General features: G+C 54.5%; 50 protein-coding genes and 1 pseudogene (2 of these 51 cut by a window edge). 29 read left to right on the forward strand and 22 right to left on the reverse strand.

Annotated features, from left to right (window positions below):
- Window positions 1-161: the 3' portion of a UDP-glucose dehydrogenase family protein gene (locus tag N9C89_RS07980; protein ID WP_263953357.1), read on the forward strand. 1,141 nt of this gene lie to the left of the window's left edge; 161 of the gene's 1,302 nt are visible here — the last part of the coding sequence; its start codon lies off the left edge, out of view; it ends in the stop codon at window positions 159-161.
- Window positions 162-312: 151 nt separating this feature from the next.
- Here the strand turns inward: N9C89_RS07980 and N9C89_RS07985 are convergent, their stop codons facing one another.
- Complete coding sequence (locus tag N9C89_RS07985) at window positions 313-588, reverse strand: hypothetical protein (RefSeq protein WP_263953358.1); 276 nt, start codon at window positions 586-588, stop codon at window positions 313-315.
- A 397-nt stretch (window positions 589-985) separates the two neighbouring features.
- Entirely contained in the window at window positions 986-2,251 is a 1,266-nt protein-coding gene (locus N9C89_RS07990; protein ID WP_263953359.1) for a polysaccharide biosynthesis/export family protein, read from the reverse strand.
- Window positions 2,252-2,340: 89 nt separating this feature from the next.
- On the opposite strand from N9C89_RS07990, the gene N9C89_RS07995 reads away from it, so the two are divergent.
- From N9C89_RS07995 to N9C89_RS08020, 6 genes are all read left to right on the forward strand, one after another.
- Window positions 2,341-3,765: a polysaccharide lyase family 1 protein gene (locus N9C89_RS07995; protein ID WP_263953360.1), complete on the forward strand. Its 1,425-nt coding sequence runs from the start codon at window positions 2,341-2,343 to the stop codon at window positions 3,763-3,765.
- Window positions 3,766-3,900: 135 nt separating this feature from the next.
- Entirely contained in the window at window positions 3,901-4,527 is a 627-nt protein-coding gene (locus N9C89_RS08000; RefSeq protein WP_263953361.1) for a sugar transferase, read from the forward strand.
- 3 nt (window positions 4,528-4,530) lie between these two features.
- The gene (locus N9C89_RS08005) at window positions 4,531-5,226 is read left to right on the forward strand and encodes a PIG-L deacetylase family protein (protein ID WP_263953362.1); all 696 of its coding nucleotides are present in this window, start codon (window positions 4,531-4,533) and stop codon (window positions 5,224-5,226) included.
- A 1-nt stretch (window position 5,227) separates the two neighbouring features.
- Complete coding sequence (locus N9C89_RS08010) at window positions 5,228-6,388, forward strand: DegT/DnrJ/EryC1/StrS family aminotransferase (protein WP_263953363.1); 1,161 nt, start codon at window positions 5,228-5,230, stop codon at window positions 6,386-6,388.
- A complete protein-coding gene (locus N9C89_RS08015; protein ID WP_263953364.1) occupies window positions 6,385-7,464 on the forward strand; it encodes a glycosyltransferase family 4 protein in 1,080 nt (359 codons plus the stop codon). Before N9C89_RS08010 ends, N9C89_RS08015 begins: the two co-directional genes overlap by 4 nt.
- A 297-nt stretch (window positions 7,465-7,761) precedes the next feature.
- Window positions 7,762-8,670: a methionyl-tRNA formyltransferase gene (locus N9C89_RS08020; RefSeq protein ID WP_263953365.1), complete on the forward strand. Its 909-nt coding sequence runs from the start codon at window positions 7,762-7,764 to the stop codon at window positions 8,668-8,670.
- 58 nt (window positions 8,671-8,728) lie between these two features.
- On the opposite strand, the gene N9C89_RS08025 is transcribed toward N9C89_RS08020, so the two are convergent.
- Complete coding sequence (locus tag N9C89_RS08025; RefSeq protein ID WP_263953366.1) at window positions 8,729-9,793, reverse strand: O-antigen ligase family protein; 1,065 nt, start codon at window positions 9,791-9,793, stop codon at window positions 8,729-8,731.
- A 411-nt stretch (window positions 9,794-10,204) separates the two neighbouring features.
- Between N9C89_RS08025 and N9C89_RS08030 the strand changes: the two genes are divergently transcribed.
- Both N9C89_RS08030 and N9C89_RS08035 read left to right on the forward strand, forming a co-directional pair.
- The gene (locus tag N9C89_RS08030) at window positions 10,205-12,286 is read left to right on the forward strand and encodes a polysaccharide biosynthesis tyrosine autokinase (RefSeq protein WP_263953367.1); all 2,082 of its coding nucleotides are present in this window, start codon (window positions 10,205-10,207) and stop codon (window positions 12,284-12,286) included.
- Window positions 12,287-12,322: 36 nt separating this feature from the next.
- Entirely contained in the window at window positions 12,323-13,657 is a 1,335-nt protein-coding gene (locus tag N9C89_RS08035) for a lipopolysaccharide biosynthesis protein (protein WP_263953368.1), read from the forward strand.
- Window positions 13,658-13,758: 101 nt separating this feature from the next.
- On the opposite strand, the gene N9C89_RS08040 is transcribed toward N9C89_RS08035, so the two are convergent.
- Window positions 13,759-14,934 (reverse strand): glycosyltransferase family 4 protein, encoded by a 1,176-nt coding sequence (locus N9C89_RS08040; RefSeq protein WP_263953369.1) that lies wholly within the window; start codon window positions 14,932-14,934, stop codon window positions 13,759-13,761.
- A gap of 264 nt (window positions 14,935-15,198) precedes the next feature.
- Between N9C89_RS08040 and N9C89_RS08045 the strand changes: the two genes are divergently transcribed.
- The 6 genes from N9C89_RS08045 (at window position 15,199) to N9C89_RS08070 (ending at window position 20,889) form a co-directional block, all read left to right on the forward strand.
- Window positions 15,199-16,413, forward strand: coding sequence for a glycosyltransferase family 4 protein (locus tag N9C89_RS08045; RefSeq protein WP_263953370.1), 1,215 nt, complete (start codon window positions 15,199-15,201; stop codon window positions 16,411-16,413).
- Between the two features lie 192 nt (window positions 16,414-16,605).
- Window positions 16,606-17,436, forward strand: a complete 831-nt coding sequence (locus tag N9C89_RS08050; protein WP_263953371.1) for a helix-turn-helix domain-containing protein — start codon at window positions 16,606-16,608, stop codon at window positions 17,434-17,436.
- Entirely contained in the window at window positions 17,433-18,431 is a 999-nt protein-coding gene (locus N9C89_RS08055; protein ID WP_263953372.1) for an ArsJ-associated glyceraldehyde-3-phosphate dehydrogenase, read from the forward strand. Before N9C89_RS08050 ends, N9C89_RS08055 begins: the two co-directional genes overlap by 4 nt.
- Window positions 18,428-19,702 carry an organoarsenical effux MFS transporter ArsJ gene (gene arsJ, locus N9C89_RS08060; RefSeq protein WP_263953373.1) on the forward strand — a complete coding sequence of 425 codons (1,275 nt, stop codon included), beginning with the start codon at window positions 18,428-18,430 and terminating at the stop codon, window positions 19,700-19,702. Before N9C89_RS08055 ends, arsJ begins: the two co-directional genes overlap by 4 nt.
- Window positions 19,703-19,771: 69 nt before the next feature.
- Window positions 19,772-20,065, forward strand: coding sequence for a putative quinol monooxygenase (locus N9C89_RS08065; protein ID WP_263953374.1), 294 nt, complete (start codon window positions 19,772-19,774; stop codon window positions 20,063-20,065).
- Between the two features lie 26 nt (window positions 20,066-20,091).
- Window positions 20,092-20,889, forward strand: coding sequence for a glutathione S-transferase family protein (locus N9C89_RS08070; protein ID WP_263953375.1), 798 nt, complete (start codon window positions 20,092-20,094; stop codon window positions 20,887-20,889).
- Here N9C89_RS08070 and fahA read toward each other — a convergent pair.
- The 10 genes and pseudogenes from fahA to N9C89_RS08115 all read right to left on the reverse strand — a co-directional run bounded on the left by fahA (window position 20,872) and on the right by N9C89_RS08115 (window position 32,007).
- A complete protein-coding gene (fahA, locus tag N9C89_RS08075) occupies window positions 20,872-22,113 on the reverse strand; it encodes a fumarylacetoacetase (protein WP_263953376.1) in 1,242 nt (413 codons plus the stop codon). The genes N9C89_RS08070 and fahA overlap by 18 nt on opposite strands.
- 6 nt (window positions 22,114-22,119) lie before the next feature.
- On the reverse strand, window positions 22,120-23,475 hold the full coding sequence (gene hmgA / locus N9C89_RS08080) for a homogentisate 1,2-dioxygenase (protein WP_263953377.1): 1,356 nt from the start codon (window positions 23,473-23,475) through the stop codon (window positions 22,120-22,122).
- 116 nt (window positions 23,476-23,591) lie between these two features.
- On the reverse strand, window positions 23,592-25,079 hold the full coding sequence (locus N9C89_RS08085) for a hypothetical protein (RefSeq protein ID WP_263953378.1): 1,488 nt from the start codon (window positions 25,077-25,079) through the stop codon (window positions 23,592-23,594).
- Window positions 25,076-25,564 carry a tetratricopeptide repeat protein gene (locus N9C89_RS16170; protein ID WP_394358505.1) on the reverse strand — a complete coding sequence of 163 codons (489 nt, stop codon included), beginning with the start codon at window positions 25,562-25,564 and terminating at the stop codon, window positions 25,076-25,078. The genes N9C89_RS08085 and N9C89_RS16170 overlap by 4 nt, the downstream gene beginning before the upstream one ends.
- 522 nt (window positions 25,565-26,086) lie before the next feature.
- Window positions 26,087-26,707, reverse strand: a pseudogene (locus N9C89_RS16175) (vWA domain-containing protein); the annotation flags it as partial.
- Window positions 26,704-27,702: a VWA domain-containing protein gene (locus N9C89_RS08095; RefSeq protein ID WP_263953380.1), complete on the reverse strand. Its 999-nt coding sequence runs from the start codon at window positions 27,700-27,702 to the stop codon at window positions 26,704-26,706. The pseudogene N9C89_RS16175 and the gene N9C89_RS08095, both read right to left, overlap by 4 nt.
- On the reverse strand, window positions 27,699-28,211 hold the full coding sequence (locus tag N9C89_RS08100) for a DUF4381 domain-containing protein (RefSeq protein ID WP_263953381.1): 513 nt from the start codon (window positions 28,209-28,211) through the stop codon (window positions 27,699-27,701). Before N9C89_RS08100 ends, N9C89_RS08095 begins: the two co-directional genes overlap by 4 nt.
- Entirely contained in the window at window positions 28,208-29,191 is a 984-nt protein-coding gene (locus N9C89_RS08105; RefSeq protein ID WP_263953382.1) for a DUF58 domain-containing protein, read from the reverse strand. The genes N9C89_RS08100 and N9C89_RS08105 overlap by 4 nt, the downstream gene beginning before the upstream one ends.
- Before the next feature lie 9 nt (window positions 29,192-29,200).
- Entirely contained in the window at window positions 29,201-30,190 is a 990-nt protein-coding gene (locus N9C89_RS08110) for an AAA family ATPase (RefSeq protein ID WP_263953383.1), read from the reverse strand.
- Between the two features lie 224 nt (window positions 30,191-30,414).
- Window positions 30,415-32,007 carry an arylsulfatase gene (locus N9C89_RS08115; protein ID WP_263953384.1) on the reverse strand — a complete coding sequence of 531 codons (1,593 nt, stop codon included), beginning with the start codon at window positions 32,005-32,007 and terminating at the stop codon, window positions 30,415-30,417.
- Window positions 32,008-32,548: 541 nt separating this feature from the next.
- On the opposite strand from N9C89_RS08115, the gene N9C89_RS08120 reads away from it, so the two are divergent.
- Both N9C89_RS08120 and N9C89_RS08125 read left to right on the forward strand, forming a co-directional pair.
- Window positions 32,549-34,213, forward strand: a complete 1,665-nt coding sequence (locus tag N9C89_RS08120) for a BCCT family transporter (protein WP_263953385.1) — start codon at window positions 32,549-32,551, stop codon at window positions 34,211-34,213.
- Between the two features lie 157 nt (window positions 34,214-34,370).
- Window positions 34,371-35,189 carry a bifunctional allantoicase/(S)-ureidoglycine aminohydrolase gene (locus N9C89_RS08125; protein ID WP_263953386.1) on the forward strand — a complete coding sequence of 273 codons (819 nt, stop codon included), beginning with the start codon at window positions 34,371-34,373 and terminating at the stop codon, window positions 35,187-35,189.
- A 24-nt stretch (window positions 35,190-35,213) separates the two neighbouring features.
- Here the strand turns inward: N9C89_RS08125 and bhcR are convergent, their stop codons facing one another.
- On the reverse strand, window positions 35,214-36,044 hold the full coding sequence (gene bhcR, locus N9C89_RS08130) for an HTH-type transcriptional regulator BhcR (protein ID WP_263953387.1): 831 nt from the start codon (window positions 36,042-36,044) through the stop codon (window positions 35,214-35,216).
- A gap of 168 nt (window positions 36,045-36,212) precedes the next feature.
- Here bhcR and bhcA point away from each other — a divergent pair, with 168 nt between their 5' ends.
- The 5 genes from bhcA (at window position 36,213) to N9C89_RS08155 (ending at window position 41,694) form a co-directional block, all read left to right on the forward strand.
- Entirely contained in the window at window positions 36,213-37,403 is a 1,191-nt protein-coding gene (bhcA, locus tag N9C89_RS08135) for an L-aspartate--glyoxylate aminotransferase BhcA (RefSeq protein ID WP_263953388.1), read from the forward strand.
- Window positions 37,403-38,371: a beta-hydroxyaspartate dehydratase BhcB gene (gene bhcB / locus N9C89_RS08140; RefSeq protein ID WP_263953389.1), complete on the forward strand. Its 969-nt coding sequence runs from the start codon at window positions 37,403-37,405 to the stop codon at window positions 38,369-38,371. The genes bhcA and bhcB overlap by 1 nt, the downstream gene beginning before the upstream one ends.
- A gap of 21 nt (window positions 38,372-38,392) precedes the next feature.
- The gene (bhcC, locus tag N9C89_RS08145) at window positions 38,393-39,556 is read left to right on the forward strand and encodes a 3-hydroxy-D-aspartate aldolase BhcC (RefSeq protein ID WP_263953390.1); all 1,164 of its coding nucleotides are present in this window, start codon (window positions 38,393-38,395) and stop codon (window positions 39,554-39,556) included.
- An 84-nt stretch (window positions 39,557-39,640) separates the two neighbouring features.
- On the forward strand, window positions 39,641-40,606 hold the full coding sequence (gene bhcD / locus N9C89_RS08150; protein ID WP_263953391.1) for an iminosuccinate reductase BhcD: 966 nt from the start codon (window positions 39,641-39,643) through the stop codon (window positions 40,604-40,606).
- Between the two features lie 89 nt (window positions 40,607-40,695).
- Complete coding sequence (locus N9C89_RS08155) at window positions 40,696-41,694, forward strand: type I glyceraldehyde-3-phosphate dehydrogenase (RefSeq protein ID WP_263953392.1); 999 nt, start codon at window positions 40,696-40,698, stop codon at window positions 41,692-41,694.
- A 12-nt stretch (window positions 41,695-41,706) separates the two neighbouring features.
- On the opposite strand, the gene N9C89_RS08160 is transcribed toward N9C89_RS08155, so the two are convergent.
- Window positions 41,707-42,618: a LysR family transcriptional regulator gene (locus N9C89_RS08160; RefSeq protein ID WP_263953393.1), complete on the reverse strand. Its 912-nt coding sequence runs from the start codon at window positions 42,616-42,618 to the stop codon at window positions 41,707-41,709.
- A gap of 163 nt (window positions 42,619-42,781) precedes the next feature.
- Here N9C89_RS08160 and xdhA point away from each other — a divergent pair, with 163 nt between their 5' ends.
- The 5 genes from xdhA to guaD all read left to right on the forward strand — a co-directional run bounded on the left by xdhA (window position 42,782) and on the right by guaD (window position 50,532).
- On the forward strand, window positions 42,782-44,254 hold the full coding sequence (xdhA, locus tag N9C89_RS08165; protein WP_263953394.1) for a xanthine dehydrogenase small subunit: 1,473 nt from the start codon (window positions 42,782-42,784) through the stop codon (window positions 44,252-44,254).
- Window positions 44,255-44,267: 13 nt separating this feature from the next.
- The gene (gene xdhB, locus N9C89_RS08170) at window positions 44,268-46,592 is read left to right on the forward strand and encodes a xanthine dehydrogenase molybdopterin binding subunit (protein ID WP_263953395.1); all 2,325 of its coding nucleotides are present in this window, start codon (window positions 44,268-44,270) and stop codon (window positions 46,590-46,592) included.
- 3 nt (window positions 46,593-46,595) lie between these two features.
- Window positions 46,596-47,447, forward strand: coding sequence for a xanthine dehydrogenase accessory protein XdhC (gene xdhC / locus N9C89_RS08175; RefSeq protein WP_263953396.1), 852 nt, complete (start codon window positions 46,596-46,598; stop codon window positions 47,445-47,447).
- A gap of 68 nt (window positions 47,448-47,515) precedes the next feature.
- On the forward strand, window positions 47,516-49,099 hold the full coding sequence (locus N9C89_RS08180; protein ID WP_263953397.1) for a xanthine/uracil/vitamin C permease: 1,584 nt from the start codon (window positions 47,516-47,518) through the stop codon (window positions 49,097-49,099).
- A 92-nt stretch (window positions 49,100-49,191) separates the two neighbouring features.
- A complete protein-coding gene (gene guaD, locus N9C89_RS08185; RefSeq protein WP_263953398.1) occupies window positions 49,192-50,532 on the forward strand; it encodes a guanine deaminase in 1,341 nt (446 codons plus the stop codon).
- A gap of 12 nt (window positions 50,533-50,544) precedes the next feature.
- Here guaD and N9C89_RS08190 read toward each other — a convergent pair whose 3' ends face one another.
- The 4 genes from N9C89_RS08190 to puuE form a co-directional block, all read right to left on the reverse strand.
- The gene (locus tag N9C89_RS08190) at window positions 50,545-51,288 is read right to left on the reverse strand and encodes a sulfite exporter TauE/SafE family protein (RefSeq protein ID WP_263953399.1); all 744 of its coding nucleotides are present in this window, start codon (window positions 51,286-51,288) and stop codon (window positions 50,545-50,547) included.
- 96 nt (window positions 51,289-51,384) lie between these two features.
- Window positions 51,385-52,809 (reverse strand): uracil-xanthine permease family protein, encoded by a 1,425-nt coding sequence (locus N9C89_RS08195; RefSeq protein ID WP_263953400.1) that lies wholly within the window; start codon window positions 52,807-52,809, stop codon window positions 51,385-51,387.
- 64 nt (window positions 52,810-52,873) lie between these two features.
- Window positions 52,874-53,359, reverse strand: a complete 486-nt coding sequence (locus tag N9C89_RS08200; protein WP_263953401.1) for an ureidoglycolate lyase — start codon at window positions 53,357-53,359, stop codon at window positions 52,874-52,876.
- Complete coding sequence (gene puuE / locus N9C89_RS08205; RefSeq protein ID WP_263953402.1) at window positions 53,356-54,768, reverse strand: allantoinase PuuE; 1,413 nt, start codon at window positions 54,766-54,768, stop codon at window positions 53,356-53,358. Before puuE ends, N9C89_RS08200 begins: the two co-directional genes overlap by 4 nt.
- 150 nt (window positions 54,769-54,918) lie before the next feature.
- On the opposite strand from puuE, the gene uraH reads away from it, so the two are divergent.
- Window positions 54,919-55,272 (forward strand): hydroxyisourate hydrolase, encoded by a 354-nt coding sequence (gene uraH, locus N9C89_RS08210; RefSeq protein WP_263953403.1) that lies wholly within the window; start codon window positions 54,919-54,921, stop codon window positions 55,270-55,272.
- An 8-nt stretch (window positions 55,273-55,280) separates the two neighbouring features.
- Here uraH and N9C89_RS08215 read toward each other — a convergent pair whose 3' ends face one another.
- Window positions 55,281-56,216 (reverse strand): LysR family transcriptional regulator, encoded by a 936-nt coding sequence (locus tag N9C89_RS08215; RefSeq protein WP_263953404.1) that lies wholly within the window; start codon window positions 56,214-56,216, stop codon window positions 55,281-55,283.
- A 99-nt stretch (window positions 56,217-56,315) separates the two neighbouring features.
- Here N9C89_RS08215 and N9C89_RS08220 point away from each other — a divergent pair, with 99 nt between their 5' ends.
- Window positions 56,316-57,554 carry a urate hydroxylase PuuD gene (locus N9C89_RS08220; protein WP_263953405.1) on the forward strand — a complete coding sequence of 413 codons (1,239 nt, stop codon included), beginning with the start codon at window positions 56,316-56,318 and terminating at the stop codon, window positions 57,552-57,554.
- A 72-nt stretch (window positions 57,555-57,626) separates the two neighbouring features.
- On the opposite strand, the gene N9C89_RS08225 is transcribed toward N9C89_RS08220, so the two are convergent.
- Window positions 57,627-57,671 carry the 3' end of an ABC transporter permease gene (locus tag N9C89_RS08225; RefSeq protein WP_394358489.1) on the reverse strand. Its footprint extends 1,182 nt past the window's final position, so the window shows 45 of its 1,227 coding nt (coding positions 1,183-1,227); its start codon lies off the right edge, out of view; its stop codon occupies window positions 57,627-57,629.

Here is a 57,671-nt window from a genome sequence, read left to right on the forward strand (position 1 = left end):
ACGCAATCGTTGTTCTTACGGAATGGAACGAATTCCGCGGATTGGACCTCGCGCGTTTGGCTGGCGAGATGCAGGATGCAAAAATGGCTGACTTCCGTAATATCTATGACCCGGACGAAGCAAAAACCGCTGGGTTCACCTATACTTCTATCGGGCGCTAAAAGCCCGTTCGGGAGGAAGGGTCTTGCGCGCCTTGATTGAAGGCGCGAGGCCGTTTTGACACCCAAGCATCCACCAGCCAAAAAAATAGGGCGCCTGAAAGCGCCCTTCCCCACTTCTATGATTTGGGGCTCTTTTGGAGCCGCGGCCAGCTTAGGCGTCTATTCCGTGCTGCAGTTCGTAATCTACGAGACGCAGGCAGAGCTCATCGGCCCAAGCTGATTTCATTCCGTTGAAATCGCTCATCTCGATAGACTTACAGATATCCTGATATTTCTCGATCGCGCTTTGGTAATCGTCGGGTGTTTCCACGACCGGCATCGCCGGCATGCGTGTTCTCGCTTTGAAGTAAGTTACATTGTCACGAACTTCATCGGTTTGCGGACGTTCCGCTACTGCACTCCGAAATTTGTTTAGCCCGATTACCATCTGGTTACCTCTTTGCCCTAACGAGTGGTACTTTGTCCCCAATACCTTGTCACATTAATATTACATGACATCAGATACCGTCAAATTGACTAAGCAGAATTGCGCTCACCCAATGTTGTTGCGAAGTATTAATAATTGATTAGCAAAAGAGATTTTCGCTTATCAAACCAAGACCACGCTCAACTCAAAGTAGTATTCACTCCACCATAGTTTACCCAAAAGCAGAAAATAAAGTCCTTTTTCTGCTGTTCTAAATCACTCTGAACAGAAATCTGGGCGCAAATAGGGCAAAATCGAGAAAACGGTTATGAAACCACAATTTTCTCTCAGCAGCACCGACGCCTGCACGACATTTTCTCGCGCAGAGCATTAAGGACGTAATGGCCTAAAGATGGATTTATTGAGTCGGATTGCTCTCTTCTGGCGACTGCGGCACACGGATAATCACCGTATCGCCAGGCCGAAGCAATGTCGTTTCGCTGGCAATTTCAGGTGCATCGCCCCCTCTGCCGTGAGACACCACCGATATAACAAGCGGCTCGTTCGGGTCGATCTTTGAGCTTTCTGCATCTGTTATCAAAGCACTTGTATAAAGATCCGTTTGAAGGTCGATCCCAAGCGTCATGGATGTCAGGCGTCTGCGAGCCTCGTCAAGTTGTTCGAGCAATGACGCGCGGTTTTGCTTTTTGATATCGATGATATCTCGCTGCGCTTCATTCAGAGATTGCTCCGCACGCAGCTTTTCGACGGTCAATTCCACGTCCCGAATTTGCAAATTGGTCAATGTGCGCGTGAGCGTCGTAACATCATTGGCGCGAATATTACCCTTAGCGAGCAACTCTTGCTTATTGGCCAAATCTTCTTCGGTGCGTTCGATTTCGGCACTGTTCAACGCAAGCTGTGTTTCGAGTTTCTCAATCACATTCGTGAGCAACCCAACCAACTCATCAACGGACTCGATCCTTTCGGAGAGCGCCTCCATGTTGTTTTCAAAGATGCTTTCTTCGATGTTGATTATCCCGCTATCGAGCAACTGACGGCGGATTTCATCAGGCGTTTCAAATTTCTCGGCATTGTTAATCTCTGCTTCGATGCGCGCTATTTTTAAAAGGAGTTGCTGTTGGTTTTGCACCAGCAAGCGCCGCTGCCCATAGGCTCTAAGGATGTCACGCTCCAACTCGCGCCCCGAAGACCCGGAACGTCCAACGCCACCGGCCATAGCCATCGCCTGCCGAACAGACATGCCGGGGCGAAATTCATATTGGCCCGGGCGATAGACATCGCCGGTTACGAAAATCGGGTTGTAGGAGGCAATTTCAATCGCAACCGCAGGGCGGTTCGGCAAGCCGATCGCCACTTCCAATTCGCGGGCAATGGTCTCGGAAATCACATCCAAAGGCAAACCACCAACCTCAACAGAACCAACGTAGGGATAGGATATCCGCCCATCAGGACCAACCGTGTATTCCCCGCTCAGCCCTTGCCATTCTTCGTAATTGTTATTGGTAAAATCCCAGTTCCCAACCCGAATGCGCAAAACATCCTGTACGTTGATTGGATAGGCCCCGTTGTTTTGCGCCAAAAGCGGCGCGCCCGAAGTTGCGAGCGCCAGAACAACGGCGAGACTTCGAAGGGCGGTTCGGCCAATGCGGACTAAGGACATCACTTGCAACTCTTTCTAATGGCGTTACTCTGGGAGCATATTGCTGTTTGTTTAATAAAAATAAGTCAAAACGCCATTAAGGTATACACATGAAACGCCTTGAAAAGAAACGTTTTCGAAACCTTTGGCGGGTTTTCTTGACGTTTATTGTCGCTTCTACGTCCGCTGTTTCACTGCACGCAGAACAATCCGCCTTTCCCGGCGCGATAGGTTACGGCAAGGATACAACCGGCTGGCGCGGCGGACAAATTATTGCCGTTACCAACCTTCAGGATCGGGGCAAAGGCTCACTACGTGAATGTGCAGAAGATCTGCGCATGCCGCGCATCTGTGTGTTTCAAGTTAGTGGCACAATTTCGCTGGATACACCTATTCGTTTGCGTTCGAACCTCTATGTCGCTGGTCAAACGGCTCCTGGTCAGGGCATCCAGATAAAGCTCCGCGGCGGAGACCACACGCCAATCATAATCAAGAACTCAGGTCATGTTCTGGTGCGATATCTCAAAATTCGCCCCGGCGCAGGAACGCGTGAGAGCGCGAATATTGACGCGGTTACGGTCGAGAGCAGCAGCAACGTCTATCTCGATGCTTTGTCGATGCAATTTGCCTCGGACGAAACGTTCAACATTCATACGAATGATAATCCGACACATAAGATCACCCTTGCGCGTTCGATCCTCTCTCATTCGCTGGACCGCTCAGTGCACCCAAAGGGGCGGCATTCTAAGGGCGCGCTGATTTGCTCAAATGAAGGATCACTGGAGCAGCCAACGCCCTGTGGCGCGATAACTTTGGCTGGCAATCTTTTTGCCCATAATCGCGACCGAAACCCCGATGTCAAAGGTACAGAGATCGGCCCCATCGAGATTGTGAATAACATTTTCTACAACGCGATCAGCCAGTTCGGCGAGTTTTATGACCTAATGGGCGACGTTACGATCAACTATGTGGGAAATATCGTAAAAACCGGTCCAAGCTCAAATCGACGCCAGCCGCTCCCCGCTGTAGAGGCGTTTGATTGGGATGAGCAGCGCGGCATGAAAATCTATGAGACCGATAACATAAATTATGAGCGGAAAGGGTGTGGCAACAAGGCAGGTCGCGCCATTTTGGACGAGGAAGCCGAAAAACACCGAATAGACACGCCAAGTTCACCGCTCACCTTCCCCCCTCTCCCCGCGGCCGAAGTTGAAGAAGCCGTACTTGCCAATGTCGGCGCCGCGCGGGCAGCTTGGGGCGGACCAGATAGCCTTGATCAGCGCGCCATTGATGACTTCATCGCCTGCAAAGGAAAGATTATCGATGCGCCGGAAGACGTTGACGGCTGGCCAGACCTACCAGAGGAAAAAACTGCGCTCGTCGATACAGACGAGGACGGTTTGCCCGATGATTGGGAAGCAGAGAAAGATGGCCTCGACCCGAAGACCCCGAACCAAACGTGGGAGGACCGCGACGGCGACGGGTGGTCAAACATTGAGGAGTACCTGTCGTTTCTTGCCGAAGACCGCATCTAGCTGCGCGAATTTCTCGCATTTTCACCATTTAAGCGCCCTATTTCCAACCTATCACACCCATGCAACACGAATTTCTTGACGAAGCTGGTTCATCCTCGCTTTAACCCAAGTCATAACCTGCGAAAGCGCCAATTGATGCCCCGTATTGTCGAACTTCTGATTGTTTTCACAGCGCTGCTGTTTCTGATCATCCCTATTGCCGTAACCGGCGCTGCGCTTTATTTGGCGCTCGGCTCTCCGGTTTTTTTCAGACAAACGCGCGTGGGCAAAGACCTCCGTGTATTTGATATTCTGAAATACCGCACAATGACCAATGACGTTGACGAAAACGGCAACCTGCTGCCGGACGAGATGCGCCAAACACGGTTTAGCAAATTCATTCGCCGCGTGCGGCTTGACGAACTCCCCCAAATTCTTGCGATCGCTAAAGGAGACATGGCACTCGTCGGCCCACGCCCTCTTTTGCCGCAAACGATCGAGTCCTTCGGCGAGCTGGGCAAAGAGCGCTGCAAGGTGCGCCCCGGCCTGACGGGCTGGTCACAAGTCAATGGCAACGTCAATCTAACCAACGCGCAGAAGCTCAAGCTTGACCTCTGGTATGTTTATCACAGGTCACTTCTGCTGGATTTTAAGATTATCGTCGCAACAATTGGCGTGGTAATCTTCGGAGAAAATGTAAACGACGACAGGATCAACACTGCGGAGAGCTGGCTTCGCGAAGTTGGCCTTGCCGAACAATTTGAAAATAAAGAGTTTGTTTAAGATATGAGTTTAGATATTTTTGCGTCTTCCACCGGCCCTGTTTTGGTCATTGCGCCACATCCTGACGATGAAATTCTCGGAGCTGGCGGCACAATTGCGAAGCTTTGCAAAGAAGGGCGCGAGGTTCATGTTTGTGTGGTAACTTCCGGTCGTCCGCCACTTTTTTCGCCCGAGCAAACACAGCGCGTGCGCGAGGAGACGACCGCGGCGCATAAAGGCCTCGGCGTAAAGCAAACGCACTGGCTTGGCCTACCTGCAGCGGAGTTGACAGAAGTTCCGACGCGGGAGTTGAATGGCACGCTCGGTAAACTCGTTGCGGAACTCGCCCCCTCTGCGCTTCTTATCCCACATGTGGGAGACATCCATATCGACCACCAGCTTGTTCATCTGGCTGCGATGGTCTCTGCCCGCCCGCATCAAGAAGCCTTTCCTCCTATGATACTCGCGTATGAAACGCTGTCTGAAACCAACTGGAACACGCCAGGGGCAACGGCACCATTCATTCCGAATGTCTTTGTCGATATTACCGACACGCTAGAAGACAAACTGACCGCTTTCGCCATGTTCGGAAGCCAAGACCGAGGCGCGCCGCATGAACGGTCTGTGCCAAGTCTTCGCGCGCTCGCGACGCTGCGCGGCGCAACGGTGCATCGCCACGCCGCAGAAGCTTTCATCCTGATCCGTCACGTTGGAGGCTAACATGCAGAAATGGCCTCATTTTTCCCAAGACGAAATCGACGCAGTGACCGAGGTGCTGGCCTCCGGCAAGGTTAACGCTTGGACCGGTCCTTATGTGAAGGATTTCGAAAACGCCTTTGCCGCACATTTCGGCGTGAATCACGCGATAGCCGCGATGAACGGATCGGTGACGCTCAACCTCGCGTTGCGTACACTCGGCATCCAGCCCGGTGACGAAGTGATCGTGACACCGCGCAGTTTCGTGGCTTCGGCCTCCTGCCTCCTGCTTTTTGGTGCTATACCTGTATTTGCCGACGTGGATCCCGACAGTCAAAACATCACCCCCGAAACCGTCGCGCCGCTTATAACCGACAAAACCAAGGGCATCATCCCTGTTCACCTCGCGGGCTGGCCTTGCGATATGGCTAGCTTCATGGAGCTGGCCAATGAGCACAACCTTTGGGTGATCGAGGACTGCGCGCAAGCGCACGGCGCTCGGATCGGTGATTCTCATGTGGGCAGCTTTGGCGATTTCGGCTCGTTTTCCTTCTGTCAGGACAAGATCATGACAACGGGCGGCGAAGGCGGGATGCTTGTCTGTCAGGATGAAGAACTCTGGAAATCGGCGTGGAGCTACAAAGATCACGGCAAGAATTACGATACCGTATTCAATACCAACCATCCGCCGGGATTCCGCTGGCTACACGAAAACCTCGGCACCAACTACCGGATGCCCGGCATTGCGGCGGCCATTGGTTCCGCACAATTGAAGAAGCTCGATGATTGGGTCGCGCATCGGACCAAAATTTCCATGATCCTTGCCGATGCCACACAAAACCTCGACGTCCTTCGAACACCTCTGCCGACCGAAACCATGACGCACGCGTTCTACCGCTTCTATGCATTCGTGCGCCCTGAAGCGCTGGCAACAGGTTGGTCGCGTGACAGGATCATCAAAGAAGTATCTGACAAAGGCTTCCCGATATTTTCCGGCAGCTGCTCTGAAATCTATCGCGAAAAAATGTTCCGCGACCGAGGTTTCGCACCAAAAGAGCCGCTCCCTGTGGCGCGCGAACTTGGCGAAACGAGCCTTGCGTTCCTCGTCGATCCGACTGTTACCGAAGACGCCGCCAACGCCCTCGCTGAATGCCTGACCGCCGTGTGCACCAAGGCAACCGCATGAAGAAACTGGTTTTTGTTCAAGCGGGGTTTGGCGCAGGCGGAGCCGAAAAAATCATCAACCTCATCGCCCGGCACCGACATGAGCGCGGCGACGAGGTCACTGTTCTGGCGCTCTATGGCTCACCGGAGGAAAGCTATTTCCCCTACCCGCCCGGAATTACGCTCAAGACGATGGAAGGCGATGGACAACGCGCAAAGCCAGGCATTCGCGGCGCGCTCATGCAGGCGCTCTGGGTGCGGAAACAAATCAAATCAATTGCACCCGATGCCGTTCTATCGTTCCTGACGCGCGTTAATGTTATTTCATCACTCGCAATGCAGGGTATGTCGATTCCGCTCACGGTTTCAGAGCGGAACAACCCCAACAAACAACGCAATGGAAGAGTTTGGCGCACCCTGATCAAACGTATGTTCGCCCGTGCCGACCACATCGTCTTACAAACAAAAGGATCGTTCGAACTCCTCGAGCAGGACCAATACGCAAAAGCGACAGTTATCCCAAACCCGTGTTTCATTGCGGGCCACCGGACCTCGAAGAAGCGCGACAAAAAGCATATTGTCGCCGTTGGCAGACTCACCGCGCAAAAAGGGTTTGAAGTTCTGATAAAGGCTTTCGCCAAAGTTAACGCCCAGCATCCTGATGCCAAACTCACAATCTGGGGCGAAGGCGAAGAGCGCGAGAACCTTACGAAACAAATTGAAGAACTCGGCCTTTCGGAGGTTGTTTCGCTTCCGGGAAACACAGAAGCTCCAATGGAATGGGTGAAAACCGCGCCGACTTTGGTGCTGTCCTCGCACTACGAGGGTTTTCCGAATGTACTGGCCGAGGCGATGAGCGCGGGAATGGCAGTCATTGCCACTGACTGTCCATGGGGGCCATCTGATCTGGTATCTGACAGCGTAAATGGCCTGCTCGTTCCCGTCGGAGATAGCGCCGCCCTGAGCCGTGCAATTACGCGCCTATTGGATAAACCCGAATTGCAAACCAGTTTCGGCAGAGAAGCCGCGAAAACCGCGTCTAAATTCGAGCTTGAGACGATTTTAAATCAATGGGATCAAGTTTTAGACCGCCCCTGAACATGAAACTGTCTTTAAAAGAGCCGTCATTTTCGAACCTGCAAAATCCATGCCGGTCGCGGTATGAAGCCGCCCCTTAATCGAAAGAAATTACGAATATTGAAGCCAAAATGCTGAATTTCAGGGCCATCGAAAAGAAACTCGTTGGTTAATATGACGTCGGAAGGACCATTGGCTTGCCGAACGCATTTCCTGTAGCGCTTGCTTTGAAATTGCGGCTATGAAAGCCTATAACCAACTGGAAATTGGCAACATTCCAAAAACGATTTGTTTAAGTAGCAGGGTATACACGTTCACATGAAAATCATTCTGATCGGAGCAGTTGAATCAACCAAGTTGTCCCTTGAAGCACTGGTTGACGCCGGCCTCACACCGTCACATCTCGTGACGCTTCATCCAAGGTTGGCTGCGCGGCATTCTGACTTTGTCGATCTAAATGCGCTTGCGGCATCTGCGGGCACAGAGGTGATCCATTGCAACAATATCAACGATGCTGAAACCCTTGCGGACCTAAAGGCGATCGAGCCTGATCTCTGCCTCGTTCTGGGCTGGTCACAGATCTGTCGCGAAGAGTTCCGCAGCATTCCCCGCCTCGGCTCCATCGGTTTTCACCCTGCCCCGCTACCGAAAATGCGCGGACGAGCAGTCATACCTTGGACCATTCTTGAGGATGTGAGGGAAACCGCCGCAACGCTGTTCTGGATCGACGCAGGGATGGATTCAGGCGACATAATCGGGCAAAGAATTGTGCGCTTGTCACCAGATGAAACGGCCCGAAGCCTTTATGACAAACAGACAAGCGCGCTCGCGGAAATGCTTCCCGAAGTAGTAAAATCCGCCTTGGACGGCACGCTTAAGCCCCAACCACAGGATCACAGCCAAGCAAGCTACTGCGCAAAGCGTACGCCGGAAGACGGGCGCATTGACTGGACCGATACCGCCGCGAACATCGAGCGCTTTATTCGCGCAGTTGGCGCACCCTACCCCGGCGCGTTTTGCGATTTTGGAGAAGACGACCGACTTTGGATCGACAGCGCGCGCCTTGCAGCACCGACACCTGAGTACATTGGGATCACGGGACAAATTCAGGCCAAAACCGACGGAGGGTTTCTAATCCTCTGCGGAGACCGGAAATGTATTGAGGTTCTGGAGTGGCGCAGCAAAAGCGGAAAACCACCTCGCCAGCATGAAGTCTTGGGGCGTTAGAGTTCGCTACGACTAGCCACGCTTACATGGCGCGCATCGAAGTTACCCGATAGCCGCTTCAGTTGGCTTTCGCAAAGCGAAGTTTTCCATATTTCGAAGCTTGGCGATTTGGGTCTGTAGGGATTGTCGTTGTGATTCCCATCGCAACGACCCAAGGCATTATCAGGAAACGTCCATAAACATGCGGCAGTGCCGTGAGAACGATGCAATAGGTCAAAATCGTTACCATCAGATACAGACCGCCGTTCAGGCTGCCCGTGTTGAGGATTACCGAGCTAGAGCGCGCAAAGATCACAACAAGCAATAGCAAGAACCCGAATAGAGCAACAACTCCACCTTCGGTTAAGAACAAAAGATAGGCGTTGTGAACCGGCGCATTGTGAGAGCTCAACTCGCGGAACTGATCAAATCCCATTCCGATAAAGAGGTACTCTTCCGCCAAATCAAAGGCCTCGTACGTCAGCACCAAACGCCCATCCAGCGTCCCAAATTCTCGAATATCGCCGGCAGTAAAGCCAGCAACCACACGTTTTTGGAAGATTTCAGGCAATATTTCAGTGCCAAACACCATAACAACCCCGACCATAATAGCGACCAACACAGCTAGAACGAGGAAGTTGCGCGGGGCGTCCTTGCCGAGAACCATCATGCCCAGAAAAGCAAACATGTAGCTCCCCATACCCGTGTTGGAGCCCGTTAACATCACGGTGTAAAAGATGATCGCAAGGATGCTCCAAGCCAACCATTTCGGAAACCATCCGACACGCGTCAAAACGACCACAAGCGGCACCGTCATTGCAAGCAAGGCCCCAAGTTCATTGGTCCGTTCAACAAGCCCGCGAAGCCGCCCATTCACGGCAACAAAGCGTTCGCTCACTTCGATTTCGAAAACGATGAGAGATATACCGTGAAGGCAAATAACGACGATCGCCGCAAGAAATGACAGCCCGACAATCCAGGCCTCGCGGTGGTTCCTTCGCAACAAAACGATAGGGAAAATCACAAAAGAAAAGACATACTGCCCCACGCCGATCAGCCCGCTTGTACTGTCACCATTGATGACCGAGCTGAACAGCAGCGCACCGCAAAACATCGCAAGTGCAATGTAATATAACTCGGACAATGATCCGAACAGTCTCCGCGGGATGCCGTGGTTTGCGAGCATCACAACCAAGCAAAGAAGAGCGCAAAAATCAGCGAGCGTAAAATAAATTCCCGGAACGCGCGCCGCGTTTATAGGCGCGAAAAAAGCTGCACAAGCCGCCAGAAACAGCTCGATCTTGTCTAGTCTCGAAGATCGGTTCTGCTGCACAAATTGCCTTTCCTCTGAGAACTGTGATACCAAAACGCGAATTTAGATTAAAAACTTAACTTTTGGCCAACTTTTGAACAATATTTTAATGTTTGTTTCAAATTAAACATGGATTCAATAGGCTTCTAAATAATAAAACCAGTTTGTTAAGTGAATTGATCCAAAAGCTTGTACTCGTAATTATTGACTGGACGTACCTTGAAACATTCATTCGGAAAGAAAGTGCCCAACAAAAGGTCGGACGCTAACGGTGATGACTCATTTTCTTCGCCGTACTTTCTACAGAACGATGACCAGAGTTCCGGGATTGGCCTTTCGAATATTGTCGCGGCGCTCTACCGAAACCTGAAATACATTCTATTTCTGAGCTTTGTAGGCGCTGTTCTCGGCTATGTTTTCGTCGAAGAGCGTGGGCCGTCCTATGTGGCCGATGCTGTTGTTGTTTTGCAGCCCGACAACTCCGCACTGGATATTCTAGACATCTCCGATGGGCTAAGCACCAACCGCTCCACCGTCGAGACCCAACTTGATGTGTTTCGCTCCACCGAATTGCTTGGCGAGGTTGTGGATCGGACGCTTACGAAATATTCCGCCGCCCTTGCCGATGGGAGCGCCGGAGTACCGCCTATTCCCGACGTACCGCGCGGTGAGCAGGTTAAGTGGTTGGCCAATGCCATGAGCGTTGGCCGCAAAGGCGAGAGCCTCGCGTTGCGCATTGAAGTTCGCGCGCCCGATCCCGTACTTGCCGCGGATTTGGCAAATGAAATTGGCCAGACATATATCGACCGCCGCATTGACCAGAAAACCAGCGAAATCTCGATGGCTACCGATATTCTGCGGAAACGGACGACAGAGACAGGTCAGCAACTGGCCGAAAACGAGAAAGAGCTTGCTGAACTTGTTCATAGCAAGCGGCTGAATGATACGGAGCTTGAGCGCAAATTGCGCGCGCGCGTAGCCCAGCTAACGGCGCAGCGTGATAATTTCAATGTCCGCACCGACGCAGACCAGACCCGTCTCGACCAGATAAACACCGAAATCGATACCCTCGAAAATCAGTTGATCGAGCGCACCATTGCAACGATCCAGCAAGAAGAACTGACACGGGAAATCGACAGCAATCGCCAGCATCACGACCAGTTGTTCGAGCAGTTGCTTCGTGTAGAAGCGGAAAACATCATCATGAGCCCCGGTGCCATTATGGTATCCGCCGCCCATCCGCCAACGTCGCCGACGGGCCTTAGCCCCAAAACTGCTGCGGCTCTTGGCTTTGTATCCACCAGTTTTTTCTCGATTTTGATAACCGTCTTCCTCGCGGCCTTTGACCGCCGCATCCGTACCACCGAACAGGTCGAGTCCATTCTTCAGGCCCCTTGTTTCGGAACTGTCCCCCTTCAGAAAGAAGGTGATGCAATCACGCTTTACCAATCGCTGAAATCGGCCAAGGAAAAAGGGAAGCAGAAGGTCAAAGACATAAAAGCCAAGGCCCGCGCTCTGCGTCGTGGTGAGAAATCCGAAGTCGACAAGGCGATGGACAAGCACTTCCTCCTAAGCCAAATGCAACACGGTCACCGTTCAATATTTGCAACGGCAATCCGCAAAATCTATTTCAACCTCCACACGCAGCTTCCGCGGAACAAGACCTCTACGCTTGGCATAACCTCGTGTTTGCCAAACGAAGGTAAATCAACTGTCTCAACATGCTTGGCCTTCGCCGCTACGGTGAAAAAACAGCGCATTGCGATTGTCGATTTCGATATGTGGCACCACGGTGTGGAATCCCTCACCGGAACTGACAAACAACCAAGCAAACCACGCGAGAGCTTTGATATTCGGGGCCCAATCGAAGACGCGTCGGCGATTGAACCCGCCTCGCTTGAAGATTGGTTCACAAAGGGCGCGACGCTTGATGAAATCCGCATTAGCGCCTCTCAATTCGAGAACGTGGATATCTACCCATGGGTGGTGCGTCATGACGAAGGGTTTGTTGATATTGACGAGGCCAAGGTGAAGAACCTGTTCCGCCGCCTGCGCGCGGAATATGACTTGATCCTTGTTGATACTGCGCCTTTCCTTCTGGTCAGCGAGACCACTGTAATCACGAGTGAGCTCGACGGGTTTATCGTTATTGTGGCGTGGGAAAAGGTCACAGACCGCGTTCTGCTCGACCTTAAGCGGGCGATGGATTTGGCCAAGGTCAAAGTCATTGGCTCGATCCTTAATGGTATCGACCCAACCAAGCAAAAGCTCTATGGCTTGGGTGAATATATGCAGTATTACAAAGGGCCGGACGGCTATACCTGATCCCATTGCCCCCCTCTTCAGACAAGGCTGATCCCTTTGGAATTTTCGATCCGTAAATTTATCCATTCCCGCTCGGGCAGCTTTGAGGGGGTTCTAAAGCACATTGGAATCCTGATTTCGGCCAACGCGATTGTTGCACTGCTCGGGCTTTGTACGCTTGTGGTTATGACACGCTCGCTCGGAGTTGTTGGCCTTGGCCTTCTCGCCTTGATCGAAGCCTATCCCCGTGCCGTTGACCTGATCTTCCGTTTTGAGCCGCTGCAAGCAGTGATCCGCTATGGCACCAAGGCTTTAGAGAGGAACGACGAAACAGCCCTTCTCAGGCTAATCAAATGGGGAACCCTGCTTGATTTTTGTGGCGCAGCGTTTGCAGCTGTTATCGCCCTTTCGACCCTCTCAATCGCAAATCACTGGATCGACCTCCCGCAAGATCAACTTGTGTTGGCCTATATCTTCGCTGCAACGCTTTTTGGTTATGCTTCGACAACAAGTGTTGCGGTGCTACGGCTATTCTCGCGCTTTGATCTCTATGCCAAGGTTCTCGTAATAACCGCCTTCGCCCGCTTTCTCTTGGCTGTCGTGCTTTGGCTCCTTGACGCCCCGTTTATTGCGTTTTTCTGGCTGGTCGTCGTCGATGCACTTTTGCAGCACATCTTGCCCTTGATCATCGGATGGTCTCTCATCAAAAAACGGATCAATATTCCCGTACACAGCGTGAGCATGAGCGGAGTTCTAGCTGAAAACCCCGGTATTCTGCGATATATCTTCAACGCAAATGCCAATGTGCTGTCCCGAAATTCGACGAAGCAGCTAGATATCATCATATTGGGTGGTCTGGTTAGCCCGCGAGATATCGGCCTTTACCAGATAGCAAAACGCGTTGCGCTGTCGGCGCTGCGGGTCTCAAAGCCAATACAAACTGTGATTTTCCCTAAATTGGCACAGTTATGGGAGCAAGGCGAACGCACCCGCCTTCAGCGGCTTGTGTTCCGCTTTCACACGCTGCTCTTGTGTCTTGGTGCACCCGTCGTTCTTGTATTCTTTTTCTGGGGCGAGAAAATCATTCCAACGATATTTGGTGCAGAATTCTCCGACGCAACACCGCTCCTGACAATCCAACTCGCCGCATCAACCGTATTCATGGCATCGTCCGTCTTTAACTCAGCCCTCCTGGGCATCGATCAAGACAGGCAGCTACTCATGGTCACACTTACATCCTCACTGGTGTTCCTCGGTGGGCTGTTTCTCTTTGTTCCGACCTTCGGAATAATTGCTGCAAGCTGGCTTACCTTGGTCATGAACGTGATCTGGTCCGCGGGGTGCTACTTCTTCTTCATAAAAAGAATGCGAGATAGCACACGCGCCTCATAGCTCTGAAGTGTTGTTGTTGTAGGTAAAGCGCCCTGCATTGCCTTTGTCGCGTTATCATGCGTCGGTAAAAGAATTTCGACCTGAAAGCGTTTTCCTCGGTTCTACCCCAACAACGTTGGAGGATTGTCCGGATCCTCAAGGCCCATCTCTGTCAGCAAAATTCGGTTCACCTTGTGAACGTCAAAGGTTCTCTCTGCATGCGCACGTCCCGAAGCACCCATTTGAATTGCTAGATCCGGAGCGCTGATAAATTTCTCCATTGCATCTGCTAAAGCTGCATCATCTCCCGTCGGAACGATAAAACCGTCTTCTTGATCGGTGATGCTATGCGCACACCCAGGCATATCCGACGTAATCACAGCCCGCCCAGAGGACATTGCCTCCAATATCGACCGCGGAATTCCCTCGCGATACATCGAAGGCAGCACCATCACGGAACAATCCGCAAGATATGGCTTCACATCCTTCGTTGCACCAAGGTAGTTGATCGTCCCTTCCCTGATCCAACCGTCTAGCTGTTCTTGAGTGATCCCGTCAGGGTTGGGGTCCATCGGGCCAAGCAGGTTCGCTTCAAATTCCAGCCCCTTCGCCTTGAGCCGCGCCGCAGCAGCAACGAATACACGCACGCCTTTACTCTTAAGCAAACGCGCAATCATCAAAAACTTGATCGGCGCGACAGATGGCACCGTATCCTTGTAGAGCGCCACATCAACGCCCGATCCGGGCACCTCCTGCACTGGCGTAGAGGGCGGAACCAATCGGAAATCTCGCAAATCCTCGGTTTCTTTTGGATTGTAGGTGAAGGCGCGTATCATTCCCTTGGATGACAAACGATAGAGGTAAATCGCGATCTGGCGCACCAGCCATTGCTTGCCGCGCGGCTGTTCGTTCAAGAACGCATAGCCCAACCCGGTAAACAGCCCGAACCGGCGTGGAACACCCGCCATGCGTGCCGCCAGGTTCGCGTACACGATGGGCTTCGCGGTATATGGAACAATAACATCTGGCTTGAACGCTTTGAAAATACTCCGCAATTCGTGAATCGTCTGCAAGTCCCTCACAGGGTTCAGCCCTGCGCGATCCATCGCAAAACGCTTCGTCTGAATTCCATATGCCGCGAGTGTCTCTATTGTCTCGGGCTCAAATTCCGGCGCGAGAGCGAGCACTTCGTGGCCGTTGGCCACCATGCGCTTCAAAAGCTCAAGCCGGAAATTAACCAGCGATGTCCCCAAACTCGCAATTACTGCGATTTTCCGACCTGAATAATCTTGTTTCATAAATTCTTTCGTCTGGCATCTCTGCCAACTGGTTACTGCGCGAATACATCAAAACTATGACCAGCCCCCAATACGGCCCGACCAACTTGATCTGTATTAGCAAAACCACGATGCACGCAAAAGATTTTTATGACAAAGCCTTAGCTTGATTTGTCGCCCGAGTTCGCACAATCTGCCCAAGCAATCGGCGGCATTTTAAGCTCCGGTTCATATTTGTAACGTTATTGTTTTTGCCCGCGTTTCGCGACCAGCCAGGATTATTGTATGCCCGTGGGACCGCCAATTTCCGACCCTAGCAAGATCAACGTTTTGTTTCCCTATGTGGGAGGCGACGATTTTGGGGGCAGCCATATTTCCTCATTGAAACTTGTGGAGATGCTCAATGACAGCGGCACATTCAACGCTATTGTCGGTCTACATCGCCCAACGGGGAAGTTCCCCGATTTTCTCGCAGATCAAGGTGTACCGTTCACCGAATTGCCTTTTCCCGATCTGATTGAACCACAAGCAAAAACCAGTAAATCAAATCCTCGAAATGTTGCGGATTTCACATTAAAATCCGCACCTAAGATGCTAAAATACATAAATAATAATTCAATCGATATCGTTCACACCAATGACGGCCGGATGCACCTGAATTGGTGTATTCCGACCAAACTGTCGCGCGCCGAGTTTGTTTGGCATCATCGTGGCGATCCAACAGCGAAAGCCACCAACCTCCTTGCCCCGCTCTTTGCCAACGAGATCATCACGGTCTCGCAATTTGCCAAGCCAAGCCGTCCAATCCGCAACATCGATCACAAATGGAGCGTGGTACACTCGCCCTTTTCCATTCCCGAAACCGTGGATCGCGACGCCGCAAAAGCCGCTCTATTAAGCGAACTCGGCCTTCCCGCTGGCACGCGTATTTTGGGCTATTTCGGCGAGCTAATCGAACGCAAGCGCCCCGTTTACTTTGCTGAAATCGTTGCAGAATACGTCAAGGCCTATCCTGATGATCCGGTGGTTGGCATCGTTGCCGGCGCCGTACCAACGGGCGCACGCAAGCTAGATCAAGAAATGCGAACGCGGGCCGAAGAATTGGGGATCTCCGACAAGATCATCGAACTTGGCTTCCGCAGCCCTATTGAGCCCATCATGGCTGCGACCGACATCCTCATTGTCTCGGCCTTAAACGAACCCTTTGGGCGAACGCTTTGCGAGTCCATGCATCTCGGCACTGCCGTTGTGGCAACTGATCATGGTGGAAATCCCGAGGCAATTACGCACGGCGAAACCGGTTATCTTGTTGATCCATTCAAGCCCGAAGCTTTTGTAGAGCCGATCCGCAAGCTTCTGACGAACAACGCGAAGTTCACGCGCATTACCGAAGCCGCTCGCGAACGGGCGCTTCGCGAATATACGATGGAAACGCACTTGAATGGCGTCCTCGCCGCCTACAACCGATTACCGAAGGCAGGTAAGAAACTACAGCCGTAAGTGGTTTCATTCGAAACAACTGCTTCGGTCAATGGGTCTGTTAGGCGCCTCGTCGGACTTCGATCTCTATACAGGCTCGCATTTCTGCGATGCTCTTCTCCTTTAGCAAATTCTGCGCCCCAACTTTGACTGTCATAGATAATTTACAAAAACTTCACTTGAGTATCATACTATTTCCTATATTCATGAAATATGGAAATAGATATTGCACAACAGCTCACAACGCTTGGTCATCCGCAACGCCTCTCGATCTTTAGGCTTCTCATGCGGCGGTATCCTGATCAGGTTCCGGCAGGAGAGATCGGTGACGCGCTCGGGCTAAAGCCAAGCACGCTCTCAACCTATCTTGCCAGTCTTCAGGCCTGCGGGCTTGTGAACCAGCGTCGCGCAGGAACTTCGCTGCGCTATACGGTTGCGATTGATCGGGCACGCGCGATGATCGATTTTCTTGCGTTAGATTGTTGCCGCGGGCGGCCGGATATTTGCATAAATTTCGGCAGTGAACATACTGAACAAAAAAAGAAATTTAACGTTCTGTTTCTCTGCACCCGCAATTCCGCTCGCTCGATCTTTGCCGAGTCAATTCTAACAAAACTCGCCTCTGACAGGTTCAACGTCTATTCAGCCGGCACGCAACCGAGCGGCGATCTCCCAAGTGAAACCATCCAAACCCTTGTTCACAACGGCCATAGCGTTGCAAACCATCGTTCAAAATCCCTCGCCGAGTTTCCGGACAATGATGCACCCGTGATGGATTTCGTTTTTACCGTCTGTGACAAAGCCGCAAACGAAGAGTGTCCGGTTTGGGAAGGGCAACCCATCAGCGCCCATTGGGGCATTCCTGATCCGGTTCATACAGACGGCACGGACGCAGAGAAAACACTTGCGTTTCAAACAGCTTACAACCGAATTCTCAACCGCCTCCGAGCCTTCACACAACTCCCGCTCGCCTCGTTTGATCGCATCTCGCTTCAGAATGCGGTCGATCGGATTGCAGATATTTCAACGGACAAAGACGAATGACAACATACGCCCTAAATGGCCTTGGCCGCATCGGAAAACTTGCGCTTCAGGCGCTCATCGAACGGGGCATCACGCCCCTTTGGATCAACGACGCGGTTGGTGATGCCGAGATGCACGCGCACTTGCTTGAGTTTGATACGGTGCATGGCCGCTGGGATGCGAATATTGGTGCGCGCGAAGGCGCCATAGCGATCAACGGCACTGAAATTCCGTTACACAACACCAAAGAGCTTGCTGATCTGCCGCTTGATGGGGTTGATGTCGTTCTGGATTGCACGGGCGTCTTTAAAACCGAGGCCAAGCTCGCCCCGTATTTTGCTGCGGGCGTGAAGAAGGTCGTTGTCTCTGCGCCGGTCAAAGATGGACCAACGGCCAATATCGTCTTTGGTGTGAATAACGATGTCTATGATCCACAGCAGCACAACATCATCACAGCCGCAAGCTGCACTACGAATTGTATCGCGCCGGTGGTCAAGGTTCTGCATGAGTCAATCGGTATCAATCACGGTTCCATCACAACCATCCACGATGTGACCAACACGCAAACCATTGTTGACCGCCCAGCCAAGGACCTGCGCCGCGCACGCTCCGCGCTTAACTCGCTCATCCCGACCACAACCGGCAGCGCCACTGCAATCACGCTGATCTACCCAGACCTCAAAGGGAAGCTCAACGGCCACGCCGTGCGGGTTCCGTTGCTCAACGCATCCCTCACCGATTGTGTGTTTGAGCTCAAACGAAAAACCACAGCCGAGGAAGTGAACACCCTATTTGAAGAGGCCGCACATGGTCCGCTCGAAGGGATCTTGGGATATGAGACCCGCCCGCTTGTGTCTGCTGATTTCACCAATGACCGTCGGTCCGGTATCGTGGATGCGCCCTCGACGATGGTGATTAATGGCACACAGGTTAAGGTCTACGTCTGGTACGACAATGAAATGGGCTATGCGCATCGCTTCGTGGATGTGGCCGAGATGGTTGGTAAATCGCTATGAGCACGCCGAATGGAGCCAAGGCCTATGTCGCTGTAACCGCCTCTTACTGGGCTTTTATGCTGACGGATGGCGCCCTGCGGATGCTGGTATTATTGCATTTCCATACGCTCGGCTTCTCGCCGATCCAGCTCGCGTGGCTCTTTGTTCTCTATGAAATCGCTGGGATCGTCACCAACCTTTCGGCGGGCTGGATTGCGGCACGCTTCGGGTTGACGTCAACGCTCTATGCCGGGCTTTCATTTCAGATCATCGCGTTAATCGCTCTCGCGCAGCTTGACCCAAGTTGGAGCGCGGGGTTCTCCGTTGCCTATGTGGTTGCGGTGCAAGGGCTATCGGGGGTCGCCAAAGACCTATCCAAGATGTCGTCGAAATCGGCGGTCAAACTCCTTGCACCAGAAGCAGATGGCGGCTTGTTCCGCTGGGTGGCTTACCTCACGGGGTCAAAGAACGCGGTGAAGGGTCTTGGGTTCCTGCTCGGCGCGAGCCTCTTAGGGCTGATCGGCTTTACGGCCTCTGTCTGGTTTATGGCGGCGGTTCTTGGCGTGATCCTCGTGGCGGTTCTGCTCTTTATGCCTTCGGGGCTCCCCAGAGGGCGCAAGAGCGCGAAGTTCTCCGAGGTCTTTTCGCGTAACCCGAATGTTAACTGGCTTTCCGGCGCGCGGCTTTTTCTATTCGGCGCGCGGGATGTCTGGTTTGTGGTGGGTATACCGATCTATTTTTACGCTGTGCTTTCAGACGGAACCGAAGACGGCAATCGCGCGACATTCTTCCTGATTGGCAGCTTTATGGCTCTTTGGATCATCCTTTACGGTGGCGTTCAGGCCTTTGCCCCCAAATTGCTCCGCGCCAGAACCCGCCCTCCCGAAGAGCTTGTTCCAGAAGCGCGCGTTTGGGCCACGCGGCTCTTTTTCGTGCCCTTGGTTCTTGCGATTGCCGCCTATCTATCGCCAACACCTGCACCGTGGCTCACCACGCTTTTGGTCATTGGGCTCTTGGTTTTTGGCGCAATATTTGCAGTGAATTCTTCGTTGCATTCATACTTGATCCTTGCCTTTACAAAATCAGACCGCGTGAGCCTTGATATCGGGTTTTACTACATGGCGAACGCAGCAGGACGGCTGACAGGAACAATTCTGTCGGGGCTATCTTATCAATTCGGCGGGCTTGCACTTTGCCTAGGAACTGCAGCGGCAATGGTTGGGCTAAGTGCGATAATGGCAGGTCGACTCCGGCCCGACCCAAGTGAGAATGGAATAGAAGAATTTACATAGCCGGATCGCCCCCCTAGGCTGTGGCCAAACGGGTATTTCCCCGACGCCAATTAAAACAGCAGGATAGTCATGTTAACAATCATCGCCCATATTCACGCCAACACGGATGCGGTTGATCAAGTAAAGTCAGAGCTTCAGAAAATGGTCGCGCCGACGCTCGCGGAAAAGGGCTGTATCGCTTACGATCTGCACCAAAATAACGACGATCCGGCACATTTCTTTTTCTATGAAACATGGGAAACGCGCGATCTATGGCAGGATCATATGAATTCGGCGCACATCGCCGCGTTTAAAGAAGCAACAGAGGGCCTAGTGCGCGAAGTTTCGGTTTTTGAATTGTCCAAGGTTCCGCACAACGGGTGATGTTCCGTTTCTGAAAGGCTAATTATATGTCCGCCACAATTGACGTTTACCACATTCCTGTTTGCCCGTTCTCGCAACGGCTTGAAATCCTGCTCTCGCTCAAAGGACAGAAGGAAGCCGTTAACTTTCACGTGGTGGACATCACCAAGCCGCGCGACGCAAGCCTTCTTGCCAAAACCGATGGCACAACCGCGCTGCCGGTATTGGAAACATCTGATGGCGATATCCTCAAGGAAAGCCTCGTTATCCTGCGGTATATCGACGAAATGTTTGGCGCGCCCATTCGCCAGAAAGATCCGCTCGCCCACGCCGTCGAGAACATGCTCATTGCAAAAGAAGGGCCGTTCACAATGGCCGGATACTTCTTTGTGATGAACCAAGACCAATCGGAGCGGCAAGCGCATCTCGACAAGCTTCTTGGCATCTATCGCGATATCAACACGTTCCTAAACCGACACGCGCCTGAAGGGCCGTTCCTGTTTGAGGACTTCGGATTAGTTGAAGCGGTATTTACCCCGATGTTTATGCGGTTTTGGTTTCTTGAGTATTATGAGGATTTCGCGCTGCCCGATGGACCGGACTATGCCCGTGTGGCTGCGTGGCGTAACGCCTGCCTTGCGCATCCAGCCGCACAGCAGGTCTGCAAAGAAGAAATCGTAAAGCTCTACTTTGATTATGCGCTTGGCTATGGCAACGGGGCGCTGCCAGAAGGACGGAAAGTTTCGAGTTTTGTGTTTGAGCCGGATTGGCCAGAGCGCCCATGGCCGCCACAAGATAAATACACCGCCCGACCAAGCGACGCGGAGCTAGGCCTTTTGCGGTAAAGCTGGAAGCACTTTTCCCCGACATTCGCCAAAGCCGATCCGATACCCCTGCCCTTTTGCATGGCCGCGCAGCGTGAGCGTATCGCCCTCTTCGATAAAACTACGGGTACCGCCATTGATCGAAAAGGGTTCGGCCCCGTTCCAACTGAGTTCGAGCATTGAGCCGCGCGCGCTTTTCGTCGGCCCCGAAATCGTCCCTGATCCGAGCAAATCCCCCGCACGCATCGGACATCCACAGGCGCTATGGTGCGCGAGCTGCTGTGCGGCGGAATAGTAAAGCTCGCTGGCGTTGGTGTTCGCGATGATGGTCTCCGTGCCACCTTCTGGTTGCAGCGCAACTTCAAGCGCGATGTCGTAGGTCATCGGCCCATCATCCTGAAGATGCGGCAAGAGCGGCACCTCTCGTGCGGGCGGTGCGCAGCGGAACGGCTCCAATGCAGCGGACGAGATGATCCATGGGCTGATGCTGGTTGCGGTGGCCTTGCTCTGAAATGGTCCGAGGGGTTGGTATTCCCATGCTTGAATATCGCGCGCGGACCAATCGTTGAGCAGCACATAGCCGAAAATATTCGCGAAAGCCTCCGTTACTGTAAGCGGCCCGTCCGAAGGCTGGCCAACCACCGCACCAAGTTCAAGCTCAATGTCGAACTTAGCGGACGGCGCAAATCGCGGCGCATCATCCTCTAGACTTTTCACCTGCCCCCAAGGGCGGCGCACATCCGTGCCGCTTACAACCACAGATGAGGCACGACCATTGTAGCCGATTGGAATGTGCAGCCAGTTGGGCGGTAGCGCGTTCTCTGCGCCCCGAAACATAGTGCCAACGTTGGTTGCGTGATGGCGACTGGCGTAAAAATCGGTGAATTCGGATACGCGAAATGGCATATGCAAGCGTACGTCGGCCAATGGAATGAGGAAACTCTGGAGCGCGCCCTCTTCTGCGCCTTCGGCAAACAAAGCGGTCAGCGCCACGCGCAGGTCATGCCACGCATCGCAACCAAGCGCCATAAAGTCGTTCCAAACACCAGTCTGCAACGTTCCTTGGAACGCCAAATGCCCTGCCCGTTCCAAGCCCGCAACATCAATCACAAACGCGCCAAGCGCTACGCCGCATCGATGCGTCTCATCGTCGAGCGAAAACACCCCATAGGGCAGATTGTTTAGCGGAAAGTCCGCATCTGGCGCATTTGCGCTCTCAACCCATGATCTAAGAAGCCCGCTCATCGATGCCTATTTCCCTTTGATTGTACCGTCAAAGTGCTTCTCAAGGTCGCTCCAACAATCGATGTAATCCTCCTGAAGCGGCGCCTCTTTGGCGGCGAACTCGGTAAGGTGCTGTGGGAAGCGGGTTTCGAACATGAACGACATGGTGTTGTCGAGCTTTTCGGCCTTTAGGTCCGCGTTACTCGCGCCTTCAAACGCTTGTTTATCGGGGCCATGCGGGAGCATCATGTTGTGCAGGCTCATCCCGCCAGGAATGAAACCCTCGGGCTTCGCGTCGTAGATGCCGTAAATATTTCCCATCAATTCGGACATAACATTCTTATGGTACCACGGCGGGCGGAAGGTATCTTCGGCAACCATCCAGCGCTCGCGGAACAGCACGAAATCGATATTCGCGGTTCCCGCTTGACCAGAGGGCGCGGTAAGCACGGTAAAGATCGAGGGATCGGGGTGATCAAACAACACCGCGCCAACGGGACAATAGGTCCGAAGATCGTATTTGACCGGCGCGTAATTGCCGTGCCACGCAACCACATCAAGCGGAGATTGGTTGATCGCCGTTTCGTGGAATTGCCCGCACCACTTCACGGTCAGGGTCGAGGGCACCTCGCGGTCTTCAAACGCGGCAACGGGGGCTTTGAAATCGCGGCGGTTTGCCATGCAGTTCGCGCCGATTGGCCCCCGCCCCGGAAGCTCGAATTTCTGGCCATAGTTCTCGCAAACAAATCCTCGCGCTGGCCCTTCGACCACTTCAACCCGATAGACCAACCCGCGCGGTAAAATTGCGATCTCCATCGGTTCAAGATCAATGATGCCGAGCTCTGTATAGAACCGAAGTCGCCCCTCCTGTGGAACGACAAGCAATTCGCTGTCAGCCGAGTAGAAATACGCGTCTTCCATGGATTTGGTCACAAGGTAAATGTGGCTCGCCATACCGACCTGCGTGTTCACATCCCCCGCAGTTGTCATCGTGTGCATGCCGGCAATCCACGTGAGGTCGCGCTCTGTGTGTGGCACCGGATTCCAGCGGTATTGGCCAAGAGAGACCACGTCTTCTTTGATGTGTGGCGCTGTTTTCCAATGCGGCACATCAATCTTAGAGTAGCGTGCGGAATGTTTGACCGACGGGCGGATACGATAGCACCACGTGCGCTCGTTCTGATGGCTTGGCGCGGTGAAGGCTGTTCCGGAAAGCTGCTCTGCATAGAGACCATAAGCGCATTTTTGCGGGCTATTCATCCCTTGCGGCAATGCGCCCTTGAGCGCTTCTGTTTCATAATCATTGCCAAAACCGGGCATATATCCGAGCGTTGTGCCGCCGTTCTTTTCTTGGGTGTATTCGCGTTGCGCGGCTTTTGACATTGCACGGCTCCTCTTGGGTGATGACAGCGGATTTGCCCCGCAATCAGCGGTGTCTACAACTTCCCCCAAATATCGTTGCAAATGAAACGATTGTCAATCAAGCCGAAATCGCCAGCCTATCCAACCGGATTAAGCGGAGGCAATGCATCAGTTTTTTCAACGCGCCCGCGCTGTTTTGCATGGTGCTGTACGGCCTTCTGTAAAGATTGCCATGCCGCAGCATCACTCTCTTGGCCGCCGCCATATCGCGCATTCCCAAGTGTTATGAGCGCGCTGTTGATTTGCGGATCACGCATCACTGACTGGCCATCGCTTCGCTCGGACCAGAGCCAGAGTGCCTTTGACACCTCGGAATAGTTGCGATGCTTGATCGCCTGCAACACCTGATCTTTGGCGTAATCTTCCGACGCAAGATAACGCGCTCGTCGTGCCGTCCGGTGCCGTTTGTATCTTTGCCAACCGACAACGACAGTCATCACCACAAGCACCAATGCCGCACCGATCATCGCCACAAGGCCGATCGTCTGTTGGGGCGTTCTCGCGGGCTCTGTGCTGGCAATTGGAGCATCCACAGCAAGGGAACGCCCCTCAAGCGTTGCGGTTTCCACAGCCTCGGTCGAGAGGTTGTACCATGATATCGAAATCTCGGGAGCGCCGCCTTCGCCACCACTTTGCGCAAGATAGGTTGTTGTTTCAACGCGCGTGCCCGAAAGCTCGCCGCGGTCTTCATGTTCAGTCAGTACAGGCTCATTCGGATATTGCGCAATCCCAACGATTTGCTCGTCTGGAATGAACGTCGGCAAGACCATTGGTGGCGTGCCTGTTACCTTGGCAGTCACTTTGCGCTCAACGCTGTCTCCTGCCGAAAGCGGCGCATCTGGGCCGGTATACTCTTGCGTTAGCTCGAGGCTTTCTGCTGCAATGAAGGGTGACAGCCCTTCGGCGCCTTGAGGTATTGTTCCGGCGAACTCAACGCCCTCCATCGTGATGCGATCCTCGCGCGGCGCATTGGTATCGGGGTCGGCCCATGAGATGACAAGCTCCTGCGGCGGGAGCGTATATGTACCTGGAGCAAGCGGTATGATCCGATAGTGGCGGGTCACGCCAGACCATGTTTCACCGTCAACTCGCTCGCTCACCGGCGAGGTCGAGCGCTCTGGCAAACGCACCATCACATCGGGCATTTCCAGTGATGGAAAGACCACAGGGTCCACCATCCAAGTCGGCACCAGAATAGTGACGCGCAGGCTCAGCGGCTGCCCGACAATCGCTTGTGTTTCTTCAAGCTCGACTCTCAACTCAGGTGATTTCGAGGCTGGCTCTTGTGCCTCATCACCCTGTTCGGCCGAAGTTTGATCAGCCGATTCTGTTTCTGTAGAGGGGTTGCTTTGCTGTGGCTTGGAAACAGCCGCATCAGGTTGCGCATCGGTCTGCAGCGCGTTCGTTGTGTCAGATGCGGTATCCGATTGTACCGCGTCAGTCGTATTCTCTGTCGCCTGCCCATTTTCGTTTAGGGGATCGGTAGAGTCTGACGACTCCTGCGCACGAACTTGCGCAGAGAGCATCACTGTAAGCGCAGTAAGTATGGCGAGAATCCGGATCATTCCGCCGCCTCCTCTGTCTCTGCGGGTGGCTCTGATGCCTCATCGCTTTCCTCTGTCGCGCTTGGCTCATCAGCACCACTTGTAGAAGAGTTCCCCGCGCTCACAAGGTCCATCTGAAAGCGAGTTCTGAGGAAATCGGCGGTGTTTGTGTCGACGGTATTCATCCATTGATCCGCAGTCATCGGAGCGCCATCACCTTCGGGTTGGGCGTCGATCTCTGTGTCGGTGCCAACGTTCGCTTCGTTATCGAAAACAACCTCATCCGCGCCGATACCGGTTTCCTCGCCTGTATCAGAGGCCGCGCGTGTTTCCTCGACATAGGTGACAATCTGTTTTGAAACATCAAGGTTATGCTGTGCGTCTGGAAAATCAGGGTCACGCTCCAAGACCGTTTCAAAAGCGCGCACGCCGTCGCGATACTGGCGATTGCGGATATAGGCATGACCGAGTGTAAACGCCGCTTCTGGTGTGTCGAGAGTTTCCAAAACCGCAATAGCTTCTGGATATTGGCCGGATCGAAAGAGCGCATATCCTTGCCAGTATGGATCAGCGAAAGCCTCGGCGGCGGCGGCGAAATCTTTGTTCTGGTAAGCGCGGTATCCTTGTTGATCCGGCGTAAAAAACCAATCCGCAATTCCATCCGCTCGCGCGGTTTGTGGCGGCGCAATCGCCGCAATCGCCAGCACCACAGCCGTCCAGCGCATGGTCCAGCCCAACCGGAACCAGAACAGCGCAACCAGAGCGGCAGGTACGGCAAACCACCAGCCGCGATCTTCCCATGGTTGGCTAGTGTCTTCCAACAGGGCGCGCCGATAGGCAATGGCTGTTATTCGATCAATCTGGGCAACATCGGCGTTGTCAGCGGTCAGCGTGACCGATTGTACACCAGAGGGAGTGCTTCCTGAAAAGGCTGACTGCCCGTCCGGCAGTACCGACAAAACGGTGATTGGAGCGGTGTCAAAATCAGAAACCGCGCTCGCCTCTCCAGCGTTCATCTCATCCGAGACAACAAGGATACTTCCCGGTGTTTCTTCTTCGCCAAGGATTGAACTTGCGATTTCAAGCGCCGCGCCGAGGTCTGCGCCCTCTTGGGGCATCACATCGGGAGAAAGCCCCTCAAGATAGGGCAGCATAACCGACGGATCCTCGGTAAAGGGCATAACGCGGTGGGCCGATCCCGCATAAGCAACAAGCGCCGTACGCGCCCCAGCCCGCAAATCAAGCAAATCGCGAATTTTGAATTTGGCGCGGTCAAGGCGCGTTGGCGCGACATCTTTTTGCTCCATCGACGGCGTGACTTTGAGAACGACAACAAGCGGCCCAGTTTGGGTAAAGAACGGATCAACCTGCCGTGTCCAGCTTGGCCCCGACGCGCCAAGGATCGCAAAGGCAATAACAAGCGCTGAGGTGTCGATCGGCAACACGCGTCCGCGCCGTTCCGCTCCGACCGTCAGCGCATTTCTAAGATGCGGCGCCAAACCTTCGCGCGGCATCTGTGGGCGTGTTGCACGGCGGCGAATGATCCACCAAACGGCCAAAACCGGTAGCAGAGCCAACAACACCATGGGCCGCAGAAAATGGAAGGCCTCAAGCGCGAGTGCGAATTCATCGAGGATCAAACCTATCATGCGTTTGCCCTCGCTTTTCGACGTCCATTCGTCTTAGCAACGATCAGATAAAGCAATGTCGCAAGGCCTATGAGCGCTGCAAGCGCAAGCGCATATCCGGCGAGCGCCTGTCTCGGACGGTGGGTCTGGCGTTCCACAAGGCGTGGGGCCAATTCATCAATCCGCGCATAAACTTCTGTCAGTGCTTCTTGGTCAGACGCAAAATAGCTGTTGCCGCCAGTGCGGGTCGCTATCTCGTCCAATGTGGCAAGGTCGACACGGTTTTCACCTTGGGCATCAGGGTCACCTACACCGATGGTGTGGATTTCCACGCCGCGCGAATTGGCAATTTCGGCAGCATTGATCGGACTCATACTGCTGGCTGTGTCGGAGCCGTCGGAGAGAAGGATCAAAAGGCGCTGCTCCACATCACTTGTTTCAAACGTGCGGATCGCAAGGCCGATGGCGTCGCCGATTACTGTATGCGGCCCTGCCATGCCAACCTCGGTTTGTGCCACGAGATCAGAGATCGTTTTGAGGTCATCGGTCAATGGCGCTTGTAGGAAGGCCCGCGAGCCAAAGACGATTAGTCCGATCCGGTCGCCCTCTCGCGCGGCGATGAACTCCTCCACAACATCCTGAACAGCCGCCAGCCGCTGAACCTTCTCCCCGTCTGGCGTTTCAAAATCGACCTCATCCATGGAGCCGGAAATATCGAGCGCAAGCACCACATCGCGTGCCGACTTTTCAACTGTAACGGGCGCCCCAAGGCGTTCGGGCTGCGCAATCGCAAGAACAAGCAGGCCCCAAACAAGAACGGCCGCAACCATTTGAACCCGTGTGCGGCGCAAGATCACGGCGCCAGCGGCGGCCTCGCTGTCAGCAGCAGAAACCACCCGACGAAAGAATGGAACGCGCAGGGCCGGCGTTTTTTCGCGGTGGGGTGGAAACAGTTTCACAACAAGAAACGGCAGCGGTAAGGCCAATAAAGCCCATGGGAAGGCAAGCGAGATCATGCGCGGGCCTCCGTTCCTTCAGAAATCGGATGGCGCGCTTCTGTCGCGCGATCTGCTTTATGCGTTTTGATCCAACGCTTTACCGTATTCACAAACGCGGGCGACGCCGCGCTCTCTTGCCGGTACGGCGCTTCGGTCAGGGTCGCAGCCGTTGCGGCATCAAATTCAACACCTTTGCCCGTTGCCTCGAGGAAAAGAACCCAGCTCTCGCCCGTAAGCTGCGCCACATCGGTACGTGGGAACGCCGCAAGAGCACATCTACGAACAACCAAGGCGATCTCTGCGGCATCACCATTAGCCTGTTCAATGGCCGCAATGGCTGCACGGCGATAGGCGTTGGCGCGATAATGCTTAAGCCAGCGCCAAAGCGCGATGGCCACGCCAAGCAAAATGGCAGCCGCCAAAACAGCCCAACCCGCAGTTTGCGGCGCCATTGAAATGGGCGGTGGCTCTTGTGGTGGCACAAGCTGATCCAGCAGTTCTATGAGGGATGTGGCCTCTTCGTTCATCGTGGTCCAAGCCCCATCAATCGACGCATCTGGCTTAGGCTGTCCTCGCCTGCGCTTAGCGGTAGTATGGGAACACCAAGGCTGCGTTTCCAATCAAGAACATCTGCGAGCCGTCCCTTCGCCATGTCGCGCAGGCTGCGCTGAACGGTTTGATCGCCCGTATCGATTTCGGCCTGCAAACGACCGTCAGAGATCGCAAGACGAAGGTCCGGTGGCATGTCATCAGCCATCGGGTCAGACACCAGCCCCAACACCAGATCATTATGCTGCGAGATACCGCGGATACGCTTGCGGGTGGTCTCGCTGATGACATCGAAATCCGAGAAGATCAGAATGAGGTGGTTACGCGGCGCGATCCGCGCGACCGCGGTCAAAACATCATCCAGCGAAACCGGCGTTACATTCGGCGCTTCGGCGTGAAGTTGGGCATTTGCGGCCGCAAGGCTTGCGAGGAAGCGGTCAAGAGCGCGGCGGCTGCGCTGCGGACGAATTTCTGCAATGGTCTCGTCACCAAAGACTATGCCGCCCACGCGGTCCCCCTGATCAAGAATACGAAAGGCCGCAAGGGCCGCGCATTCTGCTGCTGTAACCGACTTCATATTGAGGACAGAGCCGAAAAACATCGACATGCGCTGATCGACAACAATAAGCGTCGGGCGGTCACGCTCTTCGGTAAAAACGCGCACATGGGGCTTGCCGGTTCGCGCGGTAACTTTCCAGTCAATCGCGCGGATATCGTCGTTCGGTAGGTAATCACGCAGTTCTTCGAAGTTGAGCCCCCGCCCCCGCATCCGCGAGGCATGCCGACCATTGAGCGCGCTGTTCGCGGGCTGGCGCGGCAGGAAACTCAGCGTTTTTGCGCGGGGTTCAAGCTTTCGCAAATGGGCAAGATCAACCGACACGCGCGGATCAAGTGATTTATCTGGCGCGGGCGATTGGGGGGCCAATCCCGTGCGTATGAGGGCGGCTTTGTCGAACATATGTCCCCCTTAAGTCAGGGCAACTTGAGCCAAAATCTCTGCCACGACCGCATCAGGGGTAATCCCCTCGCCCATGGCTTCATAGCTTAGCCCAAGACGGTGACGGAAGACATTCGCGGCAATGGCGTGAACGTCTTGCGGGTCCACATAGTCGCGCCCTTTGAGCCATGCATGAGTGCGGCTGCATTTATCCAGCGCGAGCGAGGCACGCGGGCTGGCACCAACCTCGATCCACCGCTTCAGATCATCGCCAAAGGCCTCTGGCGTGCGGGTGGCTTGCACGAGATCCGCGAAATAACGTTCGATCGCGTCAGAGACATGGATATTCACAATCTCGCGTCGCGCGGCGAACACGGCCGCTTGCGGGATCGCCGGAAGCGCTTCTTTGGCTGGCTTTGCCTCATTGGCGCTGGCCTCCTCATCGCGCACAAGGCGGATAACCTTTACCTCGTCTTCAACTGGCGGATAGGTGATCAGCACATGCATGAGAAAACGGTCCATCTGCGCTTCAGGCAGCGGGTATGTCCCCTCTTGCTCAATCGGGTTCTGCGTGGCCATGACCATAAAGAGCGGCGGCATCTTGTGGGTTTTGCCCGCGACGGTCACCTGCCGCTCCTCCATCGCCTCAAGCAAAGCGGCTTGCACTTTGGCGGGCGCGCGGTTGATCTCGTCGGCCAACACGATATTCGCAAAGATCGGCCCCGCTTCGAAACGGAATTCAGAGCCCTTATCGCTTTGATAGTAAACTTCTGTCCCTGTAACATCGGACGGGAGGAGATCGGGCGTGAACTGGATACGCGAGAAATCGCATTCGAGGTTTTTGGCAAGCCCCTTGATCGCGCGGGTCTTGGCAAGTCCGGGCAAACCCTCAACCAAGAGGTTGCCGTTGGCCAAAAGCCCGATTACCAACCGTTCGATCACGTCCTTCTGACCAATGATCGTTTGCTCCATCCGTGCGACAAGCTCTAGAATTTCGGATCGGACCTGCGCTGTATCCATCTGGAAAACCTCATGAATTGAGTATGTTCGGGTCGGTTACTGGCGGCACGCTCATGGCGATTGAAAATCTCAGCCACGCGCGTAGTTTCGCCAAACCAACAAATATCTGTCAAACAAAGCTCCGGCGGGCCAATGGCCCACCGGAATGTCTTTTACCCTGTTCGGGATCGGTATGGTTGATACGCTACACTAAACTGGCGCGCATCGCCAGAGCCAATATGGGCTTACTGGGTTACACCGTTAAGCTGCTGTTCAAGCTGCTCTTGGATTTGATCCACAGAGAAACTCGCCGCACGTTGCGATGGCGGGAATTCCTTGAAAGTCTCGAAGAACTTGGAGACTTCAACCTGTGCTGGTGTCAGCAGAAAAACACGATCCATCAGCCAGTCATAGTATGTGTTGGATGTCCGGTCCGCACGCTCATATGGATCAGCGCGAAGATCGAAGATTTTTGGAACTCGCAGAGGAGTGAATGGGTTAGCCCAGATTTCCAATGTGCCTTCGACACGCTGCTCTTGGAATACGATCTTCCAGTTTTCGTAGCGCAGACCAACAATCAAACCATCATCGTTGAAGTAGAAGAACTCTTTACGAGCAGTGTCATCCGCTTCGCCAGTCAGGTATGGAAGCTGGTTATAGCCATCAAGGTGTACATTGTACTCTTTGCCGTTGATAGTTGTTCCTTCAAGCAGACGGTCTTTGATGTCTGTATCGCCAGCAGCAGCAAGCAATGTCGGGAACCAGTCAAGACCAGAGAACAGACCGTTTTTGACCGTGCCGGGCTCAAACTTACCAGGCCACTTGATCATAGCAGGAACGCGGAACGCACCTTCCCAGTTGGTGTTCTTTTCGCTGCGGAACGGCGTTGTTGCCGCATCAGGCCAAGAGTTCTGGTGAGGGCCATTGTCTGTTGAGTACATGACAATCGTGTTGTCCGCGACGCCCATTTCGTCAACAGCATCAAGGATTTGACCGACAATCTTGTCATGCTCGATCATGCCGTCGGCATACTCGGTCAACGCAGTCAGACCAGGTTCGCTCCGGTTCTCTTCCTTCACGTGTGTGCGGAAGTGCATCCGTGTTGTGTTCATCCAAACAAAGAAGGGTTTCCCCTGCTCCACCTGACGCTGCATGAAGTCGATGGCCGCAGCGGACGTTTCTTCGTCAACTGTTTCCATACGCTTCTTGGTCAGAGGACCGGTATCTTCGATTTCGCCATCAGCAGACGAGCGAATAACGCCACGTGGACCGAATTGCTCGCGGAATGCGGGATCAGTTGGATAGTTGAAGTTTTCAGGCTCTTCCTCGGCGTTGAGGTGATATAGGTTGCCGAAAAACTCGTCAAAGCCGTGGGCTGTCGGCAGGAACTCGTCCTTGTCACCAAGGTGGTTCTTACCGAATTGACCAGTTGCGTAACCGAGGTCTTTAAATGCCGCAGCCATTGTAACGTCATCTTCACGCAGACCGATATCTGCGCCAGGAAGACCAACTTTGGACAGACCAGTACGCAGCGTGGACTGACCTGTAATGAATGTCGAACGGCCAGCAGTACAGCTTTGTTCAGCATAATAGTCAGTAAACATAATGCCTTCTTGGGCAATGCTGTCGATGTTAGGTGTTCTATAACCCATCAAGCCGAAGCTATATGCGGAAATATTGGTTTGGCCGATATCGTCACCCCAGATGACGAGAATGTTCGGTTTTGTGCCGTCGGAGGCCGTGTCTTGGGCGTATGCGGGGCCAAATGCGACCGATGCGTAGAGCATCGAAGCGGCGACCTGCACGACCCTCTTTCTATAAAGATTTCGCGGGTCCATACATTTCTCCTTTTGTAAAATAGTCGATACGAATGCCTACATGGTAACTTTAAGCAATCTCATGTCAAACGTTGTATTATCAAAGTTTTGTCAGTGCTCCGATGCGCGCAGTAATCCTATTAAAATAAGGATTATCGGCCAGAACGCTCAATGAATAGCTTGCGCTGAGTGTGCGCATGAGCCTAGCCTCCCCAGCAGGACCGATACATCAGAAAACCTGACCTACCTCTGACGCTGAAGGATATAAAGCGGCGTAAACGGACAAGACCTTTTCGCGCGCCTCACAGGACCATGAGATACGAGACCAGATTTGCGCGAAGCCCTTAAAAGTGTAAAGCTGACAATTAGGGAAACACGTGGCCAGACAATTTTAGGGCCGCTTAGGTAGACGTCGCGCATCAAGCGCTACGCCACGATAAAGCACCACATTAAGGTGCGCACAACTTACGATTTTTGGCCGTATTTTCCGGCGGTTAAGATACGAAAAGCCTGACCAAAAGGCTTCGACCCAACAGAAACGACAGAAACAAAAGGAGGCGATATGACAGAGGAAACACCAGAAGGTGTATCACCCGAGGGCATCCCAAGCCCTGAAGGTGCGACCCATATTATCGACACGGAATATGAAATCGGACAGGACAATGTCGAAGGGGCCGTCGGGCCCTTTGGATTTGACATTCACAATCCGGTTTTCATGATCTCCGGCATCGCCGTTGTTGCGTTTGTATTCTACACGCTGGCGCTGCCCGAACAGTCTGGAGCGTTGTTCAGCTGGCTCTTCAGTACAGTTACAAAAGGGTTCGACTGGTTCTTTATCGGATCGGCAAACCTGTTTGTCATCTTCTGCTTTGTCCTCATCGTTACCCCGTGGGGCAGCGTGCGACTTGGCGGCGTGGATGCAACGCCTGATTATAGCTATATCGGCTGGTTCGCGATGTTGTTTGCCGCGGGCATGGGCATCGGACTGATGTTCTATGGCGTATCTGAACCGATGAGCCATTATTCCTCTTCTATGGGGGGCACAACGGTCGAAAACGGTGTGCGCACCGATTGGGCACCGCTTGGTGCCGCAGCGGGTGATTCTGCGGAGTCCATTCGTCTTGGCATGGCGGCAACGATCTTTCACTGGGGCCTACACCCATGGGCGATCTATGCAGTTGTGGCGCTCGCGCTGGCTTTGTTCTCTTATAACAAGGGCTTGCCGCTTACTATTCGCTCTGCATTTTATCCGATTTTCGGCGATGCTGTTTGGGGCTGGGTTGGACATTGCATTGATATCCTTGCGGTGTTTGCAACGCTGTTTGGCCTCGCTACCTCGCTCGGATTCGGCGCCACACAGGCCAACGCTGGCTTGAACGATCTGTTCGGGCTTCCCATCGGACCAACCACCGAAGTTATCCTGATTTCGCTCATCACTGCGATTGCGCTGATATCTGTGCTTCGTGGGCTTGATGGCGGTGTTAAGGTTTTGTCGGAATGGAACATGGGGCTCGCGTTCCTGCTTCTTGGCTTTGTGCTGTTGGTCGGGCCAACAATCTACCTGATCAAACTCTTCTTCAGCTCTCTTGGCGCCTATCTTACATATCTCCCTGCCCTAGCTAATCCGATCGGGCGTGAAGATGTGAACTTCAGCCAAGGCTGGACATCCTTCTATTGGGCGTGGTGGATCAGCTGGTCGCCTTTCGTGGGCATGTTTATCGCGCGCGTTAGCCGCGGTCGGACGGTGCGGGAATTTGTGATCTGCGTCTTGCTGATCCCATCGCTTGTTTGTGTGCTTTGGATGACGGTGTTTGGCGGCACAGCCTTGTACCAGGTCGTAAACGACGGCTACACCACCGCTCAAGAAGCTCCACTTGAACTCAAGCTGTTCAAGATGCTGGATGTGCTACCTCTTGCAGGCATCACCTCGCTCATCGGCATTGTTCTGGTTGTGGTGTTCTTCGTGACTTCCTCGGACTCCGGCTCACTGGTGATCGATACCATTACAGCAGGCGGCAAGATCGACGCCCCAGTACCACAGCGTGCGTTCTGGTGTGTGTTTGAGGGCGCGGTTGCGATTGTGTTGTTGCTGAGTGTCGGCGGATTGCAGTCGCTGCAATCGATGGTGATCTCGACCGGATTGCCGTTCACGATCGTGCTGCTCCTCATGTGCATCGCGATTATGAAAGGCCTCAACAACGAACGCCGCGCAATGAAACGCGGTTAAAAACAAAAGTGGCAGGCCCTCATCGGCCTGCCGCATCAACGCTTCCCATGTGAAATTATCAAATTCTCCAAAATAGTGCTGTTCGATCTTTTTGGGTGGTCCCCACAATCGACACATCGCATTATTTCAGAACAAATTTTCGCGTCAGGAGCATTTCATGAGCAGCACGTATTTCGCCCCAACCGGCGGTCATCCCGGTCAGGATCAGCTTCTGACCGACCGCGCCGTTTTTACAGAGGCCTATGCGGTTATTCCGAAAGGGACCATGCGCGATATCGTGACAAGCTTCCTGCCGTTCTGGGAAGATACGAGGCTTTGGGTTTTGTCCCGTCCGCTCAGTGGCTTTGCCGAAACTTTCTCGCAATATATCATGGAAGTGCAGCCCGGTGGCGGCTCCAAAACACCGGAAACAGATGCCAAAGCCGAGGGCGTTCTGTTTGTGGTCGAGGGCGAAGCGACGCTGACAATTGACGGGGAGGTTCACACCCTCGTGCCGGGTGGTTATGCGTATCTCCCGCCGTCAACGGACTGGACGCTGTTCAACACAAGCAAGGAAACCCTTCGCTTTCATTGGATCCGCAAGGCATACGAAGCCGTGCCGGGTCTTGATGCGCCTGAGCCGCTAATTCTCAACGAAAACGACATCGCGCCAACCCCGATGCCCGGAACAGACGGGAAATGGGCCACGACCCGCTTCGTTGATCCAAACGACTTGCGCCATGACATGCACGTGACTGTCGTAACCTTTGAGCCGGGTGCGGTGATCCCCTTCCTTGAGACTCATGTTATGGAACACGGGCTTTATGTACTTGAGGGCAAGGCAGTCTACCGCCTCAATAACGATTGGGTCGAGGTTGAGGCTGGGGATTACATGTGGCTACGCGCATTTTGCCCACAAGCGTGCTACGCGGGCGGTCCGGGTAAGTTCCGCTATCTGCTCTACAAAGATGTAAACCGCCATATGAAGCTTGGCTAAGAGCGCGCTCAGGCGGCCTCACCCTTAAGCGGTTCCGCCAATTGCCTTGGTTAGGTCGCGCGCTGCACTCGTAACCGCGACCGACAATCTTTCTACATCCTCAAGGGTGATCCGGCTGGTCGGCCCCGACACCGAAACGCCCGCGATTGCTTCCTCATTGGCATCGAAAACGGGCGCTGCGATACAGCGCATTCCGATGTTTTTCTCTTCGTTGTCAAAGGAAAATCCTCGCGCACGAATACGCTCGAGGTTTTGGCGAAGGGCAGCTTCTTCTGTAATTGAATGCTCGGTGAATGCAGTGAGCTCTTCGCGGGAAAAGAACCGCGATAGGCGCTCCTCATCCATCTGCGCGAGCAGCACTTTACCAATGCCTGACGAGTGCATCGGCGATAACGTCCCTGGCGGAAAGAACGCACGAATACTTGCATGCGTCTCTACCTGACTGAGGAATAGAACCGCGCCGTTTTTCTCTGCCCCGAGGTTGGCCGTCTCGCCCGTAGCTTCCATCAAACGCCGCAAGATCGGGCGCGCCCGCTCCACAAGGCTGGTTTGCCGCAGAAACCGCGCACCGATCACAAAGGCGCGCGCTCCAATCCGCCAGATTTGCTCTCCTGCATCAAATTCCACAAGACCCCGCCCCTCCAGCGTAACAAGAATACGGTAAACCGTTGCAGGGGATTGATCCGTCTCACTGGCGATCACTGAAAGAGGCTCGCCTTGTGTCTCGCTCAGATACTCAAACACCGCCATCGCGCGATCCAGAGATTTGATCGTGTTCTGAGCGGTTTTGTCGTTCCAATCGCGTGGGCGTCCTCTGGATTTTCGGCCAGAAGGCTCATTTTCATGATTTTCCATAAGAAGCCTCAAATTTGATGTGAAATCCTAATTCACTATATGAAAAATATAACCCATTCACAATATTCAATTTTTCCAATCCTTAGCGTTTTGAAATCATTTTTCAAAAAAATTTCATCCGCGCGGCCCTGCCCTTAAGGTGGACCCAACGATCGAAGGAGATACGCCATGAGCTTTCAAAATCCTGTTTTCATTCCGGGGCCAACCAATATCCCCGAGCATCTGCGCAAAGCCTGCGACATGCCGACAATCGACCACCGTTCACCATTGTTCGGGCAAATTTTGCATCCGGCGCGCGAAGGTGTGCGCAAGGTATTGAAAAGCGACAACGCGGAAGTCTTTATCTTTCCGTCCACTGGAACTGGAGGTTGGGAAACCGCACTTACCAACACGCTTTCTGCGGGCGACAAAATACTCGCGGCACGCAACGGCATGTTCAGCCATCGCTGGATCGACATGTGCCAGCGCCATGAGTTGAACGTTGAGATCGTCGAAACCCAATGGGGCGACGGGCTTCCCGCTGATCGCTACGAAGAAATCCTGACAGCGGACAAAAGCCATGAGATCAAGGCTGTTCTTGCCACCCACAATGAAACCGCAACTGGCGTAAAATCCGACATTGCCGCCGTGCGCCGCGCACTTGATGCGGCGGGTCATCCGGCGCTGCTTTTTGTGGACGGGGTATCCTCGATTGCCTCGATGGACTTCCGCTTTGACGAATGGGGCGTGGATGTTGCGGTTACCGGCTCGCAAAAAGGGTTCATGCTCTCTGCTGGGCTCGCAATTGTCGGCTTTAGCGCCAAGGCAATGGAAGCAACCAAAACCGGCTCCCTGCCCCGTACATTCTTTGATGTGCATGACATGGCGAAGGGCTACGCGAACAATGCCTACCCCTATACGCCAGCAGTTGGTTTGCTCAATGGCCTGAATGAATCTTGCAAAATGTTGTTGGATGAGGGGCTTGAAAACGTCTTTGCCCGTCACACGCGTATTGCCGAGGGTGTTCGCGCCGCTGTCGGCGCTTGGGGGCTGGACCTCTGCGCAACGAGCCCTGATGTTTACTCCGACACAGTAAGCGCCATTCGCACGCCCGAAGGCTTCAATGCCACAGATATTGTCACCCATGCTGCCGACAAATACGGTGTCGCCTTTGGCGTTGGTTTGGGCGAAGTTGCGGGCAAAGTGTTCCGCATTGGCCACCTTGGCAGCCTAACAGATGTGATGGCACTTTCTGGTATCGCGACCGCGGAAATGTGCATGGCCGACCTCGGCCTTGATATCCAACTTGGCTCTGGCGTTGCTGCGGCGCAGGACTATTACCGTGGTCACGCGCTAGCTTCTCAAAAAGATGCCGCGTGATGAAGGACACAGCAACTATGATCCCAACCTATGAGGATATGCTCGCTGCGCATGAACGGATCGCGCCCTATATCCGCCGCACACCCGTGCGGACATCGGATTACCTCAACGAATTGAGTGGCGCAGATCTATTCTTTAAGTGCGAGAACTTTCAGGAACCTGGTGCCTTTAAGGTTCGTGGCGCGAGTAATGCTGTTTTCGGGCTTAGTGATGCACAGGCTGAAAAAGGTGTGGCGACCCACTCGTCGGGCAACCACGCGTCTTGCCTGAGCTATGCGGCCATGAAACGCGGCATTCCCTGCAACGTTGTGATGCCGCGCACTGCCCCACAGGCAAAGAAAGACACCGTGCGCCGTTATGGTGGTGTGATTACCGAATGCGAACCGTCGACATCCTCAAGGGAAGCGACGTTTGCCGAGGTGCAGGCCAAAACTGGCGGTGATTTCGTCCACCCCTACAACGATCCCCGAGTGATCGCAGGGCAAGGCACCTGTGCACGTGAATTCATGGAGCAAACCGACGGGCTAGACGCAGTTGTCGCGCCGATCGGGGGTGGCGGCATGATCTCCGGCACATGCCTGACGCTGGCAACACTGGCTTCAGAAACGCAGGTCATCGCCGCAGAGCCGGAACAGGCCGACGACGCCTATCGCAGCTTCAAGGCAGGGCACATCATCGCCGATGACGCGCCCAAAACCATTGCCGACGGGCTGCTTGTGCCGCTCAAGGATTTAACGTGGCATTTCGTTTCAAACCACGTCAGTGAGATTTACACCGCGAGCGAGCAAGAGATCATCGACGCGATGAAGCTCATCTGGAAGCACCTGCGGATCGTGATGGAACCGTCAAGCGCCGTTCCGCTTGCCACCATCCTGAAGAACCCCGATGCGTTTAAAGGCAAGCGCGTTGGCATTATCATCACCGGCGGCAATGTCGATCTCGACCGCCTGCCATGGGTAAACGGCTAGACCCACAAGAGGACAATGGGAATGAAAGATATGAACACTTTGGACGCATATGAAGTTGGCTATGACATTCCGGCGAAACCGGGTATGGCCGAAAGTGACATCCAGACACCCGCGCTTGTACTGGACCTCGACGCTCTGGAGCGCAACGTCAAGAAGATGGGCGACTATGCGAAGGCCCACGGAATGCGCCACCGCGTTCACGGGAAAATGCACAAATCCGTAGATGTGGCAAAGCTTCAGGAAGAGTTGGGCGGCGCAGTAGGTGTATGCTGTCAGAAGGTATCCGAGGCCGAGGTGTTCGCCCGTGGTGGCATCAAGGATATTCTTGTGTCCAACCAAGTCCGCGACCCCGCCAAGATCGACCGCCTCGCCCGCCTGCCGCTTTTGGGCGCACGCACGATTGTTTGTGTCGATGATATCGAGAACGTTGCCGATCTTTCAGCTGCAGCAAAGGAACACGGCACCGAGCTTGAGGTTTTTGTTGAAATCGACTGTGGCGCTGGCCGCTGCGGCGTCACAACAACGCCCGCAGTTGTCGACATTGCCAAAGCTGTTGAAGCCGCCGACAACCTCAAGTTCTCCGGCATTCAGGCCTATCAGGGCGCGATGCAGCATCTAGATAGCTATGAGGCCCGCAAGGAAAAACTCGACACTGCAATTGCGATGGTTCAAGACGCCGTGGACGGGCTGAAGGCCGAGGGTATCGACTGTGATCTCGTATCCGGCGGCGGCACTGGCTCCTACTATTTCGAGTCCAACTCCGGCGTCTATAACGAGCTGCAATGCGGCTCCTATGCCTTCATGGACGCCGATTATGGCCGCATCCTCGACAAAGACGGCAAGCGGATCGACCAAGGCGAATGGGAGAACGCATTCTTCATTCTGACTTCGGTCATGTCCCATGCGAAGGCGGACAAAGCCATCGTTGATGCCGGCCTTAAGGCGCAATCCGTCGATAGCGGGCTGCCTGTGATCTATGGCCGCGATGACGTGGAATATGTCAAATGCTCCGATGAGCACGGCGTTGTTGCTGATCCGAACGGCGCTCTGAAGGTAAACGACAAGCTTCGCCTCGTCCCGGGCCACTGTGATCCGACTGCGAACGTTCATGACTGGTACGTGGGTGTGCGCAACGGAAAGGTCGAGGTCGTTTGGCCCGTATCGGCCCGCGGTCGCGCATACTAATCCCAACACAACCACCCCGCCCCGCGCTTGCTGGCCCACCCAATTGTGCGGGGCGGTTTAAAACTCACGAAACGAGGCACGTTGATGTATATTGTTCCAGAGCGCGAAATCGCCAATCTCATGACCCGCGAAGCCGCCTTTGACGCGGTTGAAAAGGTCTTTGCCGCCATGGCCACAGGCGACGCATATAACTTTCCCGTTGTGCGTGAAGCAATCGGCCATGAAGATGCGCTTTACGGGTTCAAGGGCGGGTTTGACCGCGCGGGGCTTACACTCGGACTCAAGGCGGGCGGCTACTGGCCAAACAACCTTGAAAAACGTGACATCATCAACCACCAATCGACTGTCTTTCTCTTTGATCCGGACACGGGCAAAGCCAAGGCAATGGTCGGCGGCAACCTTCTCACGGCGCTGCGGACGGCTGCGGCCTCGTCGGTTTCGATCAAACATCTTGCCCGCAAGGACGCGAAAACAATCGGTATGATCGGCGCGGGTCATCAGGCGACATTCCAACTGCGCGCTGCTCTTGAACAGCGCGACTTTGAAAAGGTGATCGGCTGGAACTATCATCCGGAAATGCTTCCAAACATTGAGAAAATCGCCAATGAAGCAGGACTACCATTTGAGGCCGTTTCCCTTGAAGAAATGCAGGACGCAGATGTGATTATCTCGATTACATCTGCCTTCGCGCCCTCGTTGATGGCGGAGCATGTTTCACCCGGAACGCATCTCGCATGTATGGGCACTGACACCAAAGGAAAGCAGGAAGTCGAAGCTGCACTCCTCGCAAAATCGCGCGTCTTTACCGACGAGGTTGCGCAATCCATCTCTATTGGCGAGGCACAGCACGCCGTGGCCGAGGGGCTTATCAAAGAAGCCGATATCGCGCAAATCGGCGCCGTTATTAATGGTACAAACCCCGGTCGGACTTCGGCGGAGGATATCACGCTCTTTGACGGCACGGGTGTCGGCTTACAGGACCTCGCAGTTGCGGCCTCTGTCGTCGAACTGGCGATCAAACAGGGGATTGCCATTGAGGTCGATTTCTGACACCGATTGGCGGCCTGAATTTCTGATTTTCAAGGCGGGCTGTACCGGATTTCGGTGCAGCCTTTTCTTGGCCACTTGCGGAGCGAGCAATGCGCAAACCAATTCGCGTTTTCATCAACGGGTTCGGACGGATCGGACGGACATTGCTGCGGCAAATCCTCTCGGATCAGCAGGGGCGCGGCATTGAGGTTGTCGGCATCAATGATATCGCCCCGCTTGAAACCTGTGCCTATCTCTTCCGCTATGACAGCGTCTTTGGCCCCTACCCAACTGCGGTTGAAGCCGCAAACAAGACGCTCAAGATTGGCAGCCTTTCTGTTCCGTTTCACAATACCACGAGCCTTGCCGACATTGATCTAACGGGCGTTGATGTTGTGCTGGAATGCACAGGCAAGGCCAAAGATCGCGAAACCGCAGAGGCAGGCCTTTCTGCTGGTGCGCGCAACGTTCTTATTTCCGGCCCCTCGCCCGTGGCGGATCAAACCATCGTACTTGGCGCAAACGATCAGACACTCGGCGATGGAAAAATCATCTCCAACGCCTCCTGCACCACGAATGCCATCGCTCCCCTTCTGCGTACTGTGCAAGATTCCATCGGCTTTACCCACGCCCATATCACCACCATCCATTGCTATACCGGCAGCCAACCAACCGTTGATCAACCTGGCGCAACATTGGAACGCAGCCGTGCGGCGGCGGTTTCGATGGTTCCAACCTCAACCAGCGCAGCAAGTCAGATCGCACATGTTCTCCCAGAATTCGACGGCCGTCTGAGCGTTTCGGCGGTTCGGGTGCCGACAATTTCGGTATCTGCGGTTGATGCCGTATTTCAAGTCAATGCGCGTCCAGGGGCCCCGATTGAAGACGTCCTTCAGGAGCTTTTCGGCGCTCATCCGCAAATCGGCCTAACCAACGATGCCTGTGTGTCATCCGACTTCCGTGCACGGCCGGAATCTCTCGTCCTATCGCTACGGGAAACCCAAGCCGTCGGGCAAAAGCAACTGCGGCTTTTCGGCTGGTACGATAACGAATGGGGTTTTTCAGCACGGATGCTTGATATGGCCGAACGCTTGGCGGCGCGGGTCTAGGCCGCTTCTATTTCACACCATCGCGGCTCGCATAAGAGCCATGCCGCGTTGTGCAACGAAATCCACAAGCAAGCGAACCTTTGGATCTTGCAACTTCTTGTGCGGATAGAGACAGCCAAAGATCGAAGGCATCGGGCGGTTTTCTGGCAAGACTTCAACAAGTTCGCCGCGCGCGAGATGCGCTGCGACCTCAAACAGCGGCTTGTTCACAATCCCGCGTCCGTCCAGTGCCCAGTTGAGCAACACATCGCTGTCGTCGGCATCGTACTTTCCCGACACCTCAAATTTACGCGGCCCGTCCGGAGTATTCAGTGTCCAGAAATATTCGGGCGAACGCGGATACCGCAGCAAGAGGCAATTGTGCCCTTGCAACAAATCCTCTGGAACCTGCGGCGCTTCCATTTTGGCGAGGTAATCAGGCGCAGCGCAAAGAACCCGCTCGCAATCAGCAATCTTGCGCATCTTGAGGCTGGAATCATGAGGCGTGCCAACGAAAAACGCGAGGTCCAACCCATCGGCCAAAATATCGACTTTGCGATCTGACATCCGCAGGCGCACTTCTATATCGGGATGTTCCTCCACGAATTCTGGCACAAGCGGCGCAATAATCCTGCGCCCAACCGCCAGTGGAGACGTCATCCGAATGGTGCCGCGCGGGGCGCCGGAATATTGCGCAATAACAGTTTCGGCCTGCCCGACAGCATCAAGAATACGCAAGGCTTCTCCATAAAACTGCTGACCAACCTCAGTTGGCGTCAACGAGCGCGTCGTCCGATTGAAAAGTCGCACACCAAGGTGCGTTTCCAACTCTTTGATCCGTTTGCTCGCAACCGCTGGCGTCAAACGCAGATCGCGCCCGCCCGACGTTATACTGCCAAGTTCCACAACGCGGCAGAATACGCGGAGGCTTTCCAGATAGGCCATTTTGTGTCCTTAGTTGATGCAATGCGAGGTAGCTAGCATATCCAGAGACCTGTTATTTTCAACAATTCGTTGATAGTATTTCTCAATACCGATCATTTTTGCGAGCAGTCATTCGCACTAAACTCACAGAAGCTCCCCTTCGGCAGCAGATTCGAGAGGCCCTATGACCCATCAGACCGCCATCCGCTTTCTTCTTAACGGAGAGGAAAAGACCCTCACCGATGTGAAGGCAACGCAAACGCTATTGGATTATCTGCGGATCGAGCAGCGTCTGACCGGCACCAAGGAGGGCTGCGCTGAAGGTGACTGTGGAGCGTGCACGGTACTTGTCGGGCGGCTTTATAACGGGGCACTTCGGTATGAGACCGTCAATGCTTGCATCCGGTTTCTTGCCTCGTTGAACGGTTGTCATATCGTCACAATCGAACACCTGAGCGGGCCAAACGGGCGTTTGCATCCGGTACAGGAAGCGATGGTCGAGCATCACGGAAGCCAGTGCGGTTTCTGTACGCCGGGGTTTGTTATGTCGCTCTATGCGCTTTGGATGGAGAAGCCACAGCCAACTGAAACAGAAGTTGAAACCGCGCTTCAAGGCAATCTTTGCCGCTGCACGGGATATGAGCCAATCATCAAGGCCGCCCTTGCGGTCAATGAGTATGGCACGCCAGCACATGATTATCTGAATGCGGAGCGTGAAAACCTTCTTGCACAACTCGGCGCTCTTCAGCCCGAGGGCCGCATCGAAACTGGCCCCGCTGATGACCGCGCAATCCTTCCGCATACGACCGAAGATCTTGCACAGGTTCTGGCTGACAATCCAAAAGCCACCATTGTTGCCGGTTCAACCGACGTGGGGTTATGGGTGACGAAGTTCATGCGCCCGATTTCACCCGTGGTTTTCGTGAACCATCTCGAAGATCTCAAAGCAATTGAGACAACCGAAGACGCGCTATCCATTGGCGCGGGCGTGACATATAGCGAATGCGAAGCCGCCATTTCCGCCGCCTTCCCGCACCTTGAAGAGTATTGGAACCGCATTGCGGGCTGGCAGGTTCGCAACATGGGTACCATCGGCGGCAATATCGCCAACGGCTCCCCAATTGGCGACACACCCCCCGTCCTGATCTCGCTTGGTGCCGAAGTTACGCTACAAAGCACCAAAGGCCGTCGCACACTTCCGCTTGAGGCATTCTTCATCGACTACGGCAAACAGGACCGCGCGCCAGAAGAGTTTGTTGCTTCAATCCGCATACCGCTGCCTAGCGAAGGACAGATCGATGCAGCCTATAAGGTTTCGAAACGCCGCGACGAGGATATCTCTGCGGTGGCGGCCGGGTTCTCTGTTGTGGTCGAAAATGGTAAGATCACCTCAGTCAACCTTGCCTTTGGCGGTATGGCAGCGACGCCAAAACGCGCCGCAAAGGCCGAAGCGGCCCTTGTTGGAAACCGTTGGTGCTCAGAGGCATTCGAGCACGCCGCAGACGCGATTGCAGAGGATTTCACCCCGCTGAGTGACTGGCGCGCATCTGCAGATTACCGCGCGCGCGTCGCGGGCAACCTGCTGCGCCGCTTCTATCTTGAACACGACAACAGCCAAGGTTCGGACGCTGACATGCCCGTACGCTTGGCCGTTTGAAGGGAGAAACACGATGAAACATCACACCGTTACCAAAGGTTTCACCCACCAGAACCAGAAACACGACAGCGCCGTAAAGCAAGTTACTGGGCGCGCGGAATACACAGATGATATCGCCGAGCCAGCGGGCACTCTGCATGCATATCTTGGTGTTTCTGACGTGGCACACGCCAAACTCAACGGCATCGACCTAAGCAAGGTTCGCGATGCGGATGGCGTTGTTGCTGTCTTGACTGCTGATGACATCCCTGGCGCAAACGACATCAGCCCCACAGGCCGAAACGACGAGCCCGTGTTTCCGACTGAAAAGATCGAATTTCATGGCCAGCCGCTCTTTGCCGTAATCGCCGAAACGCGAGACGCAGCGCGGCGCGCAGCGGAGCTTGCCGAAGTGGATTGCGATGTCCTTCCCCATGCAATTGATCCCGTGAGTGCGCGCGACGCAGGGATGCCGCTCATCACCGAGCCACTCAAGCTTGAGCGCGGCGATATCGACAAGGGGTTTGCGACGGCGCAAAACCGTATCAAAGGTCAGGTGACCGTCGGCGGACAGGATCACATGTACCTTGAGGGTCATATTGCCTTTGCTGTCCCAGGCGAGGATGAGGACGTTGTTGTCCATTGCTCCACCCAGCATCCGAGCGAAGCACAGCATATGGTGGCGCATGTTCTGGGCGTACCGTCAAATGCGGTGGTTGTGAATGTTCGGCGCATGGGCGGCGGGTTTGGCGGCAAGGAAAGCCAAATGAACCTGTTCTGTGCGGTTGCGGCAATTGGAGCGAAAAAGCTAGGCCGTCCGGTTAAGATCCGCCCTGACCGCGATCAGGACATGACCGCAACCGGTAAGCGCCATGACTTCGTGATTGATTACGACATCGGCTTTGACAATGACGGCCGCATCGAAGCGGTATCAGGAGAATTTGCCGCGCGGTGCGGGTACTCTTCTGATCTTTCCGGCCCTGTGACCGACCGCGCATTGTTCCATGCGGATAATGCCTATTTTTACCCGCATGTGCGCCTGACATCGCGGCCCCAGAAAACAAACACCGTTTCAAACACTGCCTTCCGAGGCTTTGGTGGACCACAGGGCGTTATTGCCGCAGAGCGCATGATCGAAGAGATCGCCTTTGCGCTCGACAAAGACCCGCTCGATGTCCGTAAGGCGAATTTTTATGGCGATGGTACCGATGGGCGGAACCTCACCCCCTATCACCAAAGCGTCGATGACAACATCATCGGCCGCGTGGTCGAAGAACTTGAGGAAAGCTCAGACTACCGCGCCCGCCGCGAAGGTATTCGCGCATTCAACGCCAAGGGCGGCATCCTGCGGCGCGGGATTGCGCTCACACCCGTGAAGTTCGGGATTTCATTTACCGCAACCCATTACAACCAAGCCGGCGCCTTAATCCATGTTTATAACGACGGCTCAATCCACCTGAACCATGGTGGCACAGAGATGGGCCAAGGATTGAACACCAAAGTTGCCCAAGTGGTTGCCGAGGCGTTTCAGGTTGACTTCAACCGGATCAAGATCACCAAAACCACAACAGAGAAAGTCCCGAACACATCGGCGACTGCGGCGTCCAGCGGCTCCGACCTAAACGGGATGGCCGCACTGAATGCAGCAGAGCAGATCAAGGCACGGCTCGTCAGTTTTGCCGCCGAAAGCCGCGGTGTATCCGAAGATGCAGTTTCCTTCGGGCCAACTGGCATCAGCATCGGCACCGATGTCGTGCCGTTCGACAAGCTCGTCAAAGAGGCCTACATGGCGCGCGTGCATCTCTCGGCCACGGGGTTCTACAAAACGCCAGACATCCACTGGGACCGCGCCGCGGGCAAAGGGCGGCCTTTCTATTACTACGCCTATGGCGCGGCCTGTTCGGAAGTTACAATCGACACGCTCACGGGCGAGTACCGTGTGGAACGGGCTGATATTCTCCATGATGTGGGGCGCTCGCTCAATCCAGCACTCGACAAAGGACAAGTTGAGGGGGCCTTCATCCAAGGCATGGGCTGGCTCACAACCGAGGAACTCTGGTGGGATGACGAAGGCCGCCTTCGTACCCATGCGCCTTCGACCTATAAGATACCACTTGCAAGCGACCGCCCGCGTGAATTCAACGTTAAACTGGCCGATTGGTCGGAAAACCGCGAAATGACCATCAAACGCAGTAAGGCTGTGGGCGAGCCACCGTTTATGCTGGGTATCTCGGTATTTGAGGCCCTCTCGATGGCGGTGGCCAGTGTTGCCGATTATCGCATTTGTCCGCGCCTCGAAGCGCCCGCTACGCCAGAGCGCGTATTGCTGGCGGTCGAGCGGCTTAAGGCCGGAGCCTAAGTCATGACGGCGCCCCGGGATCTTGAGCAGTTTTTCGCATCGGGCGAACCCGTCGCCTGCTTGCGGATCACGCGCGTACGCGGGTCCTCCCCGCGTGCGGAAGGCACCGAAATGTATGTATGCTCCGAATGCCTTTTCGGAACAATCGGCGGCGGGCAGCTTGAGCATCTGGCAATTGATGCGGCGCGGGAGTTGCTGGCCTCTGGCGATCTCTCCAAACACCTCGACATCCCCCTTGGTCCGCAGATCGGCCAATGCTGTGGCGGACGAGTTGAAGTGAGTGTGACGCGTATGAGCGCGGCTGACAAAGACGCCGCCCTCAGCAGAGACGCCGAAGCACGGGCCGCCAACCCTTCGGTCTATATCCTTGGTGCTGGGCATGTTGGCCGCGCACTCGCCGCGCAGCTCCAACATCTTCCTGTGCATACCGTACTCATCGATCAACGCGCCGAAGAGTTGGCGCTCTCCGATGCAGCGGTCGAGAAACGCCTCAGTGCAATTCCCGAGATTGACGTGATGAGCGCCCCCGCTGGAAGCGCCTTCATTGTACTAACCCATGACCACGGGCTTGATTTCCTACTGGCCTCTGCGGCGCTACAACGCGCGGATGCGGCCTATGTGGGGCTGATCGGCTCAAACACCAAGCGCATCAAGTTTCGCAACTGGTGCCGAAAATTCTGCGATGGCCTGTCTATCGCTCCATTGATCTGCCCCATCGGGGCAGGCGGTAGCCGCGACAAGCGGCCTGCTGTGATCGCGGCCCATGTGGTGGCCGAAGTGATCACGGCGCTGACCTCTGAACCTGCCGCAGAACGCCCCGAGGGGGTAACTGTCTCGCATATCGCAGCACAGTGAACAAACGCCGGCGGCGAAACGGGAGAGGAGCCCGTCCGCCGATTTCCGGCCCAACAGAGGAGGTCCCCATGCAAAATGGGAGCTACACATACAAGCTGTTTCACCGCAGCGACTTCAGCGCGTTTTGGGCGCTGTTCACCGACAACCTGATCAACCTGATGGTGCTTGCTGGCGTCTGTCAGTTCGTGTTCCAAATGCCCGCCGAAATTGTCTATGGCCGCATCGTCCCTGGTGCCGCGATTGCCATTCTGGCCGGTATCGCGGTTTACGTTGGCCTTGCCAAACGCGCCGCGCAAAAACACGGGCGCGATGTAACCGCCCTGCCCTATGGCATCTCAACCCCGGTCATGTTTGTGTACCTGTTCGGCGTCATCGGTCCGATTTACTGGTCCACCAATGATCCCATTCTTGCGTGGCAAGTCGGCATTGGCGCGGGCTTCATGGGCGGTATCGTTGCAGCTTTTGGCGCGGTCATCGGGCCGTGGCTCAAGCGGGTAACACCACGCGCAGGGATGCTCGGCACTCTCTGCGGCATTGCGCTTGTGTTTATCGGAACAGTGCCGCTCGCTACTGTTTTTGAAAACCCGTTCATCGGTTTTGCCTCGATGGTCATCATCCTCTGGGGCCTCGTGGGGCGCTTCCGCCTTCCGTATAATATCCCCGCGGGTCTTCTGGCGTTGATCGTTGGTACGGTTGTGGCCTTTGCCATCGGCGAAGCACGCATCAGCTTTGACGGTGTCGGATTCTATCCGCCGCTTCCATATTTCGGAGACTTGATCGCAGGCATTCAGCACCTATTCGCGAACCCTGAACTGTTCCTCGTCCTTGTACCGGTACAGATCTATAACTTCATCGAGACCATGAACAACGTCGAAAGCGCGGAAGCTGCGGGCGACCATTATCCTGTTGCCACCTGTCAGATCACCGACGGCATCGGCACCATGGTCGGCGCTCTCTTTGGCTCACCTTTCCCGACAACAGCTTACATCGGGCATCCCGCGTACAAACGCATGGGAGCACATGCGGGGTATATCATCGGCGTCGGGATTGTTATTCCGCTTGCGGCGTTTTTTGGGCTACTGGCGTTCCTTACCAACCTTATTCCGGTTGCCGCAGCGGCTCCTGTGCTGGTGTTCGTTGCGCTTAGCCTCATCACGAACACCGCGCATTCAATCAAAACAGACCATATGGCCGCTGTGACCATTGCGATGATGCCGCATGTCTCATCGTTCCTGATTACGAAATGGGGCTCTCTCATGGGCGCACTGGGCGCTGTTGGCGTGGCCTCCCTTCCACAGTTGGGTGACCCCGAACTTACGGCAGCACTCTTGCAACAAGGGGCGCATTTCGAGGGGCATCTCGCCCTTTCGCAAGGCGCGATCCTGACCGGTCTCATATGGGGTGCGATCGTGGCGAGCGTCATTGACGGGAATTTCCGCAACGCGGCCGGCTTTGCCCTTGCGGCGACGATCATGTCCTCGCTCGGTGTGATCCACGGCGCGAGTTTGCACTGGCCCGAATTGAGCGGCGTCTCTGGCGGATATCTCATCGCGGCAGCGTTCCTCTATATCTATCCGCTGTTCCACAAAGACGGCGAACTCAACAACGAGAACGTTGTCATCGACGAGGCCGCAGCGCCTCCAGCCGAATAAGCTCTGGCTTAGCACCAGATGCTTGTGCGGGCCGCATTGTCCCTACCAGCGGCCCGCACACATACGAACCACCCCTTCAATAGGACAATAGAATGTCAAAACCGCCATCCCAAAAGCTCCTGCGCGGCAGGGTTCTTGATTTCAACGCTGAGCCCCAAGATGCAACCGACACATCCGCCTATACCTATCTCACGGATGGCGCGATCCTAATCGAGGGCGGAAGAATCGCAGATGTTGGCACCTTTGCCGATGTTGCACAACGCGCGCCTGCGGCCGAAATCGTGGATCACCGCCCTAACCTTTTGATGGCAGGTTTCATCGACACGCACGTCCATTTCCCACAGGTACAAGTGATTGCGTCATGGGGTGCACAGCTTCTTGATTGGCTCAACACTTATACGTTCCCCGAAGAAACACGCTTTGCCGAGGTCGCCCACGCCGAGGCTATGGCCAGCAAGTTTTATGATTTGTTAACCGCGCACGGAACAACCACGGCCGTCGCCTATTGCTCTGTTCACAAGGAATCTGCGGAGGCGTTCTTTGGCGAAGCAGCACGCCGCAATATGTGCATGATCGGCGGCAAAGTAATGATGGATCGCAACGCGCCAGACGGGCTGCGCGACACGCCACAAACAGGGTATGACGATAGCAAAGACCTGATTGCCAAATGGCACGGTAAGGGCCGCGCACATTATGCAATTACGCCGCGGTTTGCCATCACCTCGACCCCAGAACAGCTTGAGATGACGGGCGCTCTGGTTGCGGAACATGCGGATTGTTTTGTCCAAACCCATCTAAGCGAAAACCACGACGAAATCGCCTTTACGGCAGAACTTTACCCCGATGCACCCGATTACCTTGGCGTTTACGAAACCTATGGGTTGCTCACGCCAAAAATGTTGCTTGGCCACTCTATCCACCTGACGCCGCGCGAAATCGACCTACTTGCCCAAACACGCGCGAAACCTGTGTTTTGCCCGACATCGAACTTGTTTCTGGGGAGCGGGCTATTTGATGACGCAGGATTGCGCGGCAAAGGGATTTGCAATGCAATCGCCACGGATATCGGCGCAGGCACAAGCTATTCCATGCTTCAGACATTGAACGAAGGGTACAAAATCCTTCAGCTTCAGGGCCAAAAGCTACATCCTCTGCGGGCATTCCACTGGATCACGCGCGGCAATGCGGTTGCGCTCGGGTTGGAAGACAAAATCGGCACACTGGCCGCTGGATCAGATGCGGATATTGTCGTGCTTGATGCACGCGCAACCCCTGCTTCGGCGTTACGAATGGAACGGGCAGAAACGCTGTCCGAGGAGTTGTTTATCCTGCAAATGCTCGGCGATGATCGCGCGGTATCCGAAGTTTATGTTGCGGGGGTATCCGCAAAAACCGAAACGCAAACACATGACCGTCTTGCACTCACGGCCTAGATACTAAGACGGTCAAAATAGGCTGAGCAGGAACACCACGCTCATACCGTAGCCCATCAGCGCCACAAAACCGCGCACCCAAGAGGCCGGAACGATACGTGCAATCCATGCTCCGCTGAACCCTCCCAATACAGTGAACACCATCATCACCAACGCCATGGGCCACACGACCAAGCCAGCAATGGCAAAAGTCACAACCGATATCGCCGAAAGCGCGAAGGAAAGCCCGTTTTTGACGCCGTTCATCAGGTGTAGGTCGCGCCATCCCCAGAGCGCAAACAGCGCCAGCAGAACAATACCAAGTCCGCCGTTGAAATAGCCGCCGTAAAGGCTCACGAGAAACAGGCCGATTGCGCCTTCCGGTGTTGCGGCGCGGGCTTTTGACTCGGCCCAAACGCGCAAGCGTGCACCGAAGAGAAACACGGTAGTGGCAAAGAAGAGCAGAAACGGAACGATGAACGAAAACACTTCGTTTGACGACACGAGCAGCAACAGAGACCCTGTCAGACCGCCCGCTAATGTAATCAGCGTCAGGCGGATCATCTGTGCCCGAGACAGCGTTTTCAGCTCCTTTAGAAACCCAAGTGCGCCACTCAGATAACCGGGAAAGACCGCAACTGTACTGGTTGCATTTGCCATAACAGGCGGCACACCAGCCCAGACGAGCGCAGGAAACGTCAGGAATGTTCCGCCGCCCGCGATTGCATTTACGACCCCCGCGCCAAACCCCGCAAGCGCCAACAACAGAAGCGTCATTCACCTCTCCTCCCCATTATACAAAGGAAGCGGCGCTTCGAAAAACGCCGCTTCCCTAATCAAGTCTCTGCACCAAGGCAGAGAATGGCGCAAGCCCTAGACGTGATCGTCGTTGGGCAGTGAGCCTTTGCTGTGACCGGACATACCGCCGGAAACTTCCTCAGTGGCTTCATCCGAGAGCTCTTCTGGAAGAACAAGGTTCAACACAATCGCGATCAGAGCCGCAGGAAGAATGCCGGAAGTCGCCAGCACCTTGAGTGTTCCAGGCAGATACTGAAGCGCATTTGGTTCAAGCTGAAGGCCAAGACCAAGCGAAAGCGCAATTGCAAAGATCACCATATTGCGGCGGTTCCAGTTGACGTCGGAGAGCATCGAAATACCCGCTGCAACAACCATACCGAACATAACGATCACACCACCGCCCAACACTTCAATCGGGATAGAGGAAATGATCGCGCCGATTTTCGGGATCAGACCACAGATAATCAGGAACACCGCGCCAATGGTTACAACCATACGGCTCATCACACCTGTCATCGCGATCAGGCCCACGTTCTGTGAGAAGGAGGTGTTTGGCAGCGCGCCAAACAGACCGGAAATCGCAGTCCCTACACCATCAGCAAATGTTGCGCCTTGAATTTCCTTGTCGGTTGCCTCGCGGCCAGCACCACCTTTAGTGATCCCAGAAACGTCACCCACGGTTTCAACCGCCGATACGAACGACATCAGACAGAAACCAACAATCGCAGCTACAGAGAACTCAAGCCCGAAATGCAGCGGGTTCGGCAGCGCGAACGGGGCTGCATTGCCAACGTTACCAAGGTTCACTTGGCCCAAAAGGAAGGCCAATACGTAGCCAACAATCAGGCCAATCAACACAGCAGATACAGACAGCATACCGCGCGCAAAGAACTTCAGCCCAAGCGTTACGATGATAACTGTGCCAGCCATAACCCAGTTGATCAGCGAGCCGTACTCTGGCGTTCCGATCGCGGGCACACCACCAGCGGCGTATTGAATACCAACCTTAACAAGCGCAAGACCGATCATCGTAACCACAAGGCCCGTGACCAAAGGCGGCAGAGCAAAGCGGATTTTGCCGATAAACAATCCAAGGAAGGCATGGAATAAGCCGCCCACAAGCACACCGCCCATCAAGACGGCAACCGCATCAACGCCCTTACCCGCCACGAGCGGGATCATGATCGGAATGAAAGCAAAGGATGTTCCCTGCACGATTGGCAAACGCGCGCCAACAGGGCCGATACCGATGGTTTGGATGAGTGTGGCAATGCCCGCAAAGAACATCGACATCTGGATCATATAGATCATCTGTGGAAAATCGGGGCTGTTTGAGCCAAACCCGAACCCTGCGGCTCCGCAAACGATGATTGCCGGCGTCACGTTTGACACGAACATCGCCAGCACATGTTGAATGCCGAGCGGCACAGCCTTTGCCATCGGCGGTGTATAATTTGGATCCCGGAGCTGTTCCGGTGTTCCGATTGACGTATCTGACATAGTTGTCCCTTCCTATGTTGGATTATGCGCAATCTTTGATTTTTCGCGCGTTTCGTTTTTGTTGTTATTCGTGGAGGATCACCTCTTCTGTGAACCAGTGTTCCTCAAGGTTTGGGCCGGTGCCGATGCGATCTACAACAGCAAACAGACCCGGTTCATGCAGAGGTGTCAGCACGCCGTGCCACACCCCGCGATGATAGTTAACGCCCTGTCCGGGCTGAGTGATAAAGGCAAGTGGTGCGCCCGGCTTACCGCCTTCATCCGGAGCGACAACGACCAGAAACGGCTTGTCCGAAAGAGGCAAAAACGCCTGACTCCCTTCGGGGTGGCGCTCCATCATTTCTATCGAAAGCGGCAGCGAAAACACCTCGGATTTAAAGATGCTGATACCAGCTTCTCCGTCCACAAAATCCAGTTTTGCGCGGTTATGATAGCGTTCGCATCTACCTTGATTGATGAGCTTATCGACAGAGCCAGATGCTTCGATAACATCCCCGAACGGCGCAAAAGCTTCCGCCGTTAAGGGCTGTGTTTTCACCCGCACGCTCATGCGTCAAATTTCTCGATCAGGCGCAGTTCGGCGATGCGCTCAACCTGCTTGCAGGCTTCTGCGAACTCCGTGTCGCGATCATTCTCGATCCGCCGCTTGAAAGCCTCCATGATTGAAGTCTTCGTGTTGTCTCGCACGGCGATAATGAACGGGAAGCCGAATTTGCTGGTGTAGGCGTCATTCAGTTCGGTGAATGTTTGCCGCTCTTCATCAGTAAGCGCATCTAGCCCCACAGAGGCTTGCTCTGCTGTAGATTCCGCCGTGAGCCGCTTAGCTTCGGCGAGCTTTCCGGCCAAATCCGGGTGCGCGGTCAAAACGCCGAGCCGTTGCTCCTCGCTAGCGGTGCGGAACACCCGCGCAAGCGCGCTATGGACGCCTTGCGCTGTGTCATGGGTCGGGCCGAGTTCCAAGTCAAACGCCCCTTCTGCGATCCACGGGCTATGCTCGAAAATGCCACCGTACTCGGAAACAAAGCTGTCTTTATCCATCTCGGATGGGCGCGGTTTGGTCATAGGGGGGTGTTCTTTCATCCAGTGGTCAGCAATCTGTTCGCGCGTGGCAAACCAGACGCCCTCGTGTTTCTGAAAATGCTCAAGGGCGCGCTTCAGCGCCATCGCACGGCCTGGGCGGCCGATCAAACGGCAGTGCAATCCGATCGACAGGATTTTCGGAGCACCCGCTTCACCCTCGGCGTAGAGCATATCGAAACTATCTTTGAGATAGCTCTCGAACTGGTCTCCGTTGGTATAGCCGGCCTGAATCGCAAAGCGCATGTCGTTACAATCCATCGTATAGGGAACGATGAGTTGATCCTTGCCGCCTGCTTTTGTCCAATAGGGTAAGTCATCAGCGTAGCTATCCGCGATATAGGCGAACTCGCCCTCCTCAGCGGCCAGATCAACCGTGTTCATCGAACAGCGCCCTGTGTACCAGCCACGTGGCGCTTTGCCTGTCACTTCGGTGTGCAGCCTGATCGCCTCGCGGATTTGCGCGCGCTCCTCATCGGGCGACATATCCTTGTGTTCAACCCACTTTAGCCCGTGGCTGGCAATCTCCCAGCCAGCCTTCTGCATCGCCGCAACCTGTTCTGGCGCACGGGCAAGCGCCGTGGCAACGCCGTATACAGTAAGAGGAATGTCCTTGAGCATCCGATGCACGCGCCAAAAACCGGCCCGCGAACCATACTCATAGATCGTTTCCATATTCCAATGCCGCTGACCGACCCACGGCTGCGCGCCGGTGATTTCGGATAGAAAGGCCTCGGATGCCGCATCCCCATGCAGGATGTTGTTCTCTCCGCCCTCTTCGTAATTCAACACGATCTGAACGGCGATCTTTGCGCCGTTCGGCCAATTCGCTGCGGGAGGCTCGGCCCCGTGGCCGGTCATATCTCGCGGATAACGTTTCACTTTTCGCGCCCTTTGTGTTTTGGCTAGTAATAAACCAGAAAATGCGTGCCATTTTTCAAAAAATAATAGAAAGACCTTCGGACACAGTGGATTTGTGTTTCCTCAGGGCTTTCGCCTAGAAAAGTAGCACCCAACAAGGAGTGTGCACGAATGACCGGCTATCTAACAACTCATGTTCTCGATACGGCACGAGGTTGCCCAGCAGAGGGCCTCAAAATCGAACTGTTCCGCATTAAAGGAACAGAGCGCAGCCTGTTGAAAACAATGGAAACTAATGACGACGGCCGCACAGATTCACAGATTCTGCCAGCTGAAGAATTCGAGCTTGGAGAATACGAGCTGGTGTTTCATGCAGGCGCTTACCTCGACGCCACAGGAACTCCGCCCGAAGAACCACGCTTCCTGAATGTCATCCCGATCCGCTTCGGCATGTCAGAAGCATCACACTATCACGTGCCGCTTCTACTCTCGCCCTTCGGTTACTCCACATATCGCGGAAGCTAGCGGTAGCTTCAGGCCGTTCCGTTGCTTAGGTCCGCGTGTGTTGCGCGGATCGCGGCACCGATGCGGTCAATCACAAACTCCATGAAAAGCCGCGTCTTCGGGTCTTGCATCCGGCGATGCGTAAACAAACACGCCATTTGAATTGGTTCCGGCGGCGTTTCGGTCGCAACAGGCACAAGGCTCCCCGCCCGCAGGTGTTCAACAATTTCAAACACCGGTTTCATCGCGATCCCCTGCCCCGACAATGCCCAGTCCGTAAGGATATCCCCGTCGTCAGATTCATACCGTCCAGACACCCGAAACCGCTTCGGACCCTCGGGTGTATTGAGCCGCCATTGAAACTCTGTCGCCCCTGGAAAACGCAGGCTTAAACACTCGTGCCCTTGCGCAATAATCTCGTCGCCATCACGCGGCATTCCACGCTCTTCGATATAGGAAGGCGCAGCGCACAAAACACGCTCCACATCGGCGATCTTGCGAATTTTTAGGTTACTGTCTTCCGGCTGCCCAAGGAAAAACGCGAGGTCCAGCCCCTCGGTCGTTAAATCAACTTTGCGGTCGGTCAGGCGCAGGCGCACACTCACTTCGGGATATTCGCGCAAAAATTCAGGAACTTGTGGCGCGATCAACCGTCGCCCAACACCAAGAGGCGCCGCCACATAGAGCGATCCACGCAGGTTTTCGGTAAGGTTGACGATCTGTGCCTCAGCACTTTCAACGGCCTCTAGTATGCCCGTCGCCCCGCGATAGAAAGACTGCCCTTGCTCGGTGGGTGTAAGGCTCCGCGTTGTGCGCTGAAACAGGCGCACGCCAAGGTGTTCCTCAAGCTGTGAAATCCTTGAGGAGGTCACCGCCGGTGAGATTCTCAAGTCGCGCCCCGCGGCGGACATGCTTCCGAGTTCATAGACGCGGACGAAGGTTCTGATATTGTCGAGATAAGACATTATTTTGTTTTTTTTGATGCAGCTTGATTTTTCAATGCAATAGCAGAATAAAACACTCTCGCCTAGAGTACGATTAACTCGAAACTTGGGAGGTTCGCCATGTATGATATGGCTATAATTTGGGATTGGATCGCGTTTTCAGTACGTTGGCTCCATGTCATTACGGCCATGGCGTGGATCGGCGCGTCATTCTATTTTATTGCGCTCGACCTGATGTTGAAGCCAAACAAAGCGCTTCCTGAAGGTGCCTATGGCGAAGAATGGGAAGTCCACGGCGGCGGATTCTACCACACTGTCAAATATCTCGTTGCCCCTGCAGAGATGCCAGAACATCTGACATGGCACAAATGGCAGAGTTACATGACGTGGATTTCAGGCGCGGCTTTGCTGATGATTGTCTATTGGGTGGGCGGAGAATTGTTCCTGATCGACCCAAGCAAGGCCGACCTCGCTCTGTGGCAAGGCATCCTGATTTCTGGCGGCTCGCTCACAATTGGCTGGCTTGCCTATGACCAGCTTTGCAAATCCAAGCTGGGCGAAAGCCCGACGGTTTTGATGCTGATTCTGTTTGCCATTCTTGTTGTGATGTCATGGGGTTACAATCAAATCTTCACAGGACGCGCAGCGCTCCTTCACCTTGGCGCCTTTACAGCCACGATCATGACCGGCAATGTATTTTTTCAGATCATGCCGAACCAACGGATCGTTGTTGCCGACCTTAAGGCGGGACGTACACCCGACGCGAAATACGGCAAAATTGCCAAGCTGCGCTCGACCCACAACAACTACCTGACGCTGCCGGTTGTGTTCCTGATGCTCTCGAACCACTACCCGCTTGCCTTCGGTACAGAATACGCATGGCTCATTGCTTCGTTGATCTTCCTGACTGGTGTCACAATCCGCCACTACTTCAACACGATGCACAGAACCGGCAAAGGGCCGAACTGGACATGGCTGGCAACAGCGGTCTTGATGATTGCGATTGCCTATCTCTCGACCTTCTCAGCAACCGAAAGCTACGAAGAAGCCGAAGCGCGGGTGATGACCCCATATGAAGAAAAATTCGCATCCTCGGAAAAATTCGAGGATGCCTATTATGCCGTGGTCGGGAATTGCTCTATGTGCCACGCGCGCGAACCCTCTTGGGACGGCATGCACTGGGCACCAAAGGGCGTCATTCTGGAGACCGAAGCAGACGTGGCACGCCACGCCGAACAAATCTATCTACAGGCAGGACGCACGCACGCAATGCCACCGCCAAACGCGATTGAGATGGACAACGAAGCCCGCGCCATGATCGTCGCATGGATCAAGGATGTGCGTCAGAACGACGGTTAAACCCCATACTCCAGACACAAAAAAACCGGCCAACACATTGTTAGGCCAGTTTTTTATTCATTTTCTATGGAATTAACCCGGGCTCATTCCGCGCAACCGTTCAGAGCGGCGGCGCAA

The sequence above is a fragment of the Halocynthiibacter sp. SDUM655004 genome (assembly GCF_026015885.1).
In the GTDB taxonomy this organism is placed as follows: domain Bacteria; phylum Pseudomonadota; class Alphaproteobacteria; order Rhodobacterales; family Rhodobacteraceae; genus Falsihalocynthiibacter; species Falsihalocynthiibacter halioticoli.

Coding starts and splice junctions, on each gene's coding strand:
- N9C89_RS07985 (WP_263953358.1), bottom strand. CDS start 588: ATGGTAATCGGGCTAAACAAATTTCGGAGTGCAGTAGCGGAACGTCCG.
- N9C89_RS07990 (WP_263953359.1), bottom strand. CDS start 2,251: ATGTCCTTAGTCCGCATTGGCCGAACCGCCCTTCGAAGTCTCGCCGTT.
- N9C89_RS07995 (WP_263953360.1), top strand. CDS start 2,341: ATGAAACGCCTTGAAAAGAAACGTTTTCGAAACCTTTGGCGGGTTTTC.
- N9C89_RS08000 (WP_263953361.1), top strand. CDS start 3,901: ATGCCCCGTATTGTCGAACTTCTGATTGTTTTCACAGCGCTGCTGTTT.
- N9C89_RS08005 (WP_263953362.1), top strand. CDS start 4,531: ATGAGTTTAGATATTTTTGCGTCTTCCACCGGCCCTGTTTTGGTCATT.
- N9C89_RS08010 (WP_263953363.1), top strand. CDS start 5,228: ATGCAGAAATGGCCTCATTTTTCCCAAGACGAAATCGACGCAGTGACC.
- N9C89_RS08015 (WP_263953364.1), top strand. CDS start 6,385: ATGAAGAAACTGGTTTTTGTTCAAGCGGGGTTTGGCGCAGGCGGAGCC.
- N9C89_RS08020 (WP_263953365.1), top strand. CDS start 7,762: ATGAAAATCATTCTGATCGGAGCAGTTGAATCAACCAAGTTGTCCCTT.
- N9C89_RS08040 (WP_263953369.1), bottom strand. CDS start 14,934: ATGAAACAAGATTATTCAGGTCGGAAAATCGCAGTAATTGCGAGTTTG.
- N9C89_RS08045 (WP_263953370.1), top strand. CDS start 15,199: ATGCCCGTGGGACCGCCAATTTCCGACCCTAGCAAGATCAACGTTTTG.
- N9C89_RS08050 (WP_263953371.1), top strand. CDS start 16,606: ATGGAAATAGATATTGCACAACAGCTCACAACGCTTGGTCATCCGCAA.
- N9C89_RS08055 (WP_263953372.1), top strand. CDS start 17,433: ATGACAACATACGCCCTAAATGGCCTTGGCCGCATCGGAAAACTTGCG.
- arsJ (WP_263953373.1), top strand. CDS start 18,428: ATGAGCACGCCGAATGGAGCCAAGGCCTATGTCGCTGTAACCGCCTCT.
- N9C89_RS08065 (WP_263953374.1), top strand. CDS start 19,772: ATGTTAACAATCATCGCCCATATTCACGCCAACACGGATGCGGTTGAT.
- N9C89_RS08070 (WP_263953375.1), top strand. CDS start 20,092: ATGTCCGCCACAATTGACGTTTACCACATTCCTGTTTGCCCGTTCTCG.
- fahA (WP_263953376.1), bottom strand. CDS start 22,113: ATGAGCGGGCTTCTTAGATCATGGGTTGAGAGCGCAAATGCGCCAGAT.
- hmgA (WP_263953377.1), bottom strand. CDS start 23,475: ATGTCAAAAGCCGCGCAACGCGAATACACCCAAGAAAAGAACGGCGGC.
- N9C89_RS08085 (WP_263953378.1), bottom strand. CDS start 25,079: ATGATCCGGATTCTCGCCATACTTACTGCGCTTACAGTGATGCTCTCT.
- N9C89_RS08095 (WP_263953380.1), bottom strand. CDS start 27,702: ATGATCTCGCTTGCCTTCCCATGGGCTTTATTGGCCTTACCGCTGCCG.
- N9C89_RS08100 (WP_263953381.1), bottom strand. CDS start 28,211: ATGAACGAAGAGGCCACATCCCTCATAGAACTGCTGGATCAGCTTGTG.
- N9C89_RS08105 (WP_263953382.1), bottom strand. CDS start 29,191: ATGTTCGACAAAGCCGCCCTCATACGCACGGGATTGGCCCCCCAATCG.
- N9C89_RS08110 (WP_263953383.1), bottom strand. CDS start 30,190: ATGGATACAGCGCAGGTCCGATCCGAAATTCTAGAGCTTGTCGCACGG.
- N9C89_RS08115 (WP_263953384.1), bottom strand. CDS start 32,007: ATGGACCCGCGAAATCTTTATAGAAAGAGGGTCGTGCAGGTCGCCGCT.
- N9C89_RS08120 (WP_263953385.1), top strand. CDS start 32,549: ATGACAGAGGAAACACCAGAAGGTGTATCACCCGAGGGCATCCCAAGC.
- N9C89_RS08125 (WP_263953386.1), top strand. CDS start 34,371: ATGAGCAGCACGTATTTCGCCCCAACCGGCGGTCATCCCGGTCAGGAT.
- bhcR (WP_263953387.1), bottom strand. CDS start 36,044: ATGGAAAATCATGAAAATGAGCCTTCTGGCCGAAAATCCAGAGGACGC.
- bhcA (WP_263953388.1), top strand. CDS start 36,213: ATGAGCTTTCAAAATCCTGTTTTCATTCCGGGGCCAACCAATATCCCC.
- bhcB (WP_263953389.1), top strand. CDS start 37,403: ATGAAGGACACAGCAACTATGATCCCAACCTATGAGGATATGCTCGCT.
- bhcC (WP_263953390.1), top strand. CDS start 38,393: ATGAAAGATATGAACACTTTGGACGCATATGAAGTTGGCTATGACATT.
- bhcD (WP_263953391.1), top strand. CDS start 39,641: ATGTATATTGTTCCAGAGCGCGAAATCGCCAATCTCATGACCCGCGAA.
- N9C89_RS08155 (WP_263953392.1), top strand. CDS start 40,696: ATGCGCAAACCAATTCGCGTTTTCATCAACGGGTTCGGACGGATCGGA.
- N9C89_RS08160 (WP_263953393.1), bottom strand. CDS start 42,618: ATGGCCTATCTGGAAAGCCTCCGCGTATTCTGCCGCGTTGTGGAACTT.
- xdhA (WP_263953394.1), top strand. CDS start 42,782: ATGACCCATCAGACCGCCATCCGCTTTCTTCTTAACGGAGAGGAAAAG.
- xdhB (WP_263953395.1), top strand. CDS start 44,268: ATGAAACATCACACCGTTACCAAAGGTTTCACCCACCAGAACCAGAAA.
- xdhC (WP_263953396.1), top strand. CDS start 46,596: ATGACGGCGCCCCGGGATCTTGAGCAGTTTTTCGCATCGGGCGAACCC.
- N9C89_RS08180 (WP_263953397.1), top strand. CDS start 47,516: ATGCAAAATGGGAGCTACACATACAAGCTGTTTCACCGCAGCGACTTC.
- guaD (WP_263953398.1), top strand. CDS start 49,192: ATGTCAAAACCGCCATCCCAAAAGCTCCTGCGCGGCAGGGTTCTTGAT.
- N9C89_RS08190 (WP_263953399.1), bottom strand. CDS start 51,288: ATGACGCTTCTGTTGTTGGCGCTTGCGGGGTTTGGCGCGGGGGTCGTA.
- N9C89_RS08195 (WP_263953400.1), bottom strand. CDS start 52,809: ATGTCAGATACGTCAATCGGAACACCGGAACAGCTCCGGGATCCAAAT.
- N9C89_RS08200 (WP_263953401.1), bottom strand. CDS start 53,359: ATGAGCGTGCGGGTGAAAACACAGCCCTTAACGGCGGAAGCTTTTGCG.
- uraH (WP_263953403.1), top strand. CDS start 54,919: ATGACCGGCTATCTAACAACTCATGTTCTCGATACGGCACGAGGTTGC.
- N9C89_RS08215 (WP_263953404.1), bottom strand. CDS start 56,216: ATGTCTTATCTCGACAATATCAGAACCTTCGTCCGCGTCTATGAACTC.
- N9C89_RS08220 (WP_263953405.1), top strand. CDS start 56,316: ATGTATGATATGGCTATAATTTGGGATTGGATCGCGTTTTCAGTACGT.